54 protein-coding genes, 2 tRNA genes and 1 pseudogene (2 of these 57 cut by a window edge) are annotated in these 57671 nt (G+C 53.4%); 26 read left to right on the top strand and 31 right to left on the bottom strand.

The annotated features are described in order from the left end of the window. The 3 genes from nusA to ACHHZ6_RS06185 form a co-directional block, all read right to left on the bottom strand. Positions 1 to 1024, bottom strand: partial view of a transcription termination factor NusA gene (nusA, locus tag ACHHZ6_RS06195; protein WP_028017046.1) — the 5' portion only. The gene continues 479 nt to the left of window position 1, outside the view; 1024 of the gene's 1503 nt are visible here — the first part of the coding sequence; the start codon lies at positions 1022 to 1024; its stop codon lies off the left edge, out of view. 28 nt (positions 1025 to 1052) lie between these two features. Then, a complete protein-coding gene (rimP, locus tag ACHHZ6_RS06190; RefSeq protein ID WP_152082405.1) occupies positions 1053 to 1505 on the bottom strand; it encodes a ribosome maturation factor RimP in 453 nt (150 codons plus the stop codon). Between the two features lie 207 nt (positions 1506 to 1712). Beyond that, positions 1713 to 1789: transfer RNA gene (locus ACHHZ6_RS06185), tRNA-Met, on the bottom strand. A 286-nt stretch (positions 1790 to 2075) separates the two neighbouring features. Between ACHHZ6_RS06185 and argG the strand changes: the two genes are divergently transcribed. Further along, positions 2076 to 3422 carry an argininosuccinate synthase gene (gene argG, locus ACHHZ6_RS06180; protein WP_182272767.1) on the top strand — a complete coding sequence of 449 codons (1347 nt, stop codon included), beginning with the start codon at positions 2076 to 2078 and terminating at the stop codon, positions 3420 to 3422. Between the two features lie 209 nt (positions 3423 to 3631). On the opposite strand, the gene ACHHZ6_RS06175 is transcribed toward argG, so the two are convergent. The 6 genes from ACHHZ6_RS06175 to rlmE form a co-directional block, all read right to left on the bottom strand. After that, a tRNA-Leu gene (locus ACHHZ6_RS06175) sits at positions 3632 to 3718 on the bottom strand. 9 nt (positions 3719 to 3727) lie between these two features. Then, positions 3728 to 4060: a preprotein translocase subunit SecG gene (secG, locus tag ACHHZ6_RS06170; protein ID WP_182272768.1), complete on the bottom strand. Its 333-nt coding sequence runs from the start codon at positions 4058 to 4060 to the stop codon at positions 3728 to 3730. Positions 4061 to 4283: 223 nt separating this feature from the next. Next, positions 4284 to 5621, bottom strand: coding sequence for a phosphoglucosamine mutase (gene glmM / locus ACHHZ6_RS06165; RefSeq protein WP_182272769.1), 1338 nt, complete (start codon positions 5619 to 5621; stop codon positions 4284 to 4286). Beyond that, a complete protein-coding gene (gene folP / locus ACHHZ6_RS06160) occupies positions 5614 to 6462 on the bottom strand; it encodes a dihydropteroate synthase (RefSeq protein ID WP_182272770.1) in 849 nt (282 codons plus the stop codon). The genes glmM and folP overlap by 8 nt, the downstream gene beginning before the upstream one ends. A 98-nt stretch (positions 6463 to 6560) precedes the next feature. Continuing rightward, complete coding sequence (gene ftsH / locus ACHHZ6_RS06155) at positions 6561 to 8495, bottom strand: ATP-dependent zinc metalloprotease FtsH (protein ID WP_182272771.1); 1935 nt, start codon at positions 8493 to 8495, stop codon at positions 6561 to 6563. 102 nt (positions 8496 to 8597) lie between these two features. After that, positions 8598 to 9224 (bottom strand): 23S rRNA (uridine(2552)-2'-O)-methyltransferase RlmE, encoded by a 627-nt coding sequence (rlmE, locus tag ACHHZ6_RS06150; protein WP_182272772.1) that lies wholly within the window; start codon positions 9222 to 9224, stop codon positions 8598 to 8600. A gap of 127 nt (positions 9225 to 9351) precedes the next feature. Between rlmE and yhbY the strand changes: the two genes are divergently transcribed. Continuing rightward, a complete protein-coding gene (gene yhbY, locus ACHHZ6_RS06145) occupies positions 9352 to 9645 on the top strand; it encodes a ribosome assembly RNA-binding protein YhbY (RefSeq protein ID WP_003861814.1) in 294 nt (97 codons plus the stop codon). A gap of 151 nt (positions 9646 to 9796) precedes the next feature. Here yhbY and greA read toward each other — a convergent pair whose 3' ends face one another. Further along, positions 9797 to 10273 carry a transcription elongation factor GreA gene (gene greA, locus ACHHZ6_RS06140; RefSeq protein ID WP_182272773.1) on the bottom strand — a complete coding sequence of 159 codons (477 nt, stop codon included), beginning with the start codon at positions 10271 to 10273 and terminating at the stop codon, positions 9797 to 9799. A gap of 247 nt (positions 10274 to 10520) precedes the next feature. Here greA and dacB point away from each other — a divergent pair, with 247 nt between their 5' ends. Genes dacB through pmrB form a run of 3 tightly spaced genes read left to right on the top strand, consistent with a single transcriptional unit; the run spans position 10521 to position 13659 of the window. Next, positions 10521 to 11954 carry a serine-type D-Ala-D-Ala carboxypeptidase gene (dacB, locus tag ACHHZ6_RS06135; RefSeq protein ID WP_395121909.1) on the top strand — a complete coding sequence of 478 codons (1434 nt, stop codon included), beginning with the start codon at positions 10521 to 10523 and terminating at the stop codon, positions 11952 to 11954. Between the two features lie 2 nt (positions 11955 to 11956). Then, a complete protein-coding gene (pmrA, locus tag ACHHZ6_RS06130) occupies positions 11957 to 12619 on the top strand; it encodes a two-component system response regulator PmrA (protein WP_182919009.1) in 663 nt (220 codons plus the stop codon). Then, a complete protein-coding gene (pmrB, locus tag ACHHZ6_RS06125) occupies positions 12616 to 13659 on the top strand; it encodes a two-component system sensor histidine kinase PmrB (RefSeq protein WP_395121908.1) in 1044 nt (347 codons plus the stop codon). The genes pmrA and pmrB overlap by 4 nt, the downstream gene beginning before the upstream one ends. A gap of 36 nt (positions 13660 to 13695) precedes the next feature. Here pmrB and cgtA read toward each other — a convergent pair whose 3' ends face one another. The 4 genes and pseudogenes from cgtA to rplU form a co-directional block, all read right to left on the bottom strand. Then, positions 13696 to 14868, bottom strand: coding sequence for an Obg family GTPase CgtA (gene cgtA / locus ACHHZ6_RS06120; protein WP_182272777.1), 1173 nt, complete (start codon positions 14866 to 14868; stop codon positions 13696 to 13698). A 15-nt stretch (positions 14869 to 14883) separates the two neighbouring features. Continuing rightward, positions 14884 to 15851 (bottom strand): annotated as a pseudogene (locus tag ACHHZ6_RS06115) (DMT family transporter). A gap of 95 nt (positions 15852 to 15946) precedes the next feature. Next, positions 15947 to 16204 (bottom strand): 50S ribosomal protein L27, encoded by a 258-nt coding sequence (gene rpmA / locus ACHHZ6_RS06110; RefSeq protein ID WP_004385076.1) that lies wholly within the window; start codon positions 16202 to 16204, stop codon positions 15947 to 15949. A 19-nt stretch (positions 16205 to 16223) separates the two neighbouring features. Then, positions 16224 to 16535, bottom strand: a complete 312-nt coding sequence (gene rplU / locus ACHHZ6_RS06105; RefSeq protein WP_003025032.1) for a 50S ribosomal protein L21 — start codon at positions 16533 to 16535, stop codon at positions 16224 to 16226. A gap of 257 nt (positions 16536 to 16792) precedes the next feature. Between rplU and ispB the strand changes: the two genes are divergently transcribed. Both ispB and sfsB read left to right on the top strand, forming a co-directional pair. Further along, positions 16793 to 17764, top strand: coding sequence for an octaprenyl diphosphate synthase (ispB, locus tag ACHHZ6_RS06100; RefSeq protein ID WP_395121907.1), 972 nt, complete (start codon positions 16793 to 16795; stop codon positions 17762 to 17764). Between the two features lie 228 nt (positions 17765 to 17992). Continuing rightward, positions 17993 to 18280 carry a DNA-binding transcriptional regulator SfsB gene (gene sfsB, locus ACHHZ6_RS06095; RefSeq protein ID WP_182272780.1) on the top strand — a complete coding sequence of 96 codons (288 nt, stop codon included), beginning with the start codon at positions 17993 to 17995 and terminating at the stop codon, positions 18278 to 18280. 63 nt (positions 18281 to 18343) lie between these two features. Here the strand turns inward: sfsB and murA are convergent, their stop codons facing one another. From murA to mlaF, 7 genes are all read right to left on the bottom strand, one after another. After that, entirely contained in the window at positions 18344 to 19603 is a 1260-nt protein-coding gene (gene murA / locus ACHHZ6_RS06090) for a UDP-N-acetylglucosamine 1-carboxyvinyltransferase (protein WP_182272781.1), read from the bottom strand. 51 nt (positions 19604 to 19654) lie between these two features. After that, entirely contained in the window at positions 19655 to 19909 is a 255-nt protein-coding gene (gene ibaG / locus ACHHZ6_RS06085) for a BolA family iron metabolism protein IbaG (protein ID WP_008501458.1), read from the bottom strand. A 126-nt stretch (positions 19910 to 20035) separates the two neighbouring features. Next, on the bottom strand, positions 20036 to 20329 hold the full coding sequence (gene mlaB / locus ACHHZ6_RS06080; protein WP_182272782.1) for a lipid asymmetry maintenance protein MlaB: 294 nt from the start codon (positions 20327 to 20329) through the stop codon (positions 20036 to 20038). Further along, a complete protein-coding gene (gene mlaC / locus ACHHZ6_RS06075) occupies positions 20329 to 20964 on the bottom strand; it encodes a phospholipid-binding protein MlaC (RefSeq protein WP_182272783.1) in 636 nt (211 codons plus the stop codon). The genes mlaB and mlaC overlap by 1 nt, the downstream gene beginning before the upstream one ends. An 18-nt stretch (positions 20965 to 20982) precedes the next feature. Beyond that, positions 20983 to 21531, bottom strand: a complete 549-nt coding sequence (mlaD, locus tag ACHHZ6_RS06070) for an outer membrane lipid asymmetry maintenance protein MlaD (protein ID WP_182272784.1) — start codon at positions 21529 to 21531, stop codon at positions 20983 to 20985. A 4-nt stretch (positions 21532 to 21535) separates the two neighbouring features. Beyond that, positions 21536 to 22318, bottom strand: a complete 783-nt coding sequence (gene mlaE / locus ACHHZ6_RS06065; RefSeq protein WP_182272785.1) for a lipid asymmetry maintenance ABC transporter permease subunit MlaE — start codon at positions 22316 to 22318, stop codon at positions 21536 to 21538. A 7-nt stretch (positions 22319 to 22325) separates the two neighbouring features. Next, positions 22326 to 23138 (bottom strand): phospholipid ABC transporter ATP-binding protein MlaF, encoded by an 813-nt coding sequence (mlaF, locus tag ACHHZ6_RS06060; RefSeq protein WP_196390537.1) that lies wholly within the window; start codon positions 23136 to 23138, stop codon positions 22326 to 22328. Between the two features lie 228 nt (positions 23139 to 23366). Between mlaF and ACHHZ6_RS06055 the strand changes: the two genes are divergently transcribed. The 11 genes from ACHHZ6_RS06055 to npr all read left to right on the top strand — a co-directional run bounded on the left by ACHHZ6_RS06055 (position 23367) and on the right by npr (position 31287). Beyond that, complete coding sequence (locus ACHHZ6_RS06055; RefSeq protein ID WP_182919013.1) at positions 23367 to 24344, top strand: calcium/sodium antiporter; 978 nt, start codon at positions 23367 to 23369, stop codon at positions 24342 to 24344. Positions 24345 to 24358: 14 nt separating this feature from the next. Next, entirely contained in the window at positions 24359 to 25345 is a 987-nt protein-coding gene (kdsD, locus tag ACHHZ6_RS06050) for an arabinose-5-phosphate isomerase KdsD (RefSeq protein ID WP_182272788.1), read from the top strand. Between the two features lie 14 nt (positions 25346 to 25359). Beyond that, on the top strand, positions 25360 to 25926 hold the full coding sequence (gene kdsC, locus ACHHZ6_RS06045) for a 3-deoxy-manno-octulosonate-8-phosphatase KdsC (protein WP_182274577.1): 567 nt from the start codon (positions 25360 to 25362) through the stop codon (positions 25924 to 25926). After that, entirely contained in the window at positions 25923 to 26498 is a 576-nt protein-coding gene (gene lptC, locus ACHHZ6_RS06040) for an LPS export ABC transporter periplasmic protein LptC (protein WP_182272789.1), read from the top strand. The genes kdsC and lptC overlap by 4 nt, the downstream gene beginning before the upstream one ends. Further along, a complete protein-coding gene (gene lptA, locus ACHHZ6_RS06035; protein WP_182272790.1) occupies positions 26467 to 27021 on the top strand; it encodes a lipopolysaccharide ABC transporter substrate-binding protein LptA in 555 nt (184 codons plus the stop codon). Before lptC ends, lptA begins: the two co-directional genes overlap by 32 nt. A 6-nt stretch (positions 27022 to 27027) precedes the next feature. Beyond that, positions 27028 to 27753 (top strand): LPS export ABC transporter ATP-binding protein, encoded by a 726-nt coding sequence (gene lptB / locus ACHHZ6_RS06030; protein WP_395121906.1) that lies wholly within the window; start codon positions 27028 to 27030, stop codon positions 27751 to 27753. Between the two features lie 47 nt (positions 27754 to 27800). Then, positions 27801 to 29234 (top strand): RNA polymerase factor sigma-54, encoded by a 1434-nt coding sequence (gene rpoN / locus ACHHZ6_RS06025; RefSeq protein ID WP_182272792.1) that lies wholly within the window; start codon positions 27801 to 27803, stop codon positions 29232 to 29234. Between the two features lie 22 nt (positions 29235 to 29256). Further along, positions 29257 to 29544, top strand: a complete 288-nt coding sequence (gene hpf / locus ACHHZ6_RS06020) for a ribosome hibernation promoting factor (protein ID WP_014071954.1) — start codon at positions 29257 to 29259, stop codon at positions 29542 to 29544. A gap of 82 nt (positions 29545 to 29626) precedes the next feature. Continuing rightward, a complete protein-coding gene (ptsN, locus tag ACHHZ6_RS06015) occupies positions 29627 to 30118 on the top strand; it encodes a PTS IIA-like nitrogen regulatory protein PtsN (protein ID WP_131635296.1) in 492 nt (163 codons plus the stop codon). A 45-nt stretch (positions 30119 to 30163) separates the two neighbouring features. Beyond that, positions 30164 to 31018, top strand: coding sequence for an RNase adapter RapZ (gene rapZ, locus ACHHZ6_RS06010; protein WP_182272794.1), 855 nt, complete (start codon positions 30164 to 30166; stop codon positions 31016 to 31018). Beyond that, the gene (npr, locus tag ACHHZ6_RS06005; protein WP_182272795.1) at positions 31015 to 31287 is read left to right on the top strand and encodes a PTS phosphocarrier protein NPr; all 273 of its coding nucleotides are present in this window, start codon (positions 31015 to 31017) and stop codon (positions 31285 to 31287) included. Before rapZ ends, npr begins: the two co-directional genes overlap by 4 nt. Before the next feature lie 39 nt (positions 31288 to 31326). Here npr and mtgA read toward each other — a convergent pair whose 3' ends face one another. From mtgA to lptF, 5 genes are all read right to left on the bottom strand, one after another. Continuing rightward, positions 31327 to 32052: a monofunctional biosynthetic peptidoglycan transglycosylase gene (mtgA, locus tag ACHHZ6_RS06000; RefSeq protein ID WP_182272796.1), complete on the bottom strand. Its 726-nt coding sequence runs from the start codon at positions 32050 to 32052 to the stop codon at positions 31327 to 31329. Continuing rightward, entirely contained in the window at positions 32049 to 32702 is a 654-nt protein-coding gene (elbB, locus tag ACHHZ6_RS05995) for an isoprenoid biosynthesis glyoxalase ElbB (protein ID WP_182274578.1), read from the bottom strand. Before elbB ends, mtgA begins: the two co-directional genes overlap by 4 nt. A gap of 236 nt (positions 32703 to 32938) precedes the next feature. Then, on the bottom strand, positions 32939 to 35272 hold the full coding sequence (gene arcB, locus ACHHZ6_RS05990; RefSeq protein ID WP_182272797.1) for an aerobic respiration two-component sensor histidine kinase ArcB: 2334 nt from the start codon (positions 35270 to 35272) through the stop codon (positions 32939 to 32941). A gap of 135 nt (positions 35273 to 35407) precedes the next feature. Continuing rightward, a complete protein-coding gene (gene lptG, locus ACHHZ6_RS05985) occupies positions 35408 to 36490 on the bottom strand; it encodes an LPS export ABC transporter permease LptG (RefSeq protein ID WP_182272798.1) in 1083 nt (360 codons plus the stop codon). Continuing rightward, positions 36490 to 37590, bottom strand: coding sequence for an LPS export ABC transporter permease LptF (gene lptF, locus ACHHZ6_RS05980; protein WP_182272799.1), 1101 nt, complete (start codon positions 37588 to 37590; stop codon positions 36490 to 36492). The genes lptG and lptF overlap by 1 nt, the downstream gene beginning before the upstream one ends. Positions 37591 to 37856: 266 nt before the next feature. Between lptF and pepA the strand changes: the two genes are divergently transcribed. From pepA to ACHHZ6_RS05965, 3 genes are all read left to right on the top strand, one after another. After that, positions 37857 to 39368, top strand: coding sequence for a leucyl aminopeptidase (gene pepA / locus ACHHZ6_RS05975; RefSeq protein ID WP_182272800.1), 1512 nt, complete (start codon positions 37857 to 37859; stop codon positions 39366 to 39368). A gap of 73 nt (positions 39369 to 39441) precedes the next feature. Continuing rightward, the gene (gene holC, locus ACHHZ6_RS05970) at positions 39442 to 39885 is read left to right on the top strand and encodes a DNA polymerase III subunit chi (RefSeq protein WP_182272801.1); all 444 of its coding nucleotides are present in this window, start codon (positions 39442 to 39444) and stop codon (positions 39883 to 39885) included. Further along, positions 39885 to 42740, top strand: coding sequence for a valine--tRNA ligase (locus ACHHZ6_RS05965; protein ID WP_182272802.1), 2856 nt, complete (start codon positions 39885 to 39887; stop codon positions 42738 to 42740). Before holC ends, ACHHZ6_RS05965 begins: the two co-directional genes overlap by 1 nt. A 39-nt stretch (positions 42741 to 42779) precedes the next feature. Here the strand turns inward: ACHHZ6_RS05965 and ACHHZ6_RS05960 are convergent, their stop codons facing one another. Further along, positions 42780 to 43307: a DUF943 family protein gene (locus ACHHZ6_RS05960; protein ID WP_182919017.1), complete on the bottom strand. Its 528-nt coding sequence runs from the start codon at positions 43305 to 43307 to the stop codon at positions 42780 to 42782. Beyond that, positions 43304 to 44143 (bottom strand): DUF3289 family protein, encoded by an 840-nt coding sequence (locus tag ACHHZ6_RS05955; RefSeq protein ID WP_395121905.1) that lies wholly within the window; start codon positions 44141 to 44143, stop codon positions 43304 to 43306. The genes ACHHZ6_RS05960 and ACHHZ6_RS05955 overlap by 4 nt, the downstream gene beginning before the upstream one ends. Before the next feature lie 221 nt (positions 44144 to 44364). On the opposite strand from ACHHZ6_RS05955, the gene ACHHZ6_RS05950 reads away from it, so the two are divergent. After that, positions 44365 to 44865 (top strand): GNAT family N-acetyltransferase, encoded by a 501-nt coding sequence (locus ACHHZ6_RS05950; protein ID WP_395121904.1) that lies wholly within the window; start codon positions 44365 to 44367, stop codon positions 44863 to 44865. Positions 44866 to 44949: 84 nt separating this feature from the next. Further along, complete coding sequence (locus ACHHZ6_RS05945; protein ID WP_182272806.1) at positions 44950 to 45969, top strand: NAD(P)-dependent alcohol dehydrogenase; 1020 nt, start codon at positions 44950 to 44952, stop codon at positions 45967 to 45969. A gap of 490 nt (positions 45970 to 46459) precedes the next feature. On the opposite strand, the gene ACHHZ6_RS05940 is transcribed toward ACHHZ6_RS05945, so the two are convergent. Then, positions 46460 to 48106 carry a dihydroxyacetone kinase subunit DhaK gene (locus ACHHZ6_RS05940; protein WP_182919021.1) on the bottom strand — a complete coding sequence of 549 codons (1647 nt, stop codon included), beginning with the start codon at positions 48104 to 48106 and terminating at the stop codon, positions 46460 to 46462. A 137-nt stretch (positions 48107 to 48243) separates the two neighbouring features. Between ACHHZ6_RS05940 and ACHHZ6_RS05935 the strand changes: the two genes are divergently transcribed. Beyond that, positions 48244 to 49746 carry a helicase HerA-like C-terminal domain-containing protein gene (locus ACHHZ6_RS05935; protein WP_395122013.1) on the top strand — a complete coding sequence of 501 codons (1503 nt, stop codon included), beginning with the start codon at positions 48244 to 48246 and terminating at the stop codon, positions 49744 to 49746. On the opposite strand, the gene ACHHZ6_RS05930 is transcribed toward ACHHZ6_RS05935, so the two are convergent. Continuing rightward, a complete protein-coding gene (locus ACHHZ6_RS05930; RefSeq protein WP_395122011.1) occupies positions 49726 to 50667 on the bottom strand; it encodes a TIGR01212 family radical SAM protein in 942 nt (313 codons plus the stop codon). The two genes, ACHHZ6_RS05935 and ACHHZ6_RS05930, sit on opposite strands and share 21 nt — an antisense overlap. A gap of 682 nt (positions 50668 to 51349) precedes the next feature. On the opposite strand from ACHHZ6_RS05930, the gene gltB reads away from it, so the two are divergent. Together gltB and gltD are read left to right on the top strand one after the other, a co-directional pair. After that, positions 51350 to 55810, top strand: coding sequence for a glutamate synthase large subunit (gene gltB / locus ACHHZ6_RS05925; RefSeq protein ID WP_182274580.1), 4461 nt, complete (start codon positions 51350 to 51352; stop codon positions 55808 to 55810). A 9-nt stretch (positions 55811 to 55819) separates the two neighbouring features. Then, a complete protein-coding gene (gene gltD, locus ACHHZ6_RS05920) occupies positions 55820 to 57238 on the top strand; it encodes a glutamate synthase subunit GltD (protein ID WP_182272809.1) in 1419 nt (472 codons plus the stop codon). Between the two features lie 157 nt (positions 57239 to 57395). Here gltD and ACHHZ6_RS05915 read toward each other — a convergent pair whose 3' ends face one another. Beyond that, positions 57396 to 57671: the 3' end of an autotransporter outer membrane beta-barrel domain-containing protein gene (locus ACHHZ6_RS05915; protein WP_395121903.1), read on the bottom strand. The gene runs 4581 nt beyond the window's last position; 276 of the gene's 4857 nt are visible here — the last part of the coding sequence; its start codon lies beyond the right edge, outside the window — the gene reads right to left on this strand; the stop codon is at positions 57396 to 57398.

The following is a 57671-nucleotide window of genomic DNA, read 5'->3' as shown; positions in this document are numbered from 1 at the left end:
TGAGTTCCCAACCGCTCAGCTGTGACGCCAGACGTACGTTCTGACCGTTACGGCCGATTGCCTGCGCCAGGTTGCCCGCTTCAACCGCGATATCCATCGTATGTTTGTCTTCGTCAACAACGATAGATGCCACATCCGCTGGAGCCATTGCGTTGATCACGAACTGTGCCGGGTTATCATCCCACAGAACGATATCGATACGTTCGCCACCCAGCTCGGTCGAAACCGCCTGAACACGCGCACCGCGCATACCGACGCAAGCACCGACCGGGTCGATACGCTTGTCGTTGGTTTTTACTGCGATTTTCGCGCGGGAGCCCGGATCACGAGCAGCGGCTTTGATTTCGATAACTTCTTCGCCAATTTCCGGTACTTCGATACGGAACAGTTCAACCAGCATTTCTGGTTTAGAACGGGTCACGAACAGCTGAGCACCACGCGCTTCTGGACGCACAGCGTACAGAACACCACGGATACGGTCGCCTGGACGGAAGTTTTCACGCGGCAGCATGTCTTCACGCAGGATCACGGCTTCAGCATTACCCGGCATCCCTTCGGATTTGATCTCCAGAGAGATGTTGTCGCGGTTAACTTTCTTCACCACGCCAGTAATGATCTCGCCTTCCTGATCGCGGAACTGGTCAACAACCAGCGCGCGCTCGGCTTCGCGAACTTTCTGCACGATAACCTGTTTTGCGGTCTGGGTAGTGATACGGTCGAAGGTCACAGATTCAATCTGGTCTTCAACGTACTCGCCCACGTTCAGGCTTTCGTCTTCAAAACGTGCCGCTTCCAGCGTGATCTCTTTAGTCGGCTGGGTCACTTCTTCAACAATTACCCAACGACGGAATGTATCGAAGTCACCACTTTTACGATCGATTTCTACGCGAACATCGATCTCTTGTTCGTATTTTTTCTTGGTTGCTGTAGCCAGTGCACTTTCCAGCGCTTCGAAAATCTTTTCACGCGGCAGTGATTTCTCGTTGGAGACGGCTTCAACAACAGCCAAAATTTCTTTGTTCATCGCGGGCTTTTCACCTCAATCCAGACTGTTAAAAGTGGGGAACCAGGTTCGCCTTCTGGATATTACTCAGCGCGAACACTTCATCTTTGCCTTCGACTGCCACCGTGATCATTTCACCATCAACGGCTTTGATAATTCCCTGCCATTTACGGCGGTTCTGTACGGCCATACGCAGAACGAGAGCCACTTCTTCACCGGTAAAGCGCACATAGTGCTCGGCCGTGAACATCGGACGATCGAGGCCAGGTGAGGAAACTTCCAGGTTGTACGCAACGGTAATTGGGTCTTCAACATCAAGAACCGCGCTCACCTGGTGGCTAACATCAGCACAATCATCAACATTGATGCCATCTTCACTATCAATATAGATGCGCAGCGTCGATGTACGGCCGCGAACGAATTCGATGCCGACCAGTTCGTAGCCCAGTGCTTCGACCGGTGCAGTAATCATCTCTGTTAATTTTTGCTCTAATGTGGACAAGCCCACCCCCAAGACATAAAAAAAGGGCGTAAAGCCCAGTTATTCTGTAGTCAGATAACAAAAAACCCCGATAAATCGGGGCTTTAGATAACTGAACCCTATAGCCACAACGGTGGCCTGGAGCACTTTCCGAAAGAATTTTTTCAAATCCAGCTACGAAGGCTCTAAGTCTTCACAGTATATTTGAAAAATGACTTTATGGGAAAATGGTTGCGGGGGCCGGATTTGAACCGACGACCTTCGGGTTATGAGCCCGACGAGCTACCAGGCTGCTCCACCCCGCGCCTGAAACGTGGCAAATTCTACGCGTTTTGGGTAGAAAATGCAAATAATGCTGGGATTTGGTACCGAAGACGGGACGTAAAATCGGCGTTCAGTATATTGATAGTGAACACCGCCTGTCAACCCAGTTTCCACCAGGTCAAACTGAGGGAAATTTTTACAAAAAACGCACGAGTCTCTTTCGGTCTTCGACAAAAGATGATTAAATGAATACTCATTTATTTTGCATAAACATGCATCGAGAGCGAACGCGGTCTCTAATCAGTCAATCAAGCAGGGTTTTATTTTATGACGACGATTCTCAAGCATCTTCCGGTAGGACAACGTATTGGCATCGCTTTTTCTGGTGGCCTGGATACCAGCGCTGCACTGCTGTGGATGCGCCAAAAGGGAGCGGTTCCGTATGCATATACTGCGAACCTGGGTCAGCCGGATGAGGACGACTATGATGCAATCCCTCGTCGCGCTAAAGAGTATGGTGCAGAGAACGCACGTCTGATTGATTGCCGTAAACAGCTGGTTGCCGAAGGTATCGCGGCTATTCAGTGCGGCGCTTTCCATAACACCACCGGCGGCCTGACCTATTTCAACACGACGCCACTGGGCCGTGCCGTGACTGGCACCATGCTGGTTGCCGCCATGAAAGAAGATGGTGTTAACATCTGGGGCGACGGTAGCACTTATAAAGGTAACGATATCGAACGTTTTTATCGTTATGGTCTGTTGACCAACGCCGAGCTGCAGATTTACAAACCGTGGCTGGATACCGACTTCATCGACGAGCTGGGCGGCCGCCATGAAATGTCCGAGTTTATGATTGCCTGCGGCTTTGACTACAAGATGTCTGTTGAGAAAGCCTACTCTACCGACTCCAACATGCTGGGCGCGACACACGAAGCAAAAGATCTGGAATTCCTTAACTCCAGCGTGAAGATCGTGAACCCAATCATGGGCGTGAAGTTCTGGGACGAGAACGTCAAAATCCAGGCGGAAGAAGTGACTGTCCGCTTCGAGCGCGGCCATCCGGTTGCCCTGAACGGCAAGACCTTCTCTGACGATGTAGAACTGATGCTGGAAGCAAACCGCATCGGCGGCCGTCATGGTCTGGGTATGAGCGATCAGATTGAAAACCGTATCATCGAAGCAAAAAGCCGTGGCATCTACGAAGCACCGGGGATGGCACTGCTGCACATCGCTTACGAACGTCTGCTGACCGGTATTCACAACGAGGACACCATTGAGCAGTATCACTCTCATGGTCGTCAGTTGGGTAAATTGCTGTATCAGGGTCGCTGGTTCGATCCGCAGGCGCTGATGCTGCGTGATGCTCTGCAACGCTGGGTGGCGAGCGCCATCACCGGTGAAGTGACTCTGGAACTGCGTCGCGGTAATGATTACTCCATCCTGAACACCGTGTCTGACAACCTGACCTATAAAGCAGAGCGTCTGACAATGGAAAAAGGCGAATCCGTGTTTTCTCCGGACGACCGTATTGGTCAGCTGACCATGCGTAACCTGGACATCACTGATACCCGTGCGAAGCTGTTCAACTACGTTGAAAATGGCCTGCTCTCTGCCAGTTCCGGTAATGGCCTGCCACAGGTTGAAAACCTGGAACACAGCGATAAGAAGTAATCGCTGATGTGAAATGTAAAAGGCGTCTGATAGACGCCTTTTTTATTTGGGTTTTGGTAGGCCCGGTAAGCGCAACGCCACCGGGCAACACGACGTGTGACGCTGCGCTTACCGGGCCTACAGAAGTTCGGAGACACACCAGAAGTTAGGAGGCACACAATCTACAGACGAAAAAAAAGACGTCTTTCGACGTCTTTCTTCTGGAATATTGGTACCGAGGATGGGACTCGAACCCACAAGCCCGTTAGGGCACTACCACCTCAAGGTAGCGTGTCTACCAATTCCACCACCTCGGTACAGAATACTTAGTGCGGGATATCGCTGGTTGGCTTAGCCGGTGCAGCTGGCTGAGTTTGCTCAGTTTTAGACGGAGCACTCAGATTTTCCCACTCGCTTCCTTTATTGGTCTTGTTGCTGTTGATATTGCCCAGCACCAGACTGATGATGAAGAACAGCGTAGCCAGAATCGCCGTTGTGCGGGTCATGAAGTTCGCAGAACCACTTGAACCGAACAGCGTACCGGAAGCGCCAGCTCCGAAGGAGGCTCCCATATCAGCGCCTTTACCTTGCTGCAGCATGATCAGCGCTACAAGAGCGATGGCTACAATAAGGAAAACAACTAAAAGAGCTTCGTACATAATCAACCTGTTCCTTGCGGATTTGCCGCATACCAATGCTTCGACCAATTAGCAGGATTTTTGTTTCCCACTGAAGCGGGTGTGAATACTAACCAAAGCGAATGACCTTCGCAAGGGCATTTTCGACGCATTGTATCAACTGCGGAAAAAAACAGCAAAAAGCCATTCATCGCTTAAAACAAAGGCGGGAAATGCCGCCTTTTTAAGCGTTTAGCATGAACAGCTATGCCGCTTTTACCGCATCAGCAATACGGTGCGCAAATTCAGTCACCTGTGCTTCGTCTTCACCTTCCACCATTACTCGAATAAGTGGTTCGGTACCGGACTTACGCAGCAGTACGCGACCACGGTTACCGAGCGCGGCTTCAACGTCAGCCATTACTGCTTTCACATTTTCGCTTTCCAGTGGATCGCCATTACCAGCGGTGAAGCGTACGTTGACCAGGATCTGTGGGAACATTTTCATGCCACTGCAGAGGTCGTGCAGGCTCATATGGTTACGCGCCATCGCAGCCACCACCTGGAGGCCCGCCACGATACCGTCTCCGGTAGTGGTTTTGTCCAGCAGGATCACATGGCCTGAGTTTTCTGCACCAATACGCCAGCCCTTCTCCTGCAGTTTTTCCAGTACATAGCGGTCACCCACTTTGGCACGGACAAACGGGATCCCCAGTTGTTTCAGCGCCAGCTCCAGCCCCATGTTGCTCATCAGCGTACCAACGGCACCGCCGCGCAGCTGACCCTGACGCAGACCTTCACGCGCAATGATATAAAGGATCTGATCGCCATCAACCTTGTTACCTTCGTGGTCAACCATGATCACACGGTCACCGTCACCGTCCAGCGCGATACCCAGGTCAGCTTTTTCTGCCAGAACACGTGCCTGCAGAGCGCGAACGTCTGTCGCCCCCACCTCTTCGTTGATGTTCAGACCATCAGGTTCGCAGCCGATAGTAATCACTTTCGCACCCAGCTCACGGAAGACGTTAGGGGCAATGTGATACGTTGCGCCGTTTGCACAGTCCACCACGATTTTCAGGTGACCCAGACTCAACTCGTTCGGGAAAGTGCCTTTGCAGAATTCAATGTAGCGACCCGCTGCATCAACAATACGGTTCGCTTTACCCAGTTCAACAGAGTCGACGCAGGTGATCTCTTTTTCCATCTCGGCTTCAATCGCTTCTTCCACTTCATCCGGCAGTTTGGTGCCGTCGATGGAGAAGAACTTAATACCGTTGTCATAGAACGGGTTATGCGATGCCGAAATAACAATACCTGCTTCAGCACGGAAGGTACGCGTCAGATACGCAACAGCAGGTGTTGGCATTGGGCCAGTAAAGGAGGCAGAAAGCCCCGCAGCCGCCAGACCCGCCTCCAGTGCAGACTCCAGCATATAGCCTGAAATACGGGTGTCTTTACCAATAATAATTTTACGGGAACCATGACGTGCCAGAACCTTACCAGCCGCCCAGCCAAGCTTCAGAACAAAATCAGGGGTGATCGGCGCATCGCCTACGCGGCCACGGATACCATCGGTACCAAAATATTTACGATTACTCATAGCGTTTGTTTTCCTTCGCTGCCAGTGTGGCTTCGACCACACGCATGGCTTCTACTGTTTCTTTGACGTCATGGACACGAATAATGTGCGCTCCCTGCATCGCCGCAATCACCGCGCAGGCCAGGCTGCCGCTAAGACGCTCGCTGGGGCCCACGTTCAGCAACTGCCCAATCATCGATTTTCTCGACATGCCAACCAGTAGCGGCAAGCCGAAGTGGTGAAACTCTGACAAGCGAGCAAGTAGCTCATAGTTGTGAGAGAGATTTTTACCGAAACCGAACCCCGGGTCGAGCAGCAATTTCTCTTTTGCGATTCCAGCACGCTCACAACGTTCAATATGTTCAATAAAGAAGCGATTCACATCAGCAAAGATATCGTTGTACTTAGGTGCATCCTGCATTGTTTTGGGCTGGCCCTGCATGTGCATCAGACAGACTGGTAACCCGGTTTCCGCTGCCGCCTCAATGGCACCAGGCTCGGTAAGCGATCGGATATCATTGATAATGTGAGCACCCACTCTCGCTACTTCACGAATCACTTCTGGCTTAGACGTATCAACAGAGATCCACACTTCAAAACGCTGGGCAATAGCTTCAACCACAGGAACCACGCGAGCCAGCTCCTCCTCCACAGAAACATCCGCCGCACCAGGACGCGTCGATTCGCCCCCCACATCAATGATGGTGGCACCCGCGTTGATCATCAAATTTGCGTGCTTAACCGCATCGATAAGTGTGTTATGCGTGCCGCCGTCAGAGAAGGAGTCAGGCGTAACATTCAGGATACCCATCACATGCGGATGTGAGAGATCGAGATGCGAGTCCTGAGCGAATAGTTTCATGGCGAAATCCCTGGTATCAATATGATTTAACGAAAAAGAAAAACCCCGGAGCAAGCTCCAGGGTTTGAAGTACAGACTAACTCTTCAACAGCAGTGACTTACTTGTCGCCCAACTGTTCTGACATGCTGTTACCCGGGTTCGGCGTATGTGATTCATCAGCCGTACGCGGTGCACGCGGAGTACCATTGTTGTCAGAATTGTTGGAAGCGCCTGGATCTTCCCAGCCTGCTGGCGGACGCACTTCGCGGCGAGCCATCAGGTCGTCAATCTGTGGTGCATCGATGGTCTCATATTTCATGAGCGCATCTTTCATCGAATGCAGAATATCCATATTGTCGTTCAGGATCTGACGTGCGCGACCGTAGTTACGTTCAATCAGCGCTTTCACTTCCTGGTCGATGATACGAGCAGTCTCATCAGACATATGTTTCGCTTTCGCCACAGAACGACCCAGGAACACTTCGCCCTCTTCCTCTGCATACAGCAGTGGGCCGAGTTTGTCGGAGAAGCCCCATTGGGTCACCATGTTACGCGCCAGGTTCGTCGCCACTTTAATGTCGTTGGACGCACCGGTAGAAACATGTTCCACACCGTAGATAATTTCTTCTGCCAGACGACCACCATACAGGGTCGAAATCTGGCTTTCCAGCTTCTGACGGCTGGCGCTGATGGCATCGCCTTCCGGCAGGAAGAACGTTACGCCCAGCGCACGACCGCGCGGAATAATCGTCACTTTATGCACCGGATCGTGTTCCGGTACCAGACGACCGATAATCGCGTGGCCGGCTTCGTGGTATGCCGTGGACTCTTTCTGCGCTTCCGTCATCACCATAGAGCGACGTTCCGCACCCATCATGATTTTGTCTTTCGCTTTTTCGAATTCCACCATAGACACGACGCGTTTGTTACCGCGAGCGGCAAACAGTGCAGCTTCGTTGACCAGGTTAGCCAGATCCGCACCGGAGAAGCCCGGGGTACCACGCGCAATAATTGCCGCGTCGATATCTGGAGCCAGCGGTACGCGACGCATGTGTACTTTCAGAATCTGTTCACGACCACGAACATCCGGCAGACCAACCACAACCTGACGGTCAAAACGGCCTGGACGCAGCAGGGCTGGGTCAAGTACGTCCGGACGGTTGGTTGCTGCGATAACGATAATACCTTCGTTACCTTCGAAGCCGTCCATTTCAACCAGCATCTGGTTCAGCGTCTGCTCACGTTCATCGTGACCACCGCCCAGACCCGCGCCACGCTGGCGACCGACGGCGTCGATTTCATCGATGAAGATAATGCACGGTGCTGCCTTCTTAGCCTGCTCGAACATGTCACGCACACGAGATGCACCGACACCCACGAACATTTCAACGAAGTCAGAACCTGAAATAGTAAAGAACGGCACCTTCGCTTCACCCGCGATGGCTTTCGCCAGCAGGGTTTTACCGGTACCCGGAGGGCCGACCATCAGAATGCCTTTCGGGATCTTACCGCCCAGTTTCTGGAAACGGCTCGGTTCACGCAGGTATTCTACCAGTTCAGCCACCTCTTCTTTCGCTTCGTCACAACCTGCAACGTCAGCGAACGTGGTCTTGATCTGGTCTTCCGTCAGCATACGCGCCTTGCTCTTACCGAACGACATGGCACCTTTGCCACCACCGCCCTGCATCTGACGCATAAAGAAGATCCAGACGCCAATAAGAAGCAGCATCGGGAACCAGGAGATGAAGATAGAAGCCAACAGGCTTGGCTCTTCTGGCGGCTCACCTACCACCTTGACGTTTTTAGTCAGAAGGTTATCAAGCAGCTTAGGATCGTTCACCGGAATGTAGGTCGTGTAACGGTTACTATCTTTCTTGGTAACGTTGATCTCACGTCCGTTGATACGCGCTTCGCGAACCTGGTCCTGATTGACCTCCTGCAGGAAGGTAGAATAATCCACCTTGCGGCCATTCGACTCGCTGGGCCCAAAGCTCTGGAATACTGACATCAGCACAACGGCAATGACCAGCCAGAGTATTAGGTTTTTCGCCATGTCACTCAAGGGATTAACCTCATATTACAACTGTGTTAAAAACAGCGTCAGGATACTCTAGATCCAGTTTCATTCAAACTTTCGTCTGAAATCCACCAGTTATCATTTTCGCCCGGTCGCTACAATATACACTTCTCGGGAACGCGCCCGGGAAGAGTCCGGCTTACGAACTTTGACCTTCGCAAACAGGGAGCGAATTTCCTTAAGGTACTCCTCGAAACCTTCGCCCTGAAACACCTTCACAACAAAACTACCACCTGGTGCTAGTACATCACGACACATTTCTAACGCCAGTTCCACCAGATACATGGCACGGGGGATATCCACCGCCGGTGTTCCGCACATATTTGGTGCCATATCTGACATGACAACCTGAACTTTACTGTCACCTACGCGATCGAGTAACGCCTTCAGCACTAATTCATCACGAAAATCGCCCTGAAGGAAGTCGACACCAACGATGGGATCCATTGGTAAAAGATCGCATGCGATGATTCGGCCCGTTCCACCGATTTGCGTTACCGCATACTGGGACCATCCCCCAGGTGCGGCACCGAGGTCAACAATCGTCATCCCCGGCTTAAAAAGTTTGTCACTTTGCTGTATTTCATCAAGTTTAAACCAGGCACGGGAACGTAACCCCTTTTTCTGCGCCTGTTGAACATATTTATCGCTAAAGTGTTCCTGAAGCCAGCGGCTGGAGCTGGCAGAACGCTTCTTACCTGTCATTTAACATTTCCGTCCTGGTTCATCGTTGCTTGCCTGTGACGTAAATTTCTACGCAGCTATTTGGCGATATAAGGGAGATGGCGGTAGAATGAACCGTTTTCAATCCCAACGTAAGCAAAAATATACGATGAATCTGAGTACTAAACAAAAACAGCACCTTAAAGGTCTGGCACATCCGCTCAAGCCTGTAGTCATGCTTGGCAACAATGGTTTGACCGAAGGGGTGCTTGCCGAGATTGAACAAGCGCTGGAACACCACGAGCTGATCAAGGTGAAAATTGCCTCTGAAGACAGAGACACGAAGAACTTGATCGTGGAAGCCATCGTGCGCGAAACCGGTGCCTGTAATGTACAGGTCATCGGTAAAACGCTGGTGCTCTATCGCCCATCTAAAGAGCGTAAAATCTCGCTGCCACGCTAAGGATATCCTGAATTAAACACATTTTCTGTGTAAAACGAGGGATTTCTGTCAGCAGGTGAGCAAAATGCCATGCTCCTTGAGTTGATAAAAGGCCGCTATGCGGCCTTTTTCCTTTCTTTACAATGTATCAACATCTTCGTGGAGAAGCGAATTACAGGTACTCGACCTTGATAATTTCGTATTCCACTTCGCCGCCTGGGGTGCGGATGATGACAACATCGTCCTGCTCTTTGCCAATCAGGCCGCGAGCAATTGGTGAGTTCACCGAAATCAGGTTCTGTTTGAAATCAGCTTCATCGTCACCGACGATGCGGTAAGTCTGCTCTTCGTCGTTATCCAGGTTCAGCACGCTAACGGTGGAACCAAAGATCACCCGGCCATTATTTGGCATTTTGGTGATATCGATAACCTGCGCATTGGACAGCTTCGCTTCGATATCTTTAATACGCCCTTCACAGAAGCCCTGCTGCTCGCGCGCGGCGTGGTATTCAGCATTTTCTTTCAGGTCGCCATGCTCACGCGCATCCGCGATAGCGGCGATGATTTCAGGGCGACGAACGGATTTCAGGAAATCCAGCTCTTCGCGCAGTTTTTCGGCACCACGTAAGGTCATCGGAATAGCTTGCATTTGTTATACCTCTTAAACATTCCTGTTGGGAGCAGCGTCACCTGCTCCGGCTCCTGTCCCCATGAACATCAAACCATGAGCAAGCCAGAAGCAAAAAGAAAACCGACCCGGAAGCAACGCCCCAGGCCAGCAGCAATTTTCAATTTGATATGCATTTTACCGCGAAGTTCACTATGGGTCATCGTTTACTTTGCAGTGCCATGCACCGTAGTATGACGGTTTGTTTTCGGGTTGTTAGCGCGAGATTATGCGATTTTCCAGATTTATCATCGGATTGACTACCAGTATAACGTTCAGTGTTCAGGCCGCGAATGTTGATGAGTACATTAATCAGCTGCCCGCAGGGGCTAACCTTGCCCTGATGGTGCAGAAGGTCGGGGCGCAGACGCCAGAGATTGACTACCACAGTCAACAGATGGCGCTGCCTGCCAGTACTCAGAAGGTGATCACTGCACTCGCCGCCCTGCTCCAGCTTGGGCCTGATTTCCGGTTTACCACCACCCTTGAAACCAAAGGTAACGTCACGGGTGGCGAACTGAAAGGCGATCTTATCGCCCGCTTCGGGGGTGACCCGACGTTGAAGCGCCAGGATATCCGCAGCATGGTGGCGGTATTGAAAAAATCTGGCGTGCAGAAGATCGACGGTAATGTGTTGATCGACACCTCCATTTTTGCCAGCCACGATAAAGCCCCTGGCTGGCCGTGGAACGACATGACGCAGTGCTTTAGCGCACCGCCAGCGGCTGCCATTATTGACCGTAACTGCTTCTCCGTTTCGCTTTACAGCGCCCCAAAACCGGATGACTTAGCGTTTATCCGCGTGGCGTCCTACTACCCGGTGACGATGTTTAGCCAGGTACGTACGCTGGCAAAAGGCTCACCGGATGCACAGTATTGTGAGCTGGACGTGGTGCCAGGCGATCTTAACCGCTTCACGCTTACCGGTTGCCTGACGCAGCGCGCCGATCCACTGCCGCTGGCCTTTGCGATACAGGATGGGGCAAGTTACGCCGGGGCCATTCTCAAGGATGAACTGAAGCAAGCGGGGATCACCTGGTCCGGTACCCTGCTCCGCCAGACGCAGGTCAATCAACCCGGCACGGTTATCGCCAGCAACCAGTCTGCGCCATTGCACGATTTGCTCAAGATTATGCTGAAAAAGTCGGATAACATGATTGCCGACACGGTGTTCCGCATGATTGGTCACGCACGTTTCGGCGTTCAGGGAACCTGGCGCGCAGGGTCCGACGCAGTACGGCAGATCCTGCGTCAGCAGGCAGGGATCGATCTGGGTAACACTATCGCCGTCGATGGTTCCGGGTTATCACGCCATAATTTGATTTCCCCGGCGACCATGATGCAAGTGCTTCAGTACATTGCACAACATGACACTGAGCTAAACTTTATTTCAATGCTACCACTTGCCGGACACGATGGTTCACTTCAGTACCGTGCCGGGCTTCACGCCGCCGGTGTGGATGGCAAAGTCTCAGCCAAAACAGGTTCACTGCAGGGGGTTTACAACCTTGCGGGCTTCATCACCACCGCCAGCGGGCAACGTATGGCATTCGTGCAGTATCTTTCCGGCTATGCCGTCGAACCGACTGACCAGCGCAACCGACGCATCCCGTTGGTACGATTCGAAAGCAGGCTTTATAAGGACATTTATCAGAATAACTAGCGATGAAACTACTCATAGTTGAAGACGATCTGTTATTACAGGAAGGGCTGGCGCTGGCGCTGGCCAATGAAGGATATGCGCTCGACTGTGCCGCCACGGCGGCAGAAGCAGATGCCCTGATTCAGAGCGGTGAATATAGCCTGGTGATCCTCGATTTAGGTTTACCCGATAAAGATGGTGCCTCATTACTGAACCAGTGGCGACGCCGCGGTATCGCCAACCCAGTGTTGATCCTCACGGCGCGTGATTCCATCGAAGATCGTATTAACGGCCTTGATTCCGGTGCGGATGATTATCTGGTGAAGCCTTTCGTCCTTGCAGAGCTTCAGGCACGCGTGCGGGCACTGATCCGCCGCTACCAGGGACATAGTGATAACTTACTAACCGACGGTGATATTACGCTGAATCTGCAAACCCAGCAGGTGCTACGCAAATCGCTGCCTGTCGAAGTCACCCCAAAAGAGTTCGCCCTGCTTACACGCCTGATCATGCGTAGCGGGCAAACGGTACACCGTGAAACCCTGCAACAGGATATCTACTCCTGGCAGGACGATCCGGGGTCAAATACCCTCGAAGTTCACATTCACAACCTGCGCCGTAAGCTTGGTAAAGATCGAATTAAAACCGTCCGTGGCGTTGGCTACCGTCTGGAGAGCCAGAAATGAACAGCATGCGTCGGCGATTGATGATTTTGCTGGCGGTGATCTTACTGTTTTTCCAGCTGATAAGCGTGGTCTGGCTGTGGCATGAAAGCCGCGAACAGATTAGCTTTCTGGTGAGCGAAACGTTATCGGCAAAAGCGCGTAACAACCATGTCGAGAAAGAGATCCGCGAAGCGATTGCCTCGCTTCTGGTGCCTTCTCTGGTGATGGTGGGCTTTACCCTGTTCTTCTCATTCTGGGCCGTCACCCTGATAACCCAGCCGCTGAATAAACTGCGTGCCAGCCTGGCTAACCGTTCGGCGGATAATCTTACCCCGCTGCCGATGTATTCCGATATGGAAGAGATTGGCGCAGTGACGACGTCGCTGAATCAGCTGCTCGCCAGACTGGATAACACCATCCAGCAGGAGCGCCTCTTCACGGCAGACGCCGCTCACGAGCTGCGAACACCTCTCGCCGGAATCAGGCTACATCTGGAATTAATGGCTCAGTCGGGTTCACCGCAGGCCAATGCGTTGATTAGCCGGATCGATCAGTTGATGCACACCGTTGAACAACTGCTGATGCTGGCACGTGCCGGGCAGGCGCTGGCAAGCGGTCACTACGAAACCGTCAACTGGACAGACAGCATCATTGTTCCACTCAGCCTTGAGCATGAAGCTAAAGAACATACGGTGATATGGCCGGAAAAAAGCCCACTGACGGTTCAGGGTGACACGGTACTTCTACGCCTGATGCTGCGCAATCTGCTGGAGAATGCCACACGCTATAGCCCGACAGGCACAACCATTGAAGTGAAATTAATGGAGCATGATGGCGGTACGCAGGTCATTGTTGTCGATCAAGGGCCTGGCATTGATGAGGCACACCGACAGTCAATCACTGAACCATTCCGTCGTCTCGATCAGCGCTACGGTGGCAGCGGGCTGGGGCTGAGTATTGTGCAACGCATCGTTCAGCTTCACCACGGCAAATTGACGCTTGAGAACGGTGTTGAAGGTGGCTTAATCGCCAGTTGCTGGTTACCCGCGACATTAAGTTAAAAAAAAGCCCCCTTCGCAGGGGGCCTTCCACAGGTATTAGTGCTTGTAGATGAACTCGACACCTTCTTCGTCGTCTTCATCCCAGTCATCATCCCAGTCTTCGTCTTCTTCCGCTTCCATCTCTTCGAGCTGTTCACGGTGGTAGTCATCCCACATGAATTCGACTTTCTCAGGCTGTTTCGCTTCTTCCGCCTGAACAATTGGGTTCTCGATGATGAAGGTCATTACATCCCAGCAGAGATCTTTCACGCCAACCTGGCTTGCTGCGGAGATCAGGTAGTATTTATCTTCCCAACCCATCGCTTCAGCAATCGCTTTCGCTTTGGCCTCAGCTTCAGCTTTATCCATCAGGTCAATCTTGTTGAAGACCAGCCAGCGCGGCTTGTTCGCCAGTTTTTCGCTGTATTTCTCCAGCTCGCCGATGATAATGCGGGCGTTTTCCACCGGATCAGAACCGTCGATTGGATCGATATCAATGAGGTGCAACAGTACGCGGCAGCGCTCAAGGTGTTTCAGGAAGCGAATACCCAGGCCGGCACCTTCCGCTGCACCTTCGATAAGGCCCGGGATATCGGCAACCACGAAGCTCTTCTCGTTATCCATACGGACAACGCCCAGGCTCGGTACCAGCGTGGTGAACGGATAATCCGCCACTTTTGGTTTGGCTGCAGAAACAGCACGAATAAACGTCGATTTACCCGCGTTTGGCATGCCCAGCATACCAACGTCAGCCAACAGCATCAGCTCCAGCTGCAGGTCACGCTTATCGCCAGGTGTCCCCATCGTTTTCTGACGCGGGGTACGGTTAACGGAAGATTTGAAACGGCTGTTACCCAGACCGTGCCAGCCACCTTTAGCCACCATCAGGCGCTGACCGTGTTTGGTCATGTCACCCATCGTTTCGCCCGTGCCCTGATCGATCACACGTGTTCCAACCGGAACCTTAATGGTCACGTCTTTGCCACGCTTACCAGTACAGTCACGGCTCTGGCCGTTCTGGCCACGTTCAGCACGGAAGGATTTTTCAAAACGGTAGTCGATCAGCGTGTTGAGGTTCTCATCCGCCTCCAGCCACACGTCACCACCATCACCACCGTCGCCGCCATCAGGGCCGCCACGAGGAATATATTTTTCACGACGGAAGCTTACGCAACCATTGCCGCCATCACCTGCTACGACCAGGATCGTTGCTTCATCAACAAACTTCATTTTACTCTCCGTAACTCATTCGCCTGAGCGGGGGACTCTATTACTACCGCTTCATTTTTGCGCCAACGCCCCCAGAGACGATGACCAATGGCGGAATACATCGCGCCCGCAACCACGACAAACGCACCGAGATAACCCAACAGGTTGAGCATCGGTCTGACGAAAACATCGGGCCAGGCCATTGATAACAAATCTGAAAATAACAGCGTAAACAGCGGAGTCAGCGTGATTAATGCGCTCACCTGTGCTGCCTGCCAGCGCGCCATTGCTTCGGCCAGCGCACCATAACCGACCAGCGTATTCAGCCCACAAAAAATAAGGCACGCCAGTTGCCAGTCGCTGAGCTGGGTAATGACTCCCGGCTTCGCTAAAGGCAGTAATGCAACTGTACACAAAGTGTACAGCAAAAAGAGGATCTGCTGTGAAGCCAGACGACGCAATAACACCTTTTGTGCAACGCCGTAACTCACCCAGACCGTTGCTGCTCCCACACCGAAAATCACACCCCAGGTGTAATCCGTCAGGCGGGTAAAAATCTCTATCAGGCTGGTGTTGAAGAACATCACCAGACCACAGAGCAGCATGCTCGCCCCGATAACCTGTGTACCTCGCATCTTCTCCTTCAGGATAAAGACGCTGGCAACCATCATGCCGACCGGTGAAAGCTGACCAATCACCTGCGACGCCGTGGGGCTGAGATATTGCAGGGAAGAACTGAAGAGAATGAAGTTGCCGAAAAGGCCTCCCGTCGCGATGGCCAGTAATACCAGCCAGCGTGGCTTACGGAAGATCCGCAAGGGTGGAAGCTTACCTTTGACAGCCAGGATCGTACCGAGGCCAATGCTTGCCATCAGAAAGCGATAAAAGACCACCGTCGGCGGCTCCATCACTTCCAGTACCTGCTTCATTGCAATTGGCAGCGCACCCCAGCACATTGCGGTAGTGAGCGCCAAAAGAATACCAATGCCGGCCTGCTGCTTCATGCCCGTTTTCCCTACAGAAAATTTTCCGGGTTTCCAATGTAAAAAGCCCCGCAACGTGTTGCGGGGCTTTAATCCGTTACCGGACCGAGAAAACCTTACTCAGCAACGATGCTGATGTATTTACGGTTGTTCGGGCCTTTAACTTCAAATTTCACTTTACCGTCTGCTTTAGCAAACAGAGTGTGGTCACGACCGCAACCTACGTTGTTGCCAGCGTGGAATTTGGTACCACGTTGACGAACGATGATGCTACCCGCCAGAACGGATTCGCCACCGAAACGCTTAACGCCCAGGCGTTTAGCTTCTGAATCGCGACCGTTACGTGTGGAGCCGCCAGCCTTTTTATGTGCCATTTAAATCTCTCCTCAGGTCTTAGGCGCTGATGCCAGTAATTTTCACATCAGTGAACCACTGACGGTGGCCCTGCTGCTTACGGTAGTGTTTACGACGACGAAACTTAACGATTTTAACTTTCTCGCCACGACCATGAGCAACAACTTCAGCTTTGATAACGCCGCCATCAACGAAAGGAACGCCGATTTTGACTTCTTCACCGTTTGCGATCATCAGAACTTCAGCGAACTCAACAGATTCGCCAGTTGCGATGTCCAGCTTTTCCAGGCGAACGGTCTGACCTTCGCTTACTCGGTGTTGTTTACCACCACTTTGGAAAACCGCGTACATATAAACTCCGCTTCCGCGCACATCCTCGTATGAATCAGAGTGCGCTATAAATATTCACAATAGGGCGCGAATATTACGCAAAACGCGAGCCTTTGACAAGTGCTACCGTCAATACATGAAGAAAAAAAACACAACACGTACGGTAACGTTTATCTGAGCCGTTTTTTCAGTACAATCAGCAATACTATTGATAAACCGAAACCCTTTGTTACCCCATTGAAGATGGGATAAACAGGATAAAAAGCCCGGCTTTTGCGATGAATTTAGAAAAAATCAACGAGTTAACCGCGCAAGATATGGCGGGTGTAAATGCAGCAATCCTGGAGCAACTCAACTCTGACGTTCAGCTGATCAACCAGTTGGGCTATTACATCGTCAGCGGCGGCGGCAAACGCATTCGCCCGATGATTGCCATTCTGGCTGCCAAAGCCGTTGGCTACCAGGGAAATGCGCACGTCACTATTGCAGCACTGATCGAATTTATCCACACCGCAACGCTTCTTCACGACGACGTCGTAGATGAATCCGACATGCGTCGTGGCAAAGCCACGGCAAATGCCGCCTTTGGCAACGCAGCCAGCGTTCTGGTGGGGGATTTTATCTATACCCGCGCCTTCCAGATGATGACCAGCCTCGGTTCGCTGAAGGTGCTGGAAGTGATGTCTGAAGCCGTTAACGTCATCGCCGAAGGCGAAGTGCTGCAGCTGATGAACGTCAACGATCCGGATATTACCGAAGAGAACTACATGCGCGTGATCTACAGCAAGACAGCGCGCTTGTTTGAAGCGGCGGCTCAGTGCTCCGGTATTCTGGCAGGTTGCACAGAGGCACAGGAAAAAGGGCTGCAGGACTATGGCCGCTATCTTGGCACCGCGTTCCAGTTGATTGACGATTTACTGGATTACAGCGCCGATGGCGAAACACTCGGTAAAAACGTGGGTGATGACCTGAACGAAGGTAAGCCAACCCTGCCGCTGCTGCATGCAATGCGCAATGGTTCACCTGAACAGGCCAAAATGATCCGTGAGGCTATCGAGCAGGGAAATGGTCGACATCTTCTGGAACCGGTACTGGAAACAATGGCTATCTGCGGGTCGCTGGAGTGGACACGCCAGCGTGCTGAAGAAGAGGCCGATAAAGCCATTGCGGCTCTTCAGGTCATTCCAGACAGCCCGTGGCGTGATGCTCTCATTGCGCTAGCCCACATTGCCGTCCAGCGCGATCGCTAACCTCTCCTCTTCTCCCCGTATCAATACGGGGAGATTCCAGTAAACGCCAATAAATTCCATATTCATGTTAAATCATCGGCTTACATGCCGCATGAATAAAGCCATGTCATATTCTGAATATTGCTTCCAGTAACGCGAACTTTTTAGAACCAATGTTCGAAATGCGTATAGTACCCCTGTCGTTTCAGGAGAAATGACGTGGGTGAATACGAACATAAGGACAGCTTTATGGATACGAAATTTATCGACTGGCATTCCGCAGATATCATTGCGGCACTGCGTAAAAAAGGAACATCGCTTGCAGCAGAGTCACGCCGCAGTGGCTTAAGCTCTTCCACTCTGGCAAATGCGCTGACCCGTCCGTGGCCCAAGGGTGAATTGATTATTGCAACGGCGCTGGAAACACACCCGTGGATAATCTGGCCGTCGCGCTACCACGATCCCATTACCCATGAATTTATTGACAGAACACGCATGATTCGCCAGAAAAAAACGAAAGGAGAGCAGCCGGTGTAATGCTCTTTTTTTGACAGGAATAGCAACCCCCCGGTCATTTCTGGCAGGGGGCTGCCGGAACGATTACTCGCCCTTTACACGCTCGATATTCGCACCCAGCGCGCGCAGTTTGTCTTCAATACGCTCATAGCCACGATCGATGTGGTAGATACGATCAACAACCGTCGTCCCTTCCGCGATACAGCCTGCCAGCACAAGGCTTGCTGACGCACGCAGATCGGTTGCCATCACCTGTGCGCCAGACAGTTTTTCTACGCCGTGGCAGATCACGGTGTTGCTTTCGATTTCTGCATGCGCGCCCATACGGATCAGTTCCGGTACGTGCATAAAGCGGTTTTCGAAGATGGTCTCCGTGATCACACCAGTACCTTCAGCCACCAGGTTCAACAGGGTGAACTGCGCCTGCATATCGGTCGGGAAGGCCGGATGTGGAGCCGTGCGAACGGTAACCGCTTTCGGGCGCTTGCCGTGCATGTCCAGGCTGATCCAGTCTTCTCCGGTCTCAATATCTGCACCGGCTTCACGCAGTTTTGCCAGTACGGCATCCAGAGTGTCAGGCTGTGCATTACGGCACACAATTTTGCCGCCAGAAATGGCTGCAGCCACCAGGAAGGTACCGGTTTCGATACGGTCTGGCAGAACGCGGTACACACCGCCACCCAGGCGCTCAACGCCTTCGATGGTGATACGGTCAGTACCCTGGCCAGAGATCTTCGCCCCCAGCGCGATAAGGAAGTTGGCGGTATCCACAATTTCCGGCTCGCGAGCAGCGTTCTCGATGATGGTGGTACCTTCTGCCAGCGTCGCCGCCGACATGATGGTGACGGTTGCGCCAACGCTTACTTTGTCCATGACAATGTGTGCGCCTTTCAGACGGCCATTAACGGACGCTTTAACGTAACCTTCTTCGAGTTTGATCTCTGCGCCCAGTTTTTCCAGGCCAAAGATATGCAAGTCAACCGGACGCGCGCCGATAGCACAGCCCCCCGGCAGAGAGACCTGACCCTGACCAAAACGCGCCACCAGCGGGCCCAGCGCCCAGATGGATGCACGCATGGTTTTTACCAGGTCGTACGGTGCAGAGAAGTTGTTAACGTTGCTGGCATCAATCCAGACGGAACCGTTGCGCTCGACTTTGGTACCCAGTTGACCAAGCAGTTTCATGGTCGTGTCGATATCTTTCAGCTTCGGTACGTTCTGAATTTCTACCGGCTCTTCCGCGAGCAACGCAGCGAAGAGGATTGGCAGCGCGGCATTTTTTGCGCCAGAAATTGTGACTTCGCCCTGGAGGCGAGTAGGCCCCTGTACACGAAATTTGTCCATGTAATTGCTCTCTTATAAATTCAACCGTGCTGCGGGCGCATCGCCCCCAGCTCAAAAACCATTTAGTTTGCGATCGCGTGCCCACTCTTGTGGGGTGAACGCTTTGATCGACAGGGCGTGGATGCGGTTATCTGCAATGTATTCCATCAGCGGCGCGTAAACAGCCTGCTGCTTCTTCACACGGCTCATACCGTCGAACATCTCACCCACAGCAATAACCTGGAAGTGACTGCCATCGCCAGTGACGTGGGCTTCCTGAAGGGAGAGTGCATTCATCAGCACTGTCTGGATTTCATGATTTTCCATGGGCTCTTAATCATCTGATAGTGAAAACAAGCCAAACATCTTAGAGCAAAGTGGCGTTGTCTTAAACAAGCAAAAAGCCCCGACGGTGAAACTGCCAGGGCTTGCGGAAGTAACGTACTGAAAAAATTAGTGAGGTAACAGCTCTTCAGATAAATTGTAGAGCTGTGCCAGGGTCACGACATTATCGCTCGCGCCAGCCAACGTGACGTTGGCTCCCTGCTTTTTCCCCACGGCAACAAGATGGATGAGCAGCGCAATGCCTGCCGTATCGACCCGCGTAACGTCGCTTAAATCAATCTGTGTAACGCCCTGCATGGCTTCGTGGCGCTTATCCCATAAAGGGTTCAGCAGATCCTGGTCAAGCTCACCAGACAGCGTTAACACTTCGCCTTCACGCGACCAGCTAAGTTGCTGTGACATTACTTTTTCTCGTCCAGAGAAATTTTCTGACGAGAGATAGACTGCAGCTGTGCGGTCAGGCCATCAATGCCTTTGGTGCGCAGCAGGTCGCTCCACTCGTTCTGCTTAGTCGTGATCATGCTCACCCCTTCGGCAATCATGTCATACGCCTGCCAGTTTCCGGTCTGGCTGTTTTTACGCCACTGGAAGTCCAGGCGAACCGGTGGACGGCCATTAGGATCCAGGATGGTCACGCGGATAGGAATAATGGTCGCACCACCCAGCGGTTGCTCCGGGGCAATCTGGTAGGTCTGACCGTGATACATCGCCAGTGCCTGGCCGTATGCCTGTTTCAGGTATTCGTGGAATGCAGCAAAGTAGGCATCACGCTGCGCAGGGGTGGCGTCTTTGTAGTAACGGCCCAGTACCAGTGCGCCTGCATATTTGATCTGCACATATGGCAGCAATTCCTGATCGACTACATCACGCAGATAGTCAGGATTTGCACGAATTTTAGGTTGTTCATTTTTAAGACGATCGAAGGTTTTCTTCGCGGCCTCGTCCATCAGTTTGTACGGGTTGCTCTGATCCGCAGCATGTACTGCGGTGAGAGGGGCAATGACCAGCATGGCAACCATTAACAGTCGTTTAAACATGAATCACTTCTCCTGGTATTAATTGGTCGCGCCTGGGGTCGGCTCGACGTTGGTATGGTCTTTCCCCTGTGCAGGGGTAGCATCAGACGTTTTATCTTCCCCTTTACCGCTGTAAAGGAACTGACCAATCATATCCTCCAGCACCATCGCTGACTTCGTATCCTGGATCACGCTACCGTCTTTAAGAATAGTCGTCCCCAGTTCTGGATCTTCAAAACCAATGTTAAGAGCCAGATATTGCTCGCCCAACAGACCAGAAGTACGAATGGAAAGAGAGCTGGTATCCGGGATATGGTTATAGCGCTCTTCGATATCCATCGCGACACGCGGCAGATAGGTTTTCTCATCAAGCGTAATGTCCGCAACGCGGCCAATCACCACACCGCCAACGCGTACTGGTGAGCGTGCTTTCAGGCCACCGATATTATCGAAAGTGGCATAGACACGGTAAGTCGGCTCAGTACGGATAGACGTAATATCCGCTGCTCTCAGGCAGATAAACAGAGCGGCCAGCAGTGCCAGCAGCAGGAACACGCCGACCCAAATTTCATTTTTTCTCGTTTGCATGAACTCAATTCCCAAACATCAGTGCGGTGAGCACAAAATCCAGACCCAGTACGGCCAGTGACGAATGAACGACAGTACGTGTAGTTGCACGGCTAATGCCCGCCGACGTCGGAATAGCATCGTAACCATTAAACAATGCAATCCAGGTGACCGTAATGGCAAATACCACGCTCTTAATCAGACAGTTAACCAGATCCTTTCTCAGGTCGATGGCGTCCTGCATGGCAGACCAGAAGAACCCGGCATCAATGCCTTTCCAGTGCACACCAACCAGCGAACCGCCCCAGATCCCCACGGCAACAAAGAGGACAGTCAGTAACGGCAATGAGATAACACCGGCCCAGAAACGTGGCGAGATCACGCGACGCAGCGGATCGACCGCCATCATCTCCATACTGGAAAGCTGCTCGGTCGCGCGCATCAGGCCAATTTCTGCGGTTAAGGCCGACCCTGCTCGCCCGGCAAACAGCAATGCGGCAACAACCGGCCCCAGCTCACGCAGTAGCGAAAGTGCCACCAGCATCCCGAGACTGGTTTCTGCACTGTAGGTCGTCAGCACAAGATAACCCTGCAGCCCAAGCACCATGCCGATAAACAGACCGGAAACAATGATGATGAGCATCGACAACACGCCGACGTTATAGAGCTGTCGCACCAGTAAAGGTGCGTGCTTACGAAATTCCGGCTTGCCGACCAGCGCGTTGAATAACATCAATCCGGCACGCCCGAACGTCCTGATGGTTTTTATGCCACGGTGTCCAAGAGCGGCCAACGCATTTAACAGCATGAGTGGCTTAACTCCCTATTCCCAATAAATCGTCACGATAGTCACCCGCGGGATAACGGAACGGTACAGGCCCATCCGCAATACCGTCCAGGAACTGCCGCACTTGCGGATCGCAATTTTCCTGCAACGCCTGAGCGCTGCCATGCGCGACGATCCTTTTGTCTGCCACAATGTAGGCATAGTCGGCAATACTCAACACTTCCGGCACATCGTGAGAAACCACGATACAGGTAACGCCGAGCGCGCTGTTCAGTTCAGAAATGAGCTTCACCAGCACGCCCATCGTGATAGGATCCTGTCCGACAAACGGCTCGTCGAACATGATTAAATCGGGTTCTAATGCAATGGCTCGTGCCAGCGCAGCGCGGCGCGCCATACCACCGGAAAGCTCTGATGGCATCAGCTTCGCGGCTCCCCGCAGCCCCACAGCTTCAAGCTTCATCATCACCGTGCTTTTCAGTAGCTCGGGCGGCAAATGGGTATGCTCACGCAGTGGGTAAGCCACGTTATCAAAGACATTCATATCGGTGAACAGTGCCCCCGACTGAAAAAGCATACTCATGCGCTTGCGGACAGTATACAGACGCGAGCGAGACATCTCCGGGATGTTTTCACCGTCGAAGAGAATTTCACCGCTATCCGGTGGAATTTGCCCGCCAATAAGACGCAGCAAAGTCGTTTTACCGATCCCTGATGGCCCCATGATAGCGGTTATCTTACCACGCGGGACCGTCAGCGAAATATCATCAAATATCAATCGGTTGGCACGAGAAAAACTCACACCACGTACATCGACTAAATTCGCCATCGTTTGGCTCATTTATGGTTCCTTTCTTGCCCGACTCCACGCTGAGCATGAAGCTTAAATCAGCCCTAAACTCAGCATTTTTACAGAATATTAGCCGTTGAGGTTAGCGAAAGCTGGCATTTGTTTTACTTTTCCGGCGCATAAAGTCAAAATTAGGAATTCGTTACGCCTCAGACGCTATGCAACGCCAACAATTCCTGCGCGGTGGACCGGCGAGTATACCTGAAGAAAGGACTTTTGATGCTTTTAGCAACAGCACTGTTAATAATTGGTTTACTTTTGGTGGTCTACAGTGCTGACCGTTTGGTGTTTGCTGCATCTATCCTGTGTCGACTGATTGGCGTGCCACCTATTGTCATTGGGATGACCGTTGTCAGTGTCGGAACATCACTTCCTGAAATTATCGTTTCTGTCACAGCATCGCTGCATGGTCAGGCAGACCTGGCTATTGGCACTGCGATTGGCTCCAACATCGTCAACATTCTCCTTATTCTGGGCTTAGCGGCGCTGCTGCATCCATTTCGCGTGCATTCTGATGTTCTGCGTCGTGAATTGCCGCTAATGTTAATCGTAAGCCTGCTGGCAGGCTGCGTATTTTATGATGGCGTACTGAGCTACAGTGACGGCATTTTTTTGCTGGCGCTGGCCGTCATATGGTTGCTTTATATTGTGAAAATCGCCCGTCAGGCTGAAAAGCAAGGCCATGACAGCCTGACACGTGAGCAAATTGCCGAACTCCCGCGTGAAGGTACACTGCCTGTCGCACTCCTCTGGCTTGGTGTCGCGCTGATCATTATGCCAATGGCTACGCGCATGGTGGTAGATAACGCGACGGTGCTGGCGAACTATTTCGCCATGAGCGAACTCACCATCGGTCTGACCGTCATTGCCATCGGAACCAGTCTGCCGGAGTTGGCCACGGCCATCGCTGGCGCACGGAAAGGTGAAGACGATATCGCGATTGGCAATATCATTGGTTCAAACATTTTTAACATCGCCATCGTGATGGGCCTGCCAGCCCTGATAACGCCAGGACCCTTTAACCCCCTGGCCTTCTCGCGCGATTACGGTGTGATGTTGCTGGTCAGCGTTATTTTTGCTCTGCTCTGCTGGCGGCGACAACGACAGATCGGCAAAGGCGCAGGTGCGCTGCTGACAGGTGGATTTATCGTATGGATGGCGATGCTGTACTGGCTTTCGCCTCTTCTCTCTGGGTAAAACGGAAACGTATTATGTCGCAAGTAGAATTGCAGCCGGGTTTTGACTTTCAGAAAGCAGGCAAAGATGTTCTGGAGATTGAACGTGAAGGTCTGGCGCAGTTAGATCAGTACATTAACCAGGACTTTAGTCAGGCATGTGAGAAGATGTTCTACTGTGCCGGTAAAGTTGTGGTGATGGGAATGGGCAAGTCCGGCCATATTGGACGCAAAATGGCAGCGACGTTTGCCAGCACGGGAACCTCCTCCTTCTTTGTTCACCCGGGGGAAGCCGCGCACGGTGACCTGGGCATGGTAACGCCACAGGATGTCGTTATTGCGCTGTCGAACTCTGGTGAATCCAATGAGATCCTGGCGCTGATCCCGGTACTGAAGCGCCTGCAGGTTCCCCTGATTTGCATGACCAGCCGCCCCGAAAGCAGCATGGCGCGCGCTGCAGATATTCATCTGTGCGTCAAAGTTCCCAAAGAAGCCTGCCCGCTTGGCCTTGCGCCAACGTCCAGCACCACGGCGGCGCTGGTCATGGGTGATGCGCTTGCCGTTGCGCTGCTGGAAGCACGTGGTTTTACCCCTGAAGATTTCGCGCTTTCCCATCCTGGCGGTGCGCTGGGGCGTAAGCTGCTGCTGCGGGTTAACGACATTATGCATACTGGCGATGAGATCCCTCACGTCAGTAAAGCGGCCTCCCTGCGCGATGCGCTGCTGGAAATCACCCGTAAAAATCTGGGTATGACGGTGGTGTGCGACGACCTGATGAAAATTCAGGGAATTTTCACCGACGGCGACTTACGCCGCGTGTTCGATATGGGTGTCGACGTCCGCACGCTCGGGATCGCCGATGTCATGACCCCAGGCGGCATCCGCGTTCGCCCTGGCACCCTGGCAGTGGATGTGCTGAACCTGATGCAGTCCCGTCATATCACCTCAGTCATGGTTGCCGATGGCGACCAATTGCTGGGTGTGGTACATATGCATGATCTGCTGCGCGCAGGCGTAGTGTAATGAAGGATAAGACAATGAGTAATGCGGGTGCATCCCTTGCAACCTGTTATGGCCCGGTCAGTACCCATATGATGGCGAAGGCAGAAAATATTCGTCTGCTCATCCTCGATGTGGATGGCGTACTCTCCGACGGTCTGATTTATATGGGCAATAATGGTGAAGAGCTGAAAGCGTTTAACGTTCGCGACGGCTACGGCATTCGCTGTGCGCTGACGTCGGGTATCGAAGTTGCCATCATCACCGGGCGGAAAGCTAAACTTGTAGAAGACCGCTGTGAAACGTTAGGCATTACCCATCTTTACCAGGGACAATCCGACAAGGTGGCAGCCTTCAATGACTTACTGGGAAAACTGGCTATTGCACCGGAAAACGTGGCCTATGTCGGGGACGATCTGATTGACTGGCCGGTCATGGCTGAAGTCGGCCTGAGTATCGCGGTTGCGGATGCGCATCCGCTGCTGATCCCGCGAGCTGACTACGTCACCCATATCAACGGTGGCCGGGGTGCTGTACGTGAAGTCTGCGATCTGCTTCTGCTGGCGCAGGGCAAGCTTGATGAGGCCAAAGGGCAATCGATATGAGTAAAACCAGACGTTGGGTTATCATTCTGCTTTCGCTTGTCGCACTGGTACTGATTGGCGTGAACCTTGCCGATCGTGACGATACACAAACGGAAGTGGTCAATACTAACGATCCAACCTATAAAAGCGATCACAGCGACACCGTGGTCTACAGCCCGGAAGGTGCGCTGAACTATCGCCTGATTGCCCAGCATGTTGAATATTTTTCAAATGACGGTATTTCGTGGTTTACCCAGCCAGTCATGACGACGTTTGATACTGACAAAGTTCCGACGTGGTCAATTAAGTCAGACCGGGCAAAACTGACAAATGACCGTATGCTTTACCTGTATGGCCACGTTGAAGTCAACGCCCTGACCGCTGACTCGCAACTACGCAAAATTACGACAGATAATGCCCAAATCAACCTGGTGACCCAGGACGTGACTTCGCAGGATCTGGTCACATTGTATGGCACAACATTTAATTCCAGCGGTCTGAGAATGCGCGGGAACTTACGCAGCAAAAATGCCGAGCTGATTGAAAAGGTTAGAACCTCCTATGAAATTCAAAACAAACAAACTCAGCCTTAAAGTAATTATCGCCAGTGCGATGCTGGCAGCCAGTCTTCCCGCGCTTGCTGTGACTGGCGATACCGAACAGCCTATCCATATCGAATCCGACACGCAGTCGCTCGATATGCAGGGTAACGTCGTCACCTTTACGGGCAACGTCGTAATGACCCAGGGCACCATCAAAATTAACGCCGACAAAGTGGTCGTCACCCGTCCTGGCGGTGAGCAAGGCAAAGAAATTATTGATGGCTATGGCAACCCGGCCACCTTCTATCAGATGCAGGACAGCGGTAAGCCGGTAAAAGGTCATGCCACACATATGCACTATGAGCTGGCGAAGGATCTTGTCATCCTGACCGGTAATGCCTACCTGGAACAGCTGGACAGCAATATCACCGGTGACCAGATCACCTATCTGGTGAAAGAGCAAAAAATGCAGGCTTCCAGCGAGAAAGGCAAACGCGTAACCACCGTGCTTGTTCCATCGCAGCTGCAGGACAAAGGTAAGGGCCAGGCCCCGGCACAGAAGAAGAGTAACTAATTCGTTATGGCAACATTAACTGCAAAAAATCTCGCGAAAGCCTATAAGGGCCGCCGTGTCGTGGAAGATGTCAGTCTGACCGTCAACTCCGGCGAAATCGTTGGCCTGCTCGGCCCAAACGGTGCGGGTAAAACCACAACTTTCTACATGGTTGTTGGCATTGTGCCGCGTGATGCTGGCAACATTGTCATTGATGACGAAGACATCAGCCTTCTGCCACTGCATGCGCGCGCGCGTCGCGGTATCGGCTATCTGCCTCAGGAAGCCTCCATTTTCCGCCGTCTGAGCGTTTTCGATAACCTGATGGCGGTACTGCAAATTCGCGACGACCTGACCAACGAACAGCGTCAGGATCGCGCGAATGAACTGATGGAAGAATTTCACATTGAGCACCTGCGTGACAGCCTGGGTCAGGCGCTGTCAGGTGGTGAACGCCGTCGTGTTGAGATTGCCCGTGCGCTGGCTGCAAACCCGAAATTTATCCTTCTGGATGAACCGTTTGCGGGCGTTGACCCAATCTCCGTTATCGACATTAAACGCATTATTGAACACCTGCGCGACAGCGGGCTTGGCGTATTGATCACTGACCACAACGTCCGTGAAACGCTGGCCGTGTGTGAACGCGCCTATATTGTTAGCCAGGGCCATCTGATTGCCCACGGTACGCCGCAGCAGATCCTCGAAGATGATCATGTTAAGCGCGTGTATCTTGGGGAAGACTTCAGACTCTGATAGGGTAGAGGTAACGTAACGCCGAACCGGAGAAAAATGCTCTGAACATGAAGCAAGGTTTGCAATTAAGGCTCAGCCAACAACTGGCAATGACGCCGCAGTTACAGCAGGCAATTCGCCTGCTGCAACTGTCTACATTAGAACTCCAGCAGGAGCTCCAGCAAGCGCTGGACAGCAATCCGTTACTGGAGCAAGCCGATCTTCATGACGAGGTAGATACCCAGCAGTCGCAGGACACCGAAACACTCGACACCGTTGATGCTCTCGAGCAAAAAGAGATGCCGGACGAGCTTCCTCTGGATGCCAGCTGGGATGAAATCTACACCGCCGGAACGCCTTCCGGGACGCGTGCAGACTACCAGGACGATGAGCTACCGGTTTATCAGGGTGAAACTACCCAGTCGCTGCAGGATTACCTGATGTGGCAAGTAGAGCTCACCCCTTTCTCTGATACCGATCGCGCGATTGCGACCTCTATCGTCGATGCCGTTGATGACACTGGCTATTTGACCGTCACGCTGGAGGAAATCCTCGAAAGTATCGGTGACGAAGAGATCGAGCCCGAAGAGATTGAAGCCGTTTTGAAGCGTATCCAGCGCTTCGACCCGGTTGGCGTGGCGGCGAAAGATCTCCGAGATTGCCTTTTGATCCAGCTGTCGCAGTTCAGTAAAGAGACGCCGTGGATCGAAGAAGCCCGCTTAATCATCAGCGATCATCTGGATCTTCTGGCTAACCATGATTTCCGCACGCTCATGCGCGTCACGCGTCTGAAAGAAGAAGTGCTGAAAGAGGCGGTTAACCTGATTCAGTCGCTCGATCCGCGACCCGGACAGTCGATCCAGACCAGCGAACCGGAATATGTCATTCCGGACGTACTGGTGAGAAAACATAATGACCGCTGGGTCGTTGAACTGAATTCCGACAGCATCCCTCGCCTGCAAATCAACCAGCAGTATGCCTCCATGTGCACCAGCGTGCGCAACGACTCCGATAATCAATATATTCGTAGCAATTTGCAGGAAGCACGATGGTTGATCAAAAGTCTGGAGAGCAGAAATGATACGCTACTGCGCGTGAGCCGCTGTATTGTCGAGCAGCAGCAGGCATTCTTCGAGCAGGGCGAAGAGTATATGAAACCGATGGTACTGGCGGACATCGCCCAGGCCGTCGAAATGCACGAATCAACCATTTCTCGTGTGACCACGCAGAAGTATCTGCACAGTCCGCGAGGCATTTTTGAGCTTAAGTATTTCTTCTCCAGCCATGTGAACACCGAAGGCGGTGGCGAAGCCTCGTCAACGGCGATCCGCGCACTGGTGAAGAAGTTGATCGCCGCGGAGAATCCCGCGAAGCCACTGAGTGACAGTAAGTTAACCACCATGCTGTCCGACCAGGGTATTATGGTGGCACGCCGCACTGTTGCGAAGTATCGAGAGTCTTTATCCATTCCGCCGTCTAACCAGCGTAAACAACTGGTCTGACACAACCGATAAGGAAGACACTATGCAGCTCAACATCACAGGACACAATGTCGAAATCACTGACGCTTTGCGCGATTTTGTGAACGCTAAGTTCGCGAAACTCGAGCAGTATTTCGAAAGGATCAATCAGGTCTATATTGTGTTGAAAGTGGAGAAAGTGACTCATATCTCGGATGCAACCCTGCACGTGAACGGGGGTGAACTCCATGCCAGTGCGGAAGGGCAAGACATGTACGCTGCTATCGACGGCTTGATTGACAAGCTTGCGCGGCAGCTAAATAAACATAAAGATAAACTGAAACAACACTAATTGTCCGGGCAGTTAACGGGTGCAGACAGGCCTGTTGTGAAACACAACAGGCCATTTGTGCAGTTAGCGCTTAGGTGAAATTATGATGAACAACGATTCCGCTCTTCAACTGAGCAATGTCCTTAACCAGGAATGTACCCGCAGTGGCGTTCACTGCCAGAGCAAAAAACGTGCGCTGGAGATCATCAGTGAACTGGCCGCAAAACAGCTGGGCCTACCGCCGCAGGTGGTGTTCGAAGCGATTCTGACCCGCGAAAAAATGGGCAGTACCGGCATCGGCAACGGCATCGCGATCCCGCACGGCAAACTGGAAGAAGACACATTGCGTGCCGTCGGTGTATTTGTGCAGCTGGAAACGCCTATCGCCTTCGATGCCATTGATAACCAGCCCGTCGATCTCCTCTTCGCGCTGCTGGTTCCTGCCGACCAGACGAAAACGCATCTGCATACGCTTTCACTGGTTGCTAAACGTCTGGCCGATAAAACCATTTGCCGTCGACTGCGTTCAGCCCAAAGTGATGAAGAGCTCTATCAGATTATCACTGAAGCAGAAGGCAATCAGGATGATGCATAACCGGGAGATGGCCTTCACATCTGTTGTCCTGAGGAGAAACGGAACATGGTGCTGATGATCGTCAGCGGTCGTTCAGGGTCGGGAAAATCTGTCGCCCTGCGTGCGCTGGAAGATATGGGTTTTTACTGCGTAGATAACCTGCCGGTCGTGTTACTGCCCGATCTGGCGCGGACGCTTGCCGACAGGCAAATCTCGGCGGCCGTCAGTATCGACGTCCGTAACATGCCCGAATCACCAGAAATCTTTGAGCAGGCGATGAGCAACCTGCCGGAGTCTTTCTCACCTCAGCTGCTGTTCCTTGATGCTGACCGCAACACCCTGATTCGTCGCTACAGCGATACCCGTCGTTTGCATCCTCTTTCCAGTAAAAATCTCTCTCTGGAAAGCGCTATCGACGAAGAGAGCGATCTGCTGGAGCCGCTGCGCTCCCGTGCCGATCTGATTGTCGACACCTCCGAAATGTCCGTTCATGAGCTGGCAGAGATGTTGCGTACCCGCCTGCTGGGCAAACGCGAACGTGAACTGACGATGGTGTTCGAATCCTTCGGCTTTAAGCACGGTATTCCTATCGATGCGGATTATGTTTTCGACGTGCGCTTCCTGCCGAACCCGCACTGGGATCCAAAACTGCGTCCTATGACCGGTCTGGATAAACCCGTGGCGGCCTTCCTCGACAGGCACACAGAAGTTCACAATTTTATCTACCAGACGCGAAGCTACCTTGAGCTATGGTTACCTATGCTGGAGACAAACAATCGTAGCTACCTGACAGTGGCGATTGGTTGTACCGGCGGTAAACATCGTTCGGTTTACATCGCCGAACAGCTGGCCGACTACTTCCGTTCGCGCGGGAAGAACGTTCAGTCCCGTCATCGTACGCTGGAAAAACGTAAAACATGACCGTAAAACACACCGTTGAGATCACCAACAAGCTGGGCATGCATGCACGCCCGGCAATGAAACTGTTTGAGCTGATGCAGGGTTTCGATGCAGAAGTTCTGCTGCGTAACGATGAAGGTACCGAGGCGGAAGCAAACAGCGTGATTGCACTGCTGATGCTGGACTCGGCCAAAGGCCGCCAGATCGAAGTAGAAGCCACTGGCCCACAGGAAGTGGAAGCGCTGGCAGCGGTGATTGCCCTGTTTAACGCCGGGTTTGACGAAGACTGATCCCTGTCTCTCAGGCGGGTGGCGCTACGCCTACCCGCCCTACATCAGCTTATTTCTCTCCATAAATCCTTCCCCACCTAGCTGACGCATCTGGCGCATAATCCATGCCTGACGGCTGCGCACATAACCCGATGGCGCACTGGCCTTAAAGCGAACGGGATTCGGTAATACTGCCGCTAACAACGCAGCCTCAGAGAGGCTCAACCGGCTGGCCGGTTTATTGAAATAACGCTGTGCGGCCGCTTCAACGCCAAACACGCCGTCACCAAACTCGGCGATATTCAGGTAGATGGTCAGAATACGTTTCTTGCTCCAGACCGTTTCCATCCCCAGCGTCAAACCCGCTTCCAGCCCTTTTCGTACCCAGCTTCGACCATCCCATAAAAACAGATTTTTTGCCGTCTGCTGTGACAACGTCGAGGCCCCGCGCACGCGGTTTTCGTGGCGTTCGTTATGGGCCAGAGCCTTCTCAATGGCCGCCACGTCAAAACCCCAGTGCTCCGGGAATTTTTGATCTTCTGCGGCAATCACAGCCAGTCCCATGAACGGGGAAATTTCATCCATGCTCACCCAGTCAGAGTGAGCGACATAGCTGAAATCACCGGAGAGCCATGCGCCGAGCTGGCGCTCAACCATCACGGCCGAAAACGGTACCGGCATAATGCTGAATAAAGCGATCCCGCCGCCCCAGAAAACAGCCAGCACGAGCGCAATGCGTAACAGGGTACGTTTCACCCACGTACCCACAGCAAACTGGCGACTCATTCAGTCAGAACCAGCACTCTGTCCACCAGCTTTTCAATGCCCGTGGCGGCCTCTGCGATATTTTGCGCCAGCATATACGCAGGTGTGGTGACGATCCTGTTGTCTTCATCAACCACAATGTCATCGACCGGACAAGGCACATGTTCGCCCCCCATATCTTCAATGACCTCTGCAGTATCAATATCCGTCCCGATGGTCAGGCGCAGCGGGAAATCAAAAATTTTGGGTAGCATCGCCGGGGCAATACAGATAAAGCCCAGCGGTTTACCCGCCGCATGCATCGCCTGTGACAACGCTTTTAAATCCGGATCGATATGACATTCCGCACCCTGGGCCGCAAAGGTACTGAGGTTTTTGGCCGCGCCAAACCCACCAGGCACAATTAACGCGTCCAGCTCCGTGGCATCGGCCTGAATCAGGGGATGGATCTCCCCCCTCGCAATACGTGCGGCTTCAGTCAGCACGTTACGGGTTTCTGCCATCGATTCACCAGTCAGATGATTGACAACATCCGTCTGGTTTTTATCCGGCGCGAAACAGATCGCCTCAGCACCATGCCGGGCCAATGCCAGGAGGGTAATGACGGCTTCATGTATCTCCGAACCATCGTAAACACCGCATCCGCTCAGCACGACACCAATCTTTTTCATCATGACGTTCCTTCTATGCAACTCACTGAAGCACATTAATAATTCTGATTAAAACGCTATGCTTCACACATTTCACTGATTCATGTAACAAATCATTTAAGATTTGCTATCTTATCTGCGTGCGGCCCAAATATTCAGGCTGCGTCGTAAGCAAAAACAACACGAAAGAAATATCAGGCGCAGCCACGATTTCCCTGGTGTTGGCGCAGTATTCGCGCACCCCGGTTAAGCCGGGGTCATTTTTTTCTGGTATCCACCCAGGCTTTCAGCACCGCCACATCGTTCTGCCACTCCTGCTTCATCTCTTCAACCCAATCACCCACGTTATCTTCCCAGGCAGGTAAATCAGGCGACTGAATTTGTTGTCCCAGTTGTTGCAGGTGGCGTAGCCCGACCGAACCCGCCGCGCCTTTGATCTTATGCCCCTCTTCGACGATACCTTTCTGGTCACGCGCGGTCAGGTTAGACTCCAGCACGCTCAGGTAGCCCGGCATCATTTTTTCAAACACGGCCAGACCGTCGGTAATCAGTTTTGGGCCAACCAGATCGATATACTGCTCCAGCATGGCGGTATCCAGTATTGCTTGTGCTTTTGCGCTATCAACAGACGTCATGGTGCTTTCCTCTTCATCACAGGTATCCCAGAACTTCTTGATCATGGCGGTCAGGGCAGGCACCGCCAGCGGCTTGCTGAGCACATCATCCATACCGGCATCGAGGTACTCTTTTTTGTCTTTCAGCACATTTGCCGTCAGCGCAACCAGCGGCGGCAGATCGTCGGCAGCATACTTGCTCGTCAGTTCACGTGAGATATCCAGGCCGGTCATATCCGGCAGCTGAATATCCAGCAGGACGAGGTCATATTCACCCGGAGTGAACATCTCCAGTGCGGCTTTCCCGGTCATCGCCACATCCACACTGTTGCCCAGTTTTTCCAGCACTGAACGAGCCACAATCACGTTCAGCTCAATGTCTTCCACCAGCAGAACGTGCAGCGCTGGCAGCGGCATATCGTCGTTTTCAAAGGTATCCTCAACCTCTTCTGCCACCGCTGGCGCATGCACCGTCAGGGTAAAGGTAGAGCCTTTGCCCGCCTGGCTGGCCACCGTGATATCCCCACCCATACTCTTCGCAAGACGTTTAGACACCGCCAGGCCAATACCGGTACCCGTTGCAGGTTTACCGCCGTGGCTGTCCTTCACCTGATAATACATGGCGAAGATTTTGTCCTGTTCTTCCTGCGGAATACCAATCCCTGAGTCTTCCACCTCAAAGTGCAGCATATCGCCGTCGTCATAGCGGATACGCACTGCAACCCGCCCCTTCTGGGTAAACTTCACGGCGTTACTGATCAGGTTCCACAGAATTTGTCGCAGACGCGTACCGTCCGTCACCACTTTATGCGGCAACGGCAACGTTGGCTCCATGACAAAGCTCAACCCCTTTTGCTGCGCCTGCAAACCGGAAAGGTTCTCCAGATCGGCAAGGAAGCTGGTGAAATCAACCGGCTGATTATCAAGCTGGACCTTACGGCGCTCCATCTTATCCATATCGATAATATCATTGAAGATATTGCCCAACGTGACCGCCGAGACGTGGATCGTTTTAAGGTATTTCTCCTGTTCACTGGTCAGATCGGTATCCAGCAAAATGCGACTTAACCCGACAATCCCGTTCAGCGGTGTGCGCAGTTCGTGACTGATGGTGGAGATGAATGTGGTTTTGTCACGGCTGGCACGCTCAAGCGCATCCTGATAGCGCTTACGCTCGGTAATATCGCGGCCAAAGCCCATCAGGCCGTGACGTTTCCCGACGCGGTCATAGTACGGTACCTTGCGGATCTCAAAACAGGCTTTCCGTCCGTCCGGGTAATCCAGCCACTGCTCGTAAGTCAGCGAGACGTTATGACGGAAGACTTTTTCATCCGTCTCCATCACTTTAGCGGCAGCCTCTTCGGAGTAGACATCCTGTGGTTTCAGGTTAATCAATTGCTTTTCGCTTTTGCCGGTCAACAGCTCCATCGCCCGGTTACAGCCGGAAAATTCTTTATCTTCATTACGATAGAAAACCAGATCCGGTGAAGCATCAAGGAAGGAGCGCAGGAAAGAGGATTGCTGTTCGAGCTGGATCTGCGTCACTTCACGCTCTTTCATCTCGATTTTCAGCTGCTCCAGCGTGGTCTGACGCTCGGCCTCAGCCTTCTCACGTTCTGAAATTTCCTGGTTAAGCTGCGCAATGTTGTCCTTGAGCTGGACATTGAGCTTGAGATCGCGCTCGCGCATCTCCTCCAGTTTCTCAACCAGCCGGGTAAGGCGCTGACGGGACTCTTCGAGTTGCTCAACCACCACAGAGAGGAAATAGACCGCCCACGGCGTAATCAGCAAACCGAAGAAGATAGAGCGGATCACGTCGATACTCTCGACCTGACCATGCAGAACCATAGTCACCGCCATTTGCACCACAATGGCCAGTACAACCAGTGCCAGCGCCAGCAGCATGGAGAAACGCACCAGCCCGAGCTTCATCATCAGATCGACGTAGTACTGGGCAAGCATTCGAATTTGCTTCATAGAGGATCCCTTCACGACTTTATCGCTCAATAATACTCAAATTCGCGACGGGGCGTTGAAGGTTGTGAGAAAAAGTGCGGGGTGAAACAGGAGATTAGCCTCGCTCCCGGCAAACCGGAAGCGAGGAGAGGTCAATCAGGAACGTTTCAGAAGCAGCCAGAGGCTGATCAGGAAGAAGCTGGCACTCGGCAGCAGCGCACCGATAATCGGCGGAATGCCATAAACCAGCGTCAGCGGGCCGAAAATCTGGTCGAGGACGTAGAACACAAAGCCGAAGCTGATACCGGTGACAACACGAATCCCCATCGGCACGCTACGCAGCGGCCCGAAGATAAACGACAAGGCCATCAGCATCATTACCGCCACGGACATCGGCTGGAAGATTTTGCTCCACATATTGAGCTGATAACGCCCGGCATCCTGCCCGCTCGACTTCAGGTATTTCACATAGTTGTGCAAACCGCTAATGGAGAGCGCGTCAGGATCCAGCGCAACGACACCCAGTTTGTCCGGAGTGAGCTTAGTCTTCCACGTGCCGGAAACCGTCTGAGAACCGGTGATCTGTTTCGGGTCTGTCAGGTCAGATTCATCAACCTGCGACAAACGCCACAGCTTGTTAGCCGTATCAAATTTGGCCGATGCGGCATAGCGAACAGACTGTAAACGACGCTCATTATTGAAAGCATAAATACTCACGCCGCCCAGTTCGTCATCACCTTTCACACGTTCGATATAGACAAAGTTATTGCCATCTTTCGCCCACAGACCTTGCTGAGTCGAGAGCAGTGAACCACCGTACATCGCCTGAGCACGGAAGTTACGCGCTGTCTGCTCGCCCTGCGGTGCCACCCACTCACCAATCGCCATCGTCAGCAGTACCAACGGGATCGCCGTTTTCATGACTGACAGGGCAACCTGCATACGGGTAAAACCGGAGGCTTGCATGACCACCAGCTCACTACGCTGCGCCAGCATCCCCAGCCCAAGCAGCGCGCCTAACAGCGCCGCCATCGGGAAGAAGATCTGCACATCTTTTGGCACACTGAGCAGGGTAAACATCCCCGCGCCCATTGCATCGTAGCTCCCCTGCCCGGCTTTTTTCAGCTGATCGACAAATTTGATGATGCCGGAGAGCGACACCAGCATGAACAATGTCATCATGATGGTGGAGAAAATTGTTTTACCGATATAGCGATCGAGAACGCCAAACGCCTGCATTACAACGCTCCTTTACGCGAGAATCGGGCACGAATGCGGCGCACCGGCACCGTATCCCACAGGTTTAATCCCAGCGCCAGCAGGATATACACGCTGTTGACGACCCACGTCCAGACCATCGGGTCCAGCTTACCTTTCGCACCGTTAGAGCGAATCGAGGTTTGCAGCAGGAAATACACCAGGTAAAGCAGCATCGCTGGCAGCATAGAGAGCACGCGTCCCTGACGCGGGTTCACTACGCTCAGTGGGACAACAATAAATGCCATCATAAACACGGTGAAGACGAGAGTAATACGCCAGTGGAACTCCGCTTTCGCCCTGTCGGTGTCCGTATTCCATAGCGTGCGCATATCCATCTGCTCGGTGTCACTTGAATCCAGTGCCACTGCCTGATGGCCAATAATGGCCTGATAGTTCATGAAGTCCGTAATACGGAAATCACGCAGCATCGCGGTCCCTTCAAAACGGGTCCCTTTATTCAGCGTCACTATCTGGGAACCATCTTTACGCTGAGCCAGTTGACCGGAATCTGCAACCACCACCGACGGACGCGCATTACCTTTCGTCCGTAGCTGCGCCAGGAAGACGTCGTTGAATTTACTGCCATCAACGCTCTCAATAAACAGTACAGAGTTACCGTCAGTCGCCTGCTGGAACTGTCCCTGCGCTAACGCTGCCATGCCGGGGTTCGCTTTGGCTTCAGCCAGCACTTCATCCTGATGGCGAGAGGACATGGGGCCGGCCCACATCACGTTCACGGCGGCAACAATGCCGGTGAACAGCGCCAGAACAAAGGCTGCTTTCACCAGCACGGCTTTACTCAAGCCGCAGGCGTGCATGACCGTAATTTCACTTTCGGTATAGAGCCTGCCCAACGTCATGAGCAGACCAAGGAAAAGACTTAGCGGCAGGATAAGCTGCGCCATTTCCGGGATCCCTAAACCTAGCAGGGAAAGCACCAGATTCGTTGGAATTTCGCCGTCAACGGCCGCACCGAGGATCTTAACCAGCTTCTGACAGAAAAAAATCAGCAGCAGGATGAAGAGGATCGCCAGTTGGCTTTTGAGCGTCTCCCGCACCAGATATCTTATGATTATCACTTTAAATACGCCCGTAAAAACCCGTCTCTTTGCTGGAAAATCGCTTGTTTCATGGCTTAAACGTCATTTATTCTCTTGAGTCGTCGAAATCATCGCTAAGATTAAAACATCCGGCGGATTCACGCCTCAGGACTTTTTCTGACGTGTCGAAACCGTAGTAACGTAAGATTAACACGAAGTCACCACAACAGCGGACATGAGTTACGAAAGGTTTCAATTCTATCTGTAGCCGCCGCCGTTGTCTTTAAGATTCAGGAGCGTAGTGCATGGAGTTCAGTGTAAAAAGCGGTAGCCCGGAGAAACAGCGGAGTGCCTGCATCGTTGTGGGCGTCTTTGAACCACGCCGACTCTCCCCGATAGCCGAGCAACTCGATAAAATCAGTGACGGCTACATCAGCGCCCTGCTGCGCCGTGGCGAACTGGAAGGTAAACCTGGGCAGACGCTGTTACTGCACCATGTTCCGAACGTACTGTCCGAACGTATTCTGCTGATTGGCTGCGGCAAAGAACGCGAGCTGGATGAGCGTCAGTACAAGCAAGTTATTCAGAAAACGATCAATACGCTGAATGATACCGGTTCAATGGAAGCGGTGTGCTTCCTGACTGAACTGCACGTCAAAGGCCGCAACACCTACTGGAAAGTTCGCCAGGCAGTCGAAACCGCTAAAGAGAGTCTGTACAGTTTCGATCAACTGAAGACCAACAAAAGCGAGCCGCGTCGTCCGCTGCGTAAAATGGTCTTTAACGTGCCAACCCGTCGCGAACTGACCAGCGGCGAGCGCGCTATCCAGCACGGTCTGGCGATTGCCTCCGGCATCAAGGCAGCTAAAGATCTTGGCAACATGCCACCAAACATCTGTAATGCCGCGTACCTGGCCTCTCAGGCTCGCCAGTTGGCGGACTCTTACAGTAAGAATGTCATCACCCGCGTCATCGGCGAACAGCAGATGAAAGAGCTGGGCATGCACTCTTATCTCGCGGTCGGAAACGGTTCTCAGAACGAATCCCTGATGTCGGTCATCGAGTACAAAGGCAACCCGTCCGAAGACGCGCGCCCTGTCGTGCTGGTCGGTAAAGGCCTGACCTTTGACTCCGGCGGTATCTCCATCAAACCAGCCGAAGGCATGGATGAGATGAAGTACGACATGTGCGGTGCTGCGGCTGTTTATGGTGTGATGCGCATGGTCGCTGAGCTTCAGCTGCCCATTAACGTTATCGGCATACTGGCAGGCTGTGAAAACATGCCTGGCGGTCGCGCGTACCGTCCAGGTGACGTACTGACCACCATGTCCGGCCAGACCGTTGAAGTGCTGAACACCGATGCCGAAGGTCGACTGGTGCTGTGTGATGTGCTGACCTACGTCGAGCGTTTCGAACCTGAAGCGGTCATTGACGTCGCAACGCTGACCGGTGCCTGCGTGATTGCGCTGGGCCACCACATCACCGGATTGATGTCTAACCACAACCCGCTGGCACACGAGCTTATCGGCGCGTCCGAGCAGGCGGGTGACCGTGCATGGCGTCTGCCACTGGGCGATGAATTCCAGGAACAGCTGGAATCCAACTTCGCAGATATGGCGAATATTGGCGGCCGCCCTGGCGGTGCGATTACCGCAGGCTGCTTCCTGTCGCGCTTCACCCGCAAGTACAACTGGGCACACCTGGATATCGCGGGCACCGCATGGCGCTCCGGTAAAGCCAAAGGTGCAACTGGTCGTCCGGTCGCGTTGCTGTCGCAGTTCCTGCTTAACCGCGCAGGATTTAACGGCGAAGAGTAATTGCCGTTTGTAGGCCGGGTAGGCACTGCGCCGCCCGGCTTTGCATTTAAATCCACAACAAGAAGCCCCATATATGAAGAATGCAACGTTCTACCTTCTGGACAACGACACCCACCAGGATGGCCTCAGCGCTGTTGAACAACTGGTGTGTGAAATTGCCGCAGAACGTTGGCGCGCAGGTAAACGCGTTCTGATTGCCTGTGAAGATGAACAACAGGCTATCCGCCTTGACGAAGCGCTGTGGGCACGCCCACCGGAGAGTTTTGTTCCGCATAACTTGTCCGGAGAAGGGCCACGCGGCGGCGCACCGGTAGAAATTGCCTGGCCGCAAAAGCGCAACAGCAGCGCGCGCGATATTCTGATTAGCCTGCGGATAGATTTTGCAGATTTTGCCACCGCTTTCACAGAAGTGGTAGACTTTGTCCCCTACGAAGAATCTTTGAAACAACTGGCACGCGAGCGCTATAAAGCGTACCGCCTGGCTGGTTTTAACCTGAATACGGCAACCTGGACATAATGGAAAAAACATATAACCCACGCGATATCGAACAGCCGCTTTACGAGCACTGGGAACAGCAGGGCTATTTCAAGCCTAACGGCGATGAAAGCAAAGAGTCCTTCTGCATCATGATCCCACCGCCGAACGTCACCGGCAGTTTGCATATGGGTCATGCCTTCCAGCAGACCATCATGGACACCATGATCCGCTATCAGCGCATGCAGGGTAAAAACACCCTATGGCAGGCGGGGACTGACCACGCGGGTATCGCGACCCAGATGGTGGTTGAGCGTAAAATTGCCGCTGAAGAAGGTAAAACCCGCCACGACTACGGTCGTGATGCCTTCATCGACAAAATCTGGCAGTGGAAAGCCGAATCTGGTGGCACCATCACCCGTCAGATGCGCCGTCTTGGCAACTCCGTAGACTGGGAGCGCGAACGCTTCACTATGGATGAAGGTCTTTCCAACGCCGTGAAAGAAGTGTTTGTCCGTCTGTACAAAGAAGACCTGATTTACCGCGGCAAACGCCTGGTCAACTGGGACCCGAAACTGCGCACCGCCATCTCTGACCTGGAAGTGGAAAACCGTGAGTCTAAAGGCTCCATGTGGCACATCCGCTATCCACTGGCCGACGGCGCGAAAACTGCAGACGGTAAAGATTACCTGGTCGTGGCGACCACCCGTCCGGAAACCCTGCTGGGCGATACTGGCGTGGCTGTTAACCCGGAAGATCCGCGTTATAAAGATCTGATCGGTAAATTTGTTGTGTTGCCGCTGGTTAACCGCCGTATTCCTGTTGTGGGCGACGAACACGCCGACATGGAAAAAGGCACCGGCTGCGTGAAAATCACGCCAGCGCACGACTTCAACGACTATGAAGTGGGTCGTCGTCACGCCCTGCCGATGATCAACATTCTGACCTTCGACGGTGATATCCGTGAAAGCGCAGAAGTGTATGACACCAAAGGCAACGAATCTGACGTTTACTCAAGCGACATCCCGGCAGAGTTCCAGAAGCTGGAGCGTTTTGCTGCGCGTAAAGCCGTTGTGGCTGCCGTTGATGCACTCGGTCTGCTGGAAGAGATTAAACCTCACGATCTGACCGTGCCGTACGGCGACCGTGGTGGTGTGGTTATCGAGCCGATGCTGACCGACCAGTGGTATGTGCGTGCTGACGTGCTGGCAAAACCGGCGGTTGAAGCGGTTGAGAACGGGAGCATCCAGTTTGTACCGAAGCAGTACGAAAACATGTACTTCTCCTGGATGCGTGATATTCAGGACTGGTGTATCTCTCGTCAGCTGTGGTGGGGTCACCGTATTCCGGCGTGGTATGACAACGAAGGCAACGTCTACGTTGGCCGCAGTGAAGACGAAGTGCGTCAGGAAAACAACCTGAGCGCCGACGTTGCCCTGCGTCAGGACGAAGACGTGCTGGACACCTGGTTCTCCTCCGCACTGTGGACGTTCTCCACACTCGGCTGGCCAGAAAACACCGATGCGCTGCGTCAGTTCCACCCAACCAGCGTAATGGTTTCCGGCTTCGACATCATCTTCTTCTGGATTGCCCGCATGATCATGATGACCATGCACTTCATCAAAGATGAAGATGGCAAGCCGCAGGTTCCGTTCCATACCGTCTATATGACTGGCCTGATCCGTGATGACGAAGGCCAGAAGATGTCCAAATCCAAGGGCAACGTTATTGACCCGCTGGATATGGTTGACGGTATCTCCCTGGAAGACCTGCTGGAGAAACGCACCGGCAACATGATGCAGCCACAGCTGGCAGAGAAAATCCGCAAGCGTACCGAGAAGCAGTTCCCGAACGGGATTGAGTCTCACGGTACCGACGCCCTGCGTTTCACCCTGGCAGCGCTGGCCTCTACGGGCCGCGACATCAACTGGGACATGAAACGTCTGGAAGGTTACCGTAACTTCTGTAACAAACTGTGGAACGCCAGCCGCTTCGTGCTGATGAACACGGAAGATCAGGATTGCGGCTTCAACGGCGGCGAAATGACCCTGTCTCTGGCGGATCGCTGGATCCTGGCCGAGTTCAACCAGACGGTGAAAGCGTTCCGTGAAGCGCTGGACAGCTACCGCTTTGATATCGCGGCGGGCATCCTGTACGAATTCACCTGGAACCAGTTCTGTGACTGGTACCTGGAGCTGGCGAAGCCGGTTATGAACGGTGGGTCTGAAGCAGAACTGCGCGGCACGCGTAATACGCTGATTACCGTTCTGGAAGGACTGCTGCGTCTGGCGCATCCGGTGATTCCATTTATCACCGAAACCATCTGGCAGCGTGTGAAGGTGATTGCGGGTATCAACGCAGATACCATCATGCTCCAGCCATTCCCGGAATTCGATGCAGCCCGTGTTGATGAAGCTGCAGCTGCCGATACCGAATGGCTGAAACAGGCGATTGTTGCGGTACGTAACATCCGCGCAGAAATGAACATCGCTCCGGGTAAACCGCTTGAGCTGCTGCTGCGCGGTTGCAGCGACGCGGTTGTTCGTCGTGTCACCGAGAACAACACCTTCCTGAAAACGATGGCGCGTCTGGAAAGCATCACCGTGCTGCCGGCTGATGATAAAGGTCCGGTTTCCGTGACTAAAATCATCGACGGTGCTGAGCTGCTGATCCCGATGGCAGGCCTTATCGACAAAGACGCAGAGCTGGCTCGTCTGGCGAAAGAAGTGGCGAAAGTCGATGTGGAAATTGGCAAAATCGAAAGCAAACTGGCGAACGAAGGCTTTGTAGCCCGCGCGCCGGAAGCGGTCATCGCGAAAGAGCGTGAGCGTCTGGTTGCCTTCGCGGATGCCAGGACCAAACTGATCGAGCAGCAGGCGGTTATTGCGGCGCTGTAATAGTATGAAAACGCCGGAGACCCTCTTCGGCGTTTTCTTTTATAAGGCATTTTTTATTCGTACCAGCTTCCCGTCTGGCATAGTTATCCAGTAATACTCTATGTTGCTGAAAGAAAATCTTTCGTAAGATCCCGCATCGAATTCCACGACTAGCAGTACATTTTTTTCAATACAATTTTCTTTTGTGTTTTTTTGTGGCGGAAAACAAAACAGATCACCATCTCCCGATTTCTCACCATCAATAAACCCGCCACCAACATCCCAAAAAACAATATGGTAAGAGGCACTTGTCGGTATATGGTATTTTGCCTTCAGCTCATTTTTGTGCTGCAGATACCAGTGTATCCGTCCCCACTCGGTTAATGCAAAATGGTTAACTGCAATATCATAGGCCTCAAAATCCATAAAACCACGTTCACTACTAGCATAAATCCCATGAAAAAACGTAGGATCATACTCAAATCTCTCACCAGCCCGAAGGATTGTCACAGGTCGTTGAGCCCAGAGGAGATAACCGCATATCAGCAACACCAGGCCACCGATAATGACGTTACGTTTCGGCTTCATACGCCTCCTTTAATATGCACATGGGCAGTTAAATTAGTCATAAAGGGTTTGTATGCATAATCACGATGCCTCTGCAGGAAAAACCAGATGCGGAAGAAGCGGAAATTTTTATAGAGTTCGTTAGCAATATCCTCTCTGCCCAGACCAAAATGGTCCTGCCCTTTAAAAGAAAGTAATCCCTCCCATGACATGGCATAGCGCTGGAAACGCACCAGTTTGATTTGTTGCGCATAAATATCATGTATGCTTACCCCCAAACCATTTACTCTGTCGGTATAACGGTTGAATTTTGGCAGTTTAGAACTTTGCATTTCTGATTTAAGTTTTACAAAGAAGAAATCATCCAGCCGCGCGTCCCGTTTAGTATGCAATTGTTTATTGATCTCATCCCGAATTTTCATCAACATATCATTCGTTCCAACGCCCCTTATGACCTCCTCATACGCGCAATTCAGAAGTCCACCAGACCATGGTAGCCCATTACCGTAATGGAAATGATCAATCAGTTCCCCAATAATAGGGGAATATAACCCTTTAGCGAATTGTGTTGACAGTTCTTTCATCTCATCAAACATGATATCTGCACAATGTTGGCGACTAATCGGCCTCCCTTGCGGTTGTTGATGGCCAAAACTCAAAGCATGGATGTTAAAAGTGGCCATCATATCAAATTGCAAACACCTGAATGGGTCGACACGAGCAGAAATATCCTGCAACCCCAGTTGCTGAAAGTCCCAATCGTTCAAATCACCATACTTCATATCATCAATATGATAATCCTCAAAGCGATGGAGTGTGGAAAATATCTCTCGAGGCAGAGACATAAATAAATGCATATCCCTATTCATAATTCATCACTCTGACAAATAATATATTGGAGTTTAAAACCAGGATGGAAAAATTAATCTAAATAAAATTAATAAAAATTGAGCCACACGACGAAATACACCAATTAGTGATGAAAAAAATTCTCAGTGGTAATATCCACCTTGCATGATGGAAAAGAGAGTGGTATCAAATATCACTATGATGAATTGTTTTTCGATTGAGTAACAAAATGAATTCCACGCAGTCCCTTCCTACACTCCGCCGGATATCCGCCAGCGACAACCCGGCTATTGCCGCCGTTATCCGTACCGTCTCTGCGGAATACGGCCTGACCGCCGACAAAGGCTATACCGTTGCCGATCCGAATCTGGACGAGCTGTTTCAGCTTTACAGCCAGCCAGGCCATGCCTACTGGGTGGTTGAATATGATGGCCAGGTGGTGGGCGGCGGCGGTGTTGCGCCACTGACGTGCAGCGAGCCGGATATTTGCGAGCTGCAAAAGATGTATTTTTTACCTGCCATACGTGGCAAGGGGCTGGCGAAAAAGCTGGCATTGACCGCCCTCGATCACGCGCGCGAACAGGGTTTTAAACGCTGTTATCTCGAAACAACCGCCTTCCTTAAGGAAGCCATTGGCCTGTATGAACATCTGGGCTTTGAGCATATTGATGCGCCGCTGGGTTGCACCGGCCACGTCGATTGCGAAGTCAGGATGCTGAAAAGTCTGTAAATTTCGTTCCCACCCTCTTCTGTTAAGCGGCCTTAAACTGAATGCTCTACACTTTTCAGTTCACACCATAACAGGGGAAACACGATGTCGAAGATAAAAAGCTACGCCGCACCGCAGGCGGGTGCAGAACTTGAACTGTACGAATACGACGCGGGCGAACTAAAAGCAGAAGACGTCGAAGTTCAGGTTGATTACTGCGGGGTCTGCCACTCCGATCTTTCGATGATCGACAACGAATGGGGCTTTTCACAGTATCCTCTGGTTGCCGGACACGAAGTTATTGGCCGCGTCGTCGCGCTCGGTAGCGCCGCGCAGGATAAAGGCCTGAAGGTAGGCCAGCGCGTGGGGATCGGCTGGACGGCGCGCAGCTGTGGTCACTGCGACGCCTGTATCAGCGGCAACCAGATAAACTGCCTCGAGGGCGCAGTACCAACTATTCTGAACAAGGGCGGTTTCGCCGATAAACTGCGGGCCGACTGGCAATGGGTTATCCCACTGCCGGACAGTATTGATATTGAATCCGCAGGCCCACTACTGTGTGGTGGTATCACCGTCTTTAAACCGCTGCTGATGCACCATATCACCGCCACCAGCCGCGTGGGTGTGATTGGTATTGGCGGTCTGGGTCATATCGCCATCAAACTGCTGCATGCGATGGGCTGTGAAGTCACCGCGTTCAGCTCTAACCCGTCGAAAGAGAAAGAAGTGCTGGCGATGGGTGCAGATAAGGTCGTCAACAGCCGCGATCCGGATGCGCTGAAAGCGCTGGCAGGTCAGTTTGATCTGATCATCAACACCGTGAACGTCGATCTCGACTGGCAGCCATACTTTGAAGCACTGGCCTACGGTGGTAACTTCCACACCGTCGGTGCAGTCATGAAGCCGCTTCCGGTTCCGGCGTTTACGCTGATCGGCGGCGATCGCAGCGTGTCCGGTTCTGCGACCGGTACGCCATTCGAGTTGCGCAAACTGATGAAGTTTGCCGGACGCACCAGAGTGGCTCCAACCACCGAGCTGTACCCGATGTCAAAAATCAACGAAGCCATCCAGCATGTGCGCGACGGTAAAGCCCGTTACCGCGTGGTATTAAAAGCGGATTTCTGATGTGAATTTGCCGGGGAAATGTGCGGCCTGATGCCCCCATCCCAGCCCTCTCCCATAGGGCTGAGGGTTCCCCAGTAATTTTGTTCTTCTTAAGCAATTAAACTATTTCATTGAAATATAAGACTTATAGCGACTCCATGGTCCGGCTGAAAATCGCCGAAGCGTTTCCGTAAGGCCGGGGCGAGGCGCAGGGATGCCCGACCCGAAGCCTGAAGGAATAAGCTGAGGGTACCGCGCAGCGGCGATTTTCCTGCCGGGAGCCCGGGTTGCCAGGGCGGTGGCGGTGAACCGCCCTCGCACGTTCACCTGTATCGTCGTTACAGAGTAGCAATCAACATAAAGTGAACGGAATAACCACTACTGCTTTATGTTCCCCCTCACCCCAGCCCTCTCCCTCAAGGGAGAGGGGGTATTCTGTGCCAACCTGTAATTTGTGGGGAACCCTCAGCCCACAGGGAGAGGGTGCAAGCACTAAAACCTGTAACGCGTGTTACCGTTTTGCTTCTGCCATTGCCTTAAACACCTCTGCAACCGCAACTGCCCCCGGATCCATCACACCGTCCAGATTATCTTTGTTCACATACGACGAACGTCCCGCGCCAGCTTTCACCATTTTCGCCGTTGCATCCGCGCCCTGCTGTGCGGCCCGCGCCGCCGCCTGAAGATCGCCCTTTTGCAGTGCCTCCAGCGCCGGTTGCAGCGCGTCGATCAAGGTGCGATCGCCGAGATCCGCCCCGCCATACTGCTTCACCTGCGCAAGCCCGCTCAGCAATGCCTGCGGCAACGACTGCCCGTCATGCCGCTTTTGTCCTGCCGCCGTGAAGAAGATCGACATTAATACGCCACTCGATCCCCCCATCACCGTTGCCAGCCGTTCACCTACCAGTAACAGCAGCGTCGACACGTCATTAAGTGGAAGCGCGTTCTCTTCCAGACGCTGCGCAATATCCCGCGCCCCTTGCGCAAAGGTCGAACCCGTATCACCATCACCCACTTTGGCATCCAGCGCATTGAGTCGGTTTTCCAGCTTAATCAACGTGTTTGTTACCAAAAACACATACTCGCCCACCTGCTGATTGGTCGACGGGGTATATTCCACGCGATCGTGGATCGCGCTGTGCGGGATCGTGCGCAAAGGCGCAAAAGCGACGGGTTTCTGCCAGCCCAGCGTTTCCACCTCCTCAGCGATCGCTTTTTCAAACAGATCGTTGAGCTTCAGTAGCGTCAGCGAAAAGCCCTTCATATCCAGCGCACTGACCAGCGGTGCCGGGCCAATCAGATACGCAATTGTGTCCTTCAGTGCCGAATGTGCCAGCTCTTTGGTCAGTAGCGCCATTTCAAGCGCCGACACGCCGCCGAGGTTGTTAATCAGCACCGCAAAGCGCCCCTCACCAGCCTGTGCTTTAAGTGGTGTCACCAGCGTGTCGATAATGGCTCTGCTGTTTTGCGTATCTACGACGGAAGCCCCTGGCTCACCGTGAATACCCAGCCCCAGCTCCACGTGGCCTTGTCTGATGCGTCCTTCCTCATCATCACTGCCTGGCAGGTTGCAGGTTTGCATCGCAACCCCCAGACTCCAGAGGTTATCGCAAGCCTGTTGCGCAATGTCCCGTACTTCACTCAGCGATTTCCCGTGCTCCGCCGCGTAACCCGCAATCTTATGCACCAGCGCCGTACCGGCAATACCGCGCGGCTGCTTGTTATCCGGCAGGGCGATGTCGTCCGCCACAATCACCATCTCCACCTTCAGGCCGTAGCGTTTCGCCTTTTCAGCGGCCAGGCCAAAGTTAAGCCTGTCGCCAGTGTAGTTTTTCACAATCAGCAGGCAGCCACGGTCGCCCGTTACCGCCACAATGGCATTGAGCACGGCATCAACACTCGGCGAGGCGAACAGATCGCCACACACCGCCGCCGTCAGCATCCCCTTACCGACAAACCCGGCGTGCGCTGGTTCGTGGCCGGAACCACCGCCGGAGATCACCGCCACACGGCTTTTATCCCAGTCGCTGCGTGCCACCACACGAATGGCCGGATCGATATCGAGTTTGACAAGATTCCCGTGCGGGGCAGAAATCAGAATGCCTTCAATGGCATCGTTGACCAGTTGTTTGCGGTCGTTAAAAAAGAATCTGGACATAGTTTCCCTGGATGTTGTGAACCGTATGCAAAAGCATAGTCCGCGCTGGGCAATACGCCGCAAACTCAGGAATTTACTGAGCCAAAATGCCGTCAGGTTGCCTATACTCCACCCAGGACTAAGAGAGGACGCGTATGATGAGTACACCATTGTTAATTGCCCGGACGCTGGAAAAAGAGCTGTTTTTACTGCCGGCGATGGCAAACCGCCACGGCCTGATCACCGGAGCCACCGGGACGGGGAAAACCGTCACCCTACAGAAGCTGGCTGAGTCGCTTTCAGAGATTGGCGTGCCGGTTTTTATGGCCGACGTAAAAGGCGATTTAACCGGGGTGGCTCAGGAAGGCACTGCGTCGGAAAAACTGCTTGAGCGCCTGAAAAACATTGGCATCACGGACTGGACGCCACATAACAATCCGGTGGTGGTATGGGATATCTTTGGTGAAAAAGGCCACCCGGTGCGTGCCACTGTCTCCGACCTTGGCCCTCTGTTGCTGGCTCGTCTCCTCAACCTCAACGATGTGCAGTCGGGTGTGCTGAATATTATCTTCCGCATTGCCGACGACCAGGGACTGCTGCTGCTCGATTTCAAAGATCTGCGTGCCATTACGCAATACATCGGCGACAACGCCAAATCTTTCCAGAACCAGTACGGCAATATCAGCAGCGCCTCAGTGGGGGCTATCCAGCGTGGTTTACTGACGCTGGAGCAACAAGGTGCCGAACATTTCTTCGGTGAACCGATGCTGGATATCAAAGACTGGATGCGTACCGACAGCAACGGCAAAGGCATCATCAATATTCTGAGCTCAGAGAAGCTCTACCAGATGCCAAAACTCTATGCGGCAAGCCTGCTATGGATGCTCTCTGAGCTCTACGAACAATTGCCAGAAGCGGGCGATCTTGAGAAGCCAAAGCTGGTGTTCTTCTTTGACGAAGCGCATCTGCTGTTTAACGATGCACCCCAGGTGCTGCTGGATAAAATTGAACAGGTTATCCGCCTGATCCGCTCCAAAGGCGTCGGCGTCTGGTTTGTTTCGCAAAATCCGTCGGATATCCCGGATAACGTGCTGGGGCAGCTCGGCAACCGCGTGCAGCACGCCCTGCGCGCCTTTACGCCAAAAGATCAGAAAGCCGTTAAGGCCGCCGCACAAACCATGCGCGCCAATCCGGCGTTTGATACCGAAGCCGCCATCCAGGCGTTAGGCACCGGTGAAGCGCTGATTTCCTTCCTGGATGCGAAGGGCAGTCCGTCCGTGGTGGAACGCGCGATGGTGATTGCGCCCTGCTCACGGATGGGGCCAGTGACTGACGACGAACGCAACGGGCTGATTAACCACTCGCCCGTTTACGGTAAATACGAAGATGAAGTGGATCGAGAATCCGCATTCGAGATGCTGCAAAAAGGGGTACAGACGGCCACGGGATCACAGGATGCTCCCGCCGCCAAAGGCCAGTCCGCTGGCGTGGATGACGGCATTCTGGGTGGGCTGAAAGATATCCTGTTTGGCAGCACCGGGCCGCGCGGCGGTAAGCGTGATGGCGTCGTGCAGACAATGGCGAAAAGCGCGGCGCGGCAGGTGACCAATCAGATTGTACGCGGCATGCTGGGGAGCCTGTTAGGCGGTCGCCGCCGCTAAGCGGGGAACCCACGGGCGACCAAGTGCCGAGCCCTGCACACCGTGCTCGTGCAGATAGCGGTCAATTTCCACCATCCCCGTCCAGCGGTTCTCGCACCAGAGCGGTGCCAGAAGCGTTGGGCGGCGGGCGCTGGCGGAAATGCGGTGGTAAATAATCTCCGGTGGCGTATGGCGAATCATCTCCCCCGCCGTCACCGTATACTCGTCAAGTTCAATACCGTTTAACCGCCCGGCTTCCCAGGCTTTGGCCATAATGCTGCCCTTCACAATATGCAGCGGATGCAGTTTGATCCCGTCCACGCCAGTCTCAACCACCTTTTCCAGCGTCTCCAGACCGTGCCGTTGCCCTTCGCCGGGCAACCCCACAATCAGATGCGAACAAACTTTCAGACCGCGCTCGCGCGCCAGGCGCGTGGTGCGCTGGTAACAGGCGAAATCATGCCCACGGTTGATACGGTGCAGGGTTTTGTCGTGCGCCGTTTGCAAGCCCAGCTCCAGCCAGATCTCATACCCCTGCTCTTTGTATTCGCTGAGCAGATCCAGCACCGCGTCCGGGACACAGTCCGGACGAGTACCGACACACAAGCCAACAATACTGGCCTGGCTGACGGCCTGCTGATACATCGAGCGGAGCACCTGAACTTCCGCCCAGGTGCTGGTGTAGGCCTGGAAATAGGCCAGATACTGCTTTGCACGGTTCACCCGGCTTGCCTGATGAGCAAGCTGTTCCGCAATGGAATTGTGCTGCTGTGCTTCATCAGCAAACGAGGCGACGTTACAGAATGTGCAGCCACCGCGCCCGATAGTGCCATCGCGATTCGGGCAGCTAAAACCACCGTGCAGCGTCAGCTTGTGAACCTTTTGCCCATAGCGCTGCAAAAGATCCCCACCAAACATATTGACTAATTTCTGTAACTGCATAATCTGATAGACCGTCCCGAAGAAAGGGGACAAGCCTGCCATTTTTAGCCTCTGTCGGCGATGACCTGGATCAATCGCCCTGGGCTACCTTTATCTATCTGAATAAATAATCAGGATTACTGCAATTTCATTCACGCCAGGCGTGATTACTTTTCCTTATGTTCTGATGGTTTTTTTCATTTGCAGCGTCAACACTGAAAAACAGTGTCTTTATGCGGGTTTGCGACCAGTACCAGATTATTATTCTGCTAAAAAAATGTTATTCAGCACGGTACATTGCTAATACCGCTTTCATATAGTGAGTCAGATCACACTCCACGATGCCTTGCCGGGGCGTTTAGTTGTTGTAAAAATAGTTAAATGCCATTTAAATACAACAACATAACCACTCTTTAGCACATTTTTGTATAAATAAGATTGCCATTTGACCTGTGTACCAATTCCCGATAAGTTGGAAATCCGCTGGAAGCTTTCTGGATGAGCGGCCTGCTCATCATATTTATGCAGTAATTGAGATTCCCTCTGAAGCAAGTCCTCAAACTTGTTTACCTGCGCGAAAGGATGAAAAAGAGGGCGAATGCGAGGTACGCGTATGAAGCGCAAACCCCGTCGCCATGCTCTTTCTGTGCCTGTGCGCCACGGTTCAGTGGGAAGCCCGACGAGCCTGGGGAGGTTCACTGATATGTTGTACGATAAATCCCTTGAGAAGGATAACTGTGGTTTCGGCCTGATCGCCCACATAGAAGGCGAACCTAGCCACAAGGTAGTGCGTACCGCCATTCACGCACTGGCCCGTATGCAGCACCGTGGAGCCATCCTTGCCGATGGTAAGACCGGCGACGGTTGCGGTCTGCTGCTGCAAAAACCCGATCGTTTCTTCCGTATCGTTGCGGAAGAGCGCGGCTGGCGTTTAGCCAAAAACTACGCTGTCGGTATGCTGTTCCTGAACCAGGATCCTGAAAAAGCTACCGCCTCACGCCGCATCGTCGAAGAAGAACTTCAACGTGAAACCCTGTCTATTGTCGGCTGGCGCGATGTGCCAACCAACGAAGGGGTGCTCGGTGAAATCGCCCTCTCCTCGCTGCCTCGTATTGAACAGATTTTCGTCAACGCGCCTGCGGGCTGGCGTCCACGTGATATGGAACGCCGTCTGTTTATCGCCCGCCGCCGCATTGAAAAGCGTCTTCAGGAAGATAAAGAGTTCTACGTCTGTAGCCTCTCTAACCTGGTGAACATCTATAAAGGTCTGTGTATGCCGGCTGACCTGCCGCGCTTTTACCTGGACCTGGCGGATCTGCGTCTGGAATCGGCCATTTGCCTGTTCCACCAGCGCTTCTCCACCAACACCGTACCACGCTGGCCACTGGCTCAGCCGTTCCGCTACCTGGCGCACAACGGCGAGATCAACACCATCACCGGTAACCGCCAGTGGGCACGCGCCCGTACCTATAAGTTCCAGACACCGCTGATCCCTGACCTGCACGACGCAGCGCCGTTCGTCAACGAAACCGGCTCTGACTCCAGCTCAATGGATAACATGCTGGAACTGCTGCTGGCAGGCGGTATGGATATCGTTCGCGCCATGCGTCTGCTTGTGCCACCAGCCTGGCAGAACAACCCGGATATGGATCCAGAGCTGCGCGCGTTCTTTGACTTTAACTCTATGCACATGGAGCCGTGGGACGGCCCGGCGGGCATCGTGATGTCCGACGGTCGTTTTGCTGCCTGTAACCTGGACCGTAACGGTCTGCGTCCGGCGCGCTACGTCATCACCAAAGATAAGCTCATCACCTGTGCCTCCGAAGTGGGTATCTGGGATTACCAGCCTGACGAAGTGGTCGAAAAAGGTCGCGTCGGCCCTGGCGAACTGATGGTTATCGACACCCGTGGCGGGCGCATTCTGCACTCCGCTGAGACCGATAACGATCTGAAAAGCCGCCATCCGTACAAAGAGTGGATGGAGAAAAACGTTCGTCGCCTCGTGCCGTTCGAAGATTTGTCGGATGAAGATGTTGGCAGCCGCGAAATGGACGACGACACCCTCGCGAGCTTCCAGAAACAGTTTAACTACAGCGCCGAAGAGCTGGACTCGGTTATCCGCGTGCTCGGCGAAAACGGCCAGGAAGCGGTCGGCTCAATGGGTGATGACACCCCGTTTGCCGTGCTCTCCAGCCAACCTCGCATCATTTATGACTACTTCCGCCAGCAGTTTGCGCAGGTAACCAACCCGCCAATCGATCCGCTGCGTGAAGCACATGTGATGTCGCTGGCGACCAGCATTGGCCGTGAGATGAACGTCTTCTGTGAAGCGGAAGGCCAGGCACACCGTCTGACCTTTAAATCACCGATCCTGCTGTACTCCGATTTCAAACAGCTCACCACCATGAAAGAGGAGCACTACCGCGCTGACACGCTCGATATCACTTTCGACGTGACCGAAGCGACTCTCGAAGAGACGGTGAGTGCGCTGTGTGACAAAGCTGAACTGATGGTGCGTAACGGTACCGTTCTGCTGGTGCTGTCTGACCGTAATATCGCGAAAAACCGTCTCCCGGTACCTGCGCCAATGGCGGTGGGTGCGATTCAGACGCGTCTGGTCGATAAGAGCCTGCGCTGCGACGCCAACATCATTGTGGAAACCGCAAGCGCCCGCGATCCGCACCACTTTGCCGTGCTGTTAGGCTTTGGTGCAACGGCGATCTACCCGTACCTGGCTTACGAAACGCTGGCTCGTCTGGTCGACACCCGCGCGATTGAAAAAGAGTACCGTGCTGTGATGCTGAACTACCGTAACGGCATCAACAAAGGTCTGTACAAGATCATGTCCAAAATGGGCATCTCGACAATTGCATCTTACCGCTGTTCGAAGCTGTTTGAAGCGGTCGGTCTGCACGACGATGTTGCTAACCTCTGCTTCCAGGGCGTGATCAGCCGCATCGGCGGTGCCGGTTTTGCTGACTTCCAGCAGGATCTGGTGAATCTGTCGAAACGCGCCTGGCTGGCACGTAAGCCGCTGGATCAGGGCGGTCTGCTGAAATACGTTCACGGTGGCGAATACCACGCCTATAACCCGGACGTGGTGCGCACGCTGCAACAGGCTGTTCAGAGCGGTGAGTACAGTGATTATCAGCAGTATGCTGAACTGGTCAACAACCGTCCGGCAGCCACCCTGCGCGATCTGCTGGCACTGAACCCGGGTGATGATGCGGTCAGTATCGACGACGTTGAACCTGCGTCCGATCTGTTCAAGCGTTTCGACACCGCAGCGATGTCTATCGGCGCGCTAAGCCCGGAAGCCCACGAAGCGCTGGCCGAAGCCATGAACAGCATCGGCGGTAACTCGAACTCCGGCGAAGGCGGTGAAGATCCTGCCCGTTACGGCACCAATAAAGTGTCCCGTATTAAGCAGGTGGCATCCGGTCGCTTTGGCGTGACGCCAGCGTACCTGGTCAACGCCGACGTAATTCAGATTAAAGTCGCTCAGGGTGCAAAACCGGGCGAAGGCGGTCAGTTACCGGGTGACAAAGTGACCCCGTACATCGCCAAACTGCGCTACTCGGTACCGGGCGTGACGTTGATCTCCCCGCCGCCGCACCACGATATTTACTCTATCGAGGATTTGGCGCAGCTGATTTTCGACCTGAAACAGGTCAACCCGAAAGCGATGATCTCCGTGAAGCTGGTTTCCGAACCGGGCGTCGGCACCATCGCAACCGGCGTGGCGAAAGCCTACGCTGACCTGATCACCATCGCCGGTTACGACGGTGGTACCGGGGCAAGCCCACTCTCCTCCGTGAAATACGCGGGCTGTCCGTGGGAGCTGGGGCTGGTGGAAACCCAGCAGGCGCTGGTCGCTAACGGCCTGCGTCACAAGATCCGTCTGCAGGTGGATGGTGGCCTGAAAACTGGCCTCGACATCATCAAAGCGGCGATCCTGGGTGCGGAAAGCTTTGGCTTCGGTACCGGCCCGATGGTTGCGCTCGGCTGTAAATACCTGCGTATTTGCCACCTGAACAACTGCGCAACCGGTGTTGCTACCCAGGACGAGAAGCTGCGTAAGAACCACTATCACGGCCTGCCGTTCAAAGTGACGAACTACTTTGACTTCATCGCCCGTGAAACCCGTGAGCTGATGGCGCAGCTGGGCGTGAAACGCCTGGTGGATCTGATTGGCCGTACTGACCTGCTGAAAGAGCTGGAAGGCTTCACCGCCAAACAGCAGAAGCTGGAGCTGTCTAAGTTGCTGGAAACCGCACAGCCGCATGCTGGCAAAGCGGTCTACTGCACCGAGAACAACCCGCCGTTCGACAACGGCGTGCTGAACGCGCAGTTGCTGCAGCAGGCGAAATCGTACGTGGATGAGAAACAGAGCAAAACGTTCTGGTTTGATATCCGCAACACCGACCGTTCTGTTGGCGCATCGCTCTCCGGTTACATCGCGCAAACGCACGGCGACCAGGGTCTGGCAGCCGATCCGATTACCGCACACTTCAGCGGTACCGCGGGTCAGAGCTTCGGCGTGTGGAACGCCGGTGGCGTTGAGCTGTACCTGACTGGCGATGCCAACGACTACGTCGGTAAAGGCATGGCGGGTGGTTTGCTGGCGGTGCGTCCTCCGGTGGGTTCTGCCTTCCGCAGCCACGAGGCGAGCATCATTGGTAACACCTGTCTGTACGGTGCGACTGGCGGTCGTCTGTTTGCAGCGGGTCGTGCGGGTGAGCGTTTCGCAGTGCGTAACTCCGGTGCCATCACCGTAGTGGAAGGCATTGGCGATAACGGCTGTGAATATATGACGGGCGGAATTGTTTGCGTAATGGGTAAAACCGGCGTGAACTTCGGCGCAGGCATGACAGGCGGTTTTGCTTACGTCCTGGATGAAGACGGTGAGTTCCGCAAACGCGTGAACCCGGAACTGGTGGAAGTGCTGGATGTTGAATCGCTTGCCATCCACGAAGAACACCTGCGCGGTTTGATTACCGAACACGTGCAGCATACCGGTTCTTCGCGCGGCGAAGAGATCCTGGCGAACTGGCCAGCGTTCTCTGCGAAATTCGCGCTGGTTAAACCGAAGTCCAGCGATGTTAAAGCACTGTTGGGTCACCGTAGTCGTAGCGCAGCAGAGCTGCGTGTGCAGGCGCAGTAAGGGGTAGCAATGAGTCAGAACGTATACCAGTTTATCGACCTGCAGCGTGTTGATCCGCCAAAGAAACCGCTGAAGATCCGTAAAATTGAATTTGTGGAAATCTACGAGCCGTTTTCAGAAGGCCAGGCCAAAGCACAGGCAGACCGCTGCCTGTCCTGCGGTAACCCTTACTGTGAATGGAAATGCCCGGTGCACAACTACATCCCGAACTGGCTGAAACTCGCCAACGAAGGACGTATTTTTGAAGCCGCCGAGCTGTCTCACCAGACCAACACCCTGCCGGAAGTGTGCGGCCGTGTGTGTCCTCAGGATCGTCTGTGTGAAGGTTCCTGTACGCTGAACGACGAGTTTGGCGCGGTGACTATCGGTAACATCGAGCGCTATATCAACGATAAAGCGTTCGAGATGGGCTGGCGTCCGGATATGACCGGCGTGAAGCAAACCGACAAACGCGTGGCGATCATCGGTGCGGGCCCGGCAGGTCTGGCCTGTGCAGACGTTCTGACCCGTAACGGCGTGAAGGCGGTGGTCTTTGACCGTCACCCGGAAATCGGCGGTCTGCTGACCTTCGGTATCCCGGCCTTCAAGCTGGAAAAAGAGGTTATGACTCGCCGCCGTGAAATCTTCACCGGTATGGGCATTGAGTTCAAACTGAATGTGGAAGTGGGCCGCGATGTGCAGCTCGACGATCTGCTGAAGGACTACGACGCCGTGTTCCTGGGCGTAGGGACCTATCAGTCCATGCGCGGTGGTCTGGAAAACGAAGATGCGCCAGGTGTTTACGACGCTCTGCCGTTCCTGATTGCTAACACCAAGCAGATTATGGGCTACGGCGAAACCGCCGATGAGCCTTACGTCAGCATGGAAGGCAAACGCGTGGTGGTGCTGGGTGGCGGTGATACCGCGATGGACTGCGTGCGTACCTCCATTCGTCAGAATGCAACGCACGTCATCTGTGCCTATCGTCGTGACGAAGAGAACATGCCGGGCTCTAAACGCGAAGTGAAAAACGCGCGTGAAGAGGGCGTGGAGTTCCAGTTCAACATCCAGCCGCTGGGTATTGAAGTGAATGCCAACGGCAAAGTGAGCGGCGTGAAGATGGCGCGCACAGAAATGGGTGCGCCAGATGCGAAAGGCCGTCGTCGTGCGGAGATCGTTGCCGGTTCCGAGCATGTGATCCCGGCTGATGCCGTTGTCATGGCGTTCGGCTTCCGCCCTCACAGCATGGAGTGGCTGGCGAAGCACAGCGTTGAGCTGGATTCTCAGGGCCGCGTGATTGCGCCGGAAGGCAGCGACAACGCGTTCCAGACCAGCAACCCGAAAATCTTCGCCGGTGGTGATATCGTTCGCGGTTCTGACCTGGTGGTGACGGCAATTGCCGAAGGCCGCAAGGCCGCTGACGGGATTATGAACTTCCTGGAAGTGTAATACCTTTCTGACTCCCCAGTCCTGGAGCCACATTCAGGGATGGGGAGTCTGTTCTACTCCCCCGCTTTTCATATCGCCTCTGTCACGGCAGGATGGTCCGAAAGTCTGGATAGCCAGGCCGCCTGTCCCACCGGCGACCTGTATTACACGACTTGCGTTACCAGTTATAGCGCACGTTTAGACTGCCGTTTAGATCGCTGTAGTCATTATTCCCTTTCTGACCCATCACCTGCCCTGTCACGCTCCACTGGCTGTTCAGGTTGGCTTTAATGCCCACTTTCAGCTCAGCGCGGTTAGCTGGAATATCCTGATCCACGCTCATGTCGTTGAACGACACGCTGGTGTCATCGCTGGTGTACAACCAGTTGGCTTCCATAAATGGCTGAATGACTGACCCTTTACTGTTGTGCAGTTTACCGTCGACACGCAGGCC

Source organism: Enterobacter cloacae complex sp. 2024EL-00214 (assembly GCF_043945575.1).
GTDB lineage: Bacteria > Pseudomonadota > Gammaproteobacteria > Enterobacterales > Enterobacteriaceae > Enterobacter > Enterobacter cloacae_P.
The sequence above is the reverse complement of the archived record's forward strand: the minus strand, read 5'-3'. Positions and strand labels throughout refer to the sequence as shown.

Coding starts and splice junctions, on each gene's coding strand:
- dacB (WP_395121909.1), top strand. CDS start 10,521: ATGCGATTTTCCAGATTTATCATCGGATTGACTACCAGTATAACGTTC.
- mlaD (WP_182272784.1), bottom strand. CDS start 21,531: ATGCAAACGAGAAAAAATGAAATTTGGGTCGGCGTGTTCCTGCTGCTG.
- mlaC (WP_182272783.1), bottom strand. CDS start 20,964: ATGTTTAAACGACTGTTAATGGTTGCCATGCTGGTCATTGCCCCTCTC.
- ACHHZ6_RS05930 (WP_395122011.1), bottom strand. CDS start 50,667: ATGCAGTTACAGAAATTAGTCAATATGTTTGGTGGGGATCTTTTGCAG.
- murA (WP_182272781.1), bottom strand. CDS start 19,603: ATGGACAAATTTCGTGTACAGGGGCCTACTCGCCTCCAGGGCGAAGTC.
- cgtA (WP_182272777.1), bottom strand. CDS start 14,868: ATGAAGTTTGTTGATGAAGCAACGATCCTGGTCGTAGCAGGTGATGGC.
- lptB (WP_395121906.1), top strand. CDS start 27,028: ATGGCAACATTAACTGCAAAAAATCTCGCGAAAGCCTATAAGGGCCGC.
- ACHHZ6_RS05940 (WP_182919021.1), bottom strand. CDS start 48,106: ATGTCCAGATTCTTTTTTAACGACCGCAAACAACTGGTCAACGATGCC.
- kdsC (WP_182274577.1), top strand. CDS start 25,360: ATGAGTAATGCGGGTGCATCCCTTGCAACCTGTTATGGCCCGGTCAGT.
- lptC (WP_182272789.1), top strand. CDS start 25,923: ATGAGTAAAACCAGACGTTGGGTTATCATTCTGCTTTCGCTTGTCGCA.
- kdsD (WP_182272788.1), top strand. CDS start 24,359: ATGTCGCAAGTAGAATTGCAGCCGGGTTTTGACTTTCAGAAAGCAGGC.
- npr (WP_182272795.1), top strand. CDS start 31,015: ATGACCGTAAAACACACCGTTGAGATCACCAACAAGCTGGGCATGCAT.
- secG (WP_182272768.1), bottom strand. CDS start 4,060: ATGTACGAAGCTCTTTTAGTTGTTTTCCTTATTGTAGCCATCGCTCTT.
- arcB (WP_182272797.1), bottom strand. CDS start 35,272: ATGAAGCAAATTCGAATGCTTGCCCAGTACTACGTCGATCTGATGATG.
- mlaB (WP_182272782.1), bottom strand. CDS start 20,329: ATGTCACAGCAACTTAGCTGGTCGCGTGAAGGCGAAGTGTTAACGCTG.
- lptA (WP_182272790.1), top strand. CDS start 26,467: ATGAAATTCAAAACAAACAAACTCAGCCTTAAAGTAATTATCGCCAGT.
- ACHHZ6_RS05960 (WP_182919017.1), bottom strand. CDS start 43,307: ATGAAGCCGAAACGTAACGTCATTATCGGTGGCCTGGTGTTGCTGATA.
- ACHHZ6_RS05965 (WP_182272802.1), top strand. CDS start 39,885: ATGGAAAAAACATATAACCCACGCGATATCGAACAGCCGCTTTACGAG.
- mtgA (WP_182272796.1), bottom strand. CDS start 32,052: ATGAGTCGCCAGTTTGCTGTGGGTACGTGGGTGAAACGTACCCTGTTA.
- ACHHZ6_RS05935 (WP_395122013.1), top strand. CDS start 48,244: ATGAGTACACCATTGTTAATTGCCCGGACGCTGGAAAAAGAGCTGTTT.
- rpmA (WP_004385076.1), bottom strand. CDS start 16,204: ATGGCACATAAAAAGGCTGGCGGCTCCACACGTAACGGTCGCGATTCA.
- lptG (WP_182272798.1), bottom strand. CDS start 36,490: ATGCAGGCGTTTGGCGTTCTCGATCGCTATATCGGTAAAACAATTTTC.
- pepA (WP_182272800.1), top strand. CDS start 37,857: ATGGAGTTCAGTGTAAAAAGCGGTAGCCCGGAGAAACAGCGGAGTGCC.
- hpf (WP_014071954.1), top strand. CDS start 29,257: ATGCAGCTCAACATCACAGGACACAATGTCGAAATCACTGACGCTTTG.
- ispB (WP_395121907.1), top strand. CDS start 16,793: ATGAATTTAGAAAAAATCAACGAGTTAACCGCGCAAGATATGGCGGGT.
- pmrA (WP_182919009.1), top strand. CDS start 11,957: ATGAAACTACTCATAGTTGAAGACGATCTGTTATTACAGGAAGGGCTG.
- pmrB (WP_395121908.1), top strand. CDS start 12,616: ATGAACAGCATGCGTCGGCGATTGATGATTTTGCTGGCGGTGATCTTA.
- holC (WP_182272801.1), top strand. CDS start 39,442: ATGAAGAATGCAACGTTCTACCTTCTGGACAACGACACCCACCAGGAT.
- argG (WP_182272767.1), top strand. CDS start 2,076: ATGACGACGATTCTCAAGCATCTTCCGGTAGGACAACGTATTGGCATC.
- ACHHZ6_RS05955 (WP_395121905.1), bottom strand. CDS start 44,143: ATGCATTTATTTATGTCTCTGCCTCGAGAGATATTTTCCACACTCCAT.
- ftsH (WP_182272771.1), bottom strand. CDS start 8,495: ATGGCGAAAAACCTAATACTCTGGCTGGTCATTGCCGTTGTGCTGATG.
- ptsN (WP_131635296.1), top strand. CDS start 29,627: ATGATGAACAACGATTCCGCTCTTCAACTGAGCAATGTCCTTAACCAG.
- rapZ (WP_182272794.1), top strand. CDS start 30,164: ATGGTGCTGATGATCGTCAGCGGTCGTTCAGGGTCGGGAAAATCTGTC.
- greA (WP_182272773.1), bottom strand. CDS start 10,273: ATGCAAGCTATTCCGATGACCTTACGTGGTGCCGAAAAACTGCGCGAA.
- mlaE (WP_182272785.1), bottom strand. CDS start 22,318: ATGCTGTTAAATGCGTTGGCCGCTCTTGGACACCGTGGCATAAAAACC.
- gltD (WP_182272809.1), top strand. CDS start 55,820: ATGAGTCAGAACGTATACCAGTTTATCGACCTGCAGCGTGTTGATCCG.
- sfsB (WP_182272780.1), top strand. CDS start 17,993: ATGGATACGAAATTTATCGACTGGCATTCCGCAGATATCATTGCGGCA.
- gltB (WP_182274580.1), top strand. CDS start 51,350: ATGTTGTACGATAAATCCCTTGAGAAGGATAACTGTGGTTTCGGCCTG.
- ACHHZ6_RS05945 (WP_182272806.1), top strand. CDS start 44,950: ATGTCGAAGATAAAAAGCTACGCCGCACCGCAGGCGGGTGCAGAACTT.
- mlaF (WP_196390537.1), bottom strand. CDS start 23,138: ATGAGCCAAACGATGGCGAATTTAGTCGATGTACGTGGTGTGAGTTTT.
- rplU (WP_003025032.1), bottom strand. CDS start 16,535: ATGTACGCGGTTTTCCAAAGTGGTGGTAAACAACACCGAGTAAGCGAA.
- rlmE (WP_182272772.1), bottom strand. CDS start 9,224: ATGACAGGTAAGAAGCGTTCTGCCAGCTCCAGCCGCTGGCTTCAGGAA.
- elbB (WP_182274578.1), bottom strand. CDS start 32,702: ATGAAAAAGATTGGTGTCGTGCTGAGCGGATGCGGTGTTTACGATGGT.
- yhbY (WP_003861814.1), top strand. CDS start 9,352: ATGAATCTGAGTACTAAACAAAAACAGCACCTTAAAGGTCTGGCACAT.
- folP (WP_182272770.1), bottom strand. CDS start 6,462: ATGAAACTATTCGCTCAGGACTCGCATCTCGATCTCTCACATCCGCAT.
- glmM (WP_182272769.1), bottom strand. CDS start 5,621: ATGAGTAATCGTAAATATTTTGGTACCGATGGTATCCGTGGCCGCGTA.
- ibaG (WP_008501458.1), bottom strand. CDS start 19,909: ATGGAAAATCATGAAATCCAGACAGTGCTGATGAATGCACTCTCCCTT.
- ACHHZ6_RS05950 (WP_395121904.1), top strand. CDS start 44,365: ATGAATTCCACGCAGTCCCTTCCTACACTCCGCCGGATATCCGCCAGC.
- ACHHZ6_RS06055 (WP_182919013.1), top strand. CDS start 23,367: ATGCTTTTAGCAACAGCACTGTTAATAATTGGTTTACTTTTGGTGGTC.
- rpoN (WP_182272792.1), top strand. CDS start 27,801: ATGAAGCAAGGTTTGCAATTAAGGCTCAGCCAACAACTGGCAATGACG.